General features: G+C 66.7%; 52 protein-coding genes. 33 read left to right on the top strand and 19 right to left on the bottom strand.

Going from position 1 to position 45,218, the window contains the following annotated elements; all coding sequences use genetic code 11:
* From Q0Q23_RS14075 to Q0Q23_RS14065, 3 genes are all read right to left on the bottom strand, one after another.
* The coding region (locus Q0Q23_RS14075) for a helix-turn-helix domain-containing protein (protein WP_295125086.1) at positions 1 to 410 on the bottom strand (410 nt) is incomplete at its 3' end.
* Positions 411 to 417: 7 nt separating this feature from the next.
* Entirely contained in the window at positions 418 to 1,014 is a 597-nt protein-coding gene (locus Q0Q23_RS14070; RefSeq protein WP_295125083.1) for a recombinase family protein, read from the bottom strand.
* A 208-nt stretch (positions 1,015 to 1,222) separates the two neighbouring features.
* Positions 1,223 to 1,627, bottom strand: coding sequence for a heavy metal-responsive transcriptional regulator (locus tag Q0Q23_RS14065; RefSeq protein ID WP_295125080.1), 405 nt, complete (start codon positions 1,625 to 1,627; stop codon positions 1,223 to 1,225).
* Between the two features lie 55 nt (positions 1,628 to 1,682).
* Between Q0Q23_RS14065 and Q0Q23_RS14060 the strand changes: the two genes are divergently transcribed.
* From Q0Q23_RS14060 to Q0Q23_RS14035, 6 genes are all read left to right on the top strand, one after another.
* Positions 1,683 to 1,982: a thioredoxin family protein gene (locus tag Q0Q23_RS14060; protein ID WP_295125077.1), complete on the top strand. Its 300-nt coding sequence runs from the start codon at positions 1,683 to 1,685 to the stop codon at positions 1,980 to 1,982.
* 66 nt (positions 1,983 to 2,048) lie between these two features.
* Positions 2,049 to 3,401, top strand: coding sequence for an NAD(P)/FAD-dependent oxidoreductase (locus tag Q0Q23_RS14055; protein ID WP_295125074.1), 1,353 nt, complete (start codon positions 2,049 to 2,051; stop codon positions 3,399 to 3,401).
* Between the two features lie 169 nt (positions 3,402 to 3,570).
* Complete coding sequence (locus Q0Q23_RS14050) at positions 3,571 to 3,768, top strand: hypothetical protein (RefSeq protein ID WP_295125071.1); 198 nt, start codon at positions 3,571 to 3,573, stop codon at positions 3,766 to 3,768.
* Positions 3,768 to 4,598 carry a Fic family protein gene (locus tag Q0Q23_RS14045; protein ID WP_295125068.1) on the top strand — a complete coding sequence of 277 codons (831 nt, stop codon included), beginning with the start codon at positions 3,768 to 3,770 and terminating at the stop codon, positions 4,596 to 4,598. The genes Q0Q23_RS14050 and Q0Q23_RS14045 overlap by 1 nt, the downstream gene beginning before the upstream one ends.
* Positions 4,598 to 5,191 carry a recombinase family protein gene (locus Q0Q23_RS14040; protein WP_295125065.1) on the top strand — a complete coding sequence of 198 codons (594 nt, stop codon included), beginning with the start codon at positions 4,598 to 4,600 and terminating at the stop codon, positions 5,189 to 5,191. Before Q0Q23_RS14045 ends, Q0Q23_RS14040 begins: the two co-directional genes overlap by 1 nt.
* Complete coding sequence (locus tag Q0Q23_RS14035; protein WP_295125062.1) at positions 5,188 to 5,754, top strand: hypothetical protein; 567 nt, start codon at positions 5,188 to 5,190, stop codon at positions 5,752 to 5,754. Before Q0Q23_RS14040 ends, Q0Q23_RS14035 begins: the two co-directional genes overlap by 4 nt.
* On the opposite strand, the gene Q0Q23_RS14030 is transcribed toward Q0Q23_RS14035, so the two are convergent.
* From Q0Q23_RS14030 to Q0Q23_RS14020, 3 genes are all read right to left on the bottom strand, one after another.
* Positions 5,751 to 5,936 carry an AlpA family transcriptional regulator gene (locus tag Q0Q23_RS14030; RefSeq protein WP_295125059.1) on the bottom strand — a complete coding sequence of 62 codons (186 nt, stop codon included), beginning with the start codon at positions 5,934 to 5,936 and terminating at the stop codon, positions 5,751 to 5,753. The genes Q0Q23_RS14035 and Q0Q23_RS14030 overlap by 4 nt on opposite strands.
* 23 nt (positions 5,937 to 5,959) lie before the next feature.
* Entirely contained in the window at positions 5,960 to 6,052 is a 93-nt protein-coding gene (locus tag Q0Q23_RS14025) for a ribonucleotide-diphosphate reductase subunit beta (RefSeq protein ID WP_295125055.1), read from the bottom strand.
* 255 nt (positions 6,053 to 6,307) lie between these two features.
* On the bottom strand, positions 6,308 to 6,721 hold the full coding sequence (locus tag Q0Q23_RS14020) for a hypothetical protein (RefSeq protein WP_295125052.1): 414 nt from the start codon (positions 6,719 to 6,721) through the stop codon (positions 6,308 to 6,310).
* A 211-nt stretch (positions 6,722 to 6,932) separates the two neighbouring features.
* On the opposite strand from Q0Q23_RS14020, the gene Q0Q23_RS14015 reads away from it, so the two are divergent.
* From Q0Q23_RS14015 to Q0Q23_RS14005, 3 genes are read left to right on the top strand one after another with little or no spacing between them, the layout of a single operon-like run.
* Positions 6,933 to 7,352, top strand: coding sequence for a MobC family plasmid mobilization relaxosome protein (locus tag Q0Q23_RS14015; protein ID WP_295125049.1), 420 nt, complete (start codon positions 6,933 to 6,935; stop codon positions 7,350 to 7,352).
* Complete coding sequence (locus Q0Q23_RS14010) at positions 7,349 to 9,049, top strand: relaxase/mobilization nuclease domain-containing protein (protein ID WP_295125046.1); 1,701 nt, start codon at positions 7,349 to 7,351, stop codon at positions 9,047 to 9,049. The genes Q0Q23_RS14015 and Q0Q23_RS14010 overlap by 4 nt, the downstream gene beginning before the upstream one ends.
* A 15-nt stretch (positions 9,050 to 9,064) precedes the next feature.
* Positions 9,065 to 9,913, top strand: a complete 849-nt coding sequence (locus tag Q0Q23_RS14005; RefSeq protein ID WP_295125043.1) for a hypothetical protein — start codon at positions 9,065 to 9,067, stop codon at positions 9,911 to 9,913.
* A 141-nt stretch (positions 9,914 to 10,054) separates the two neighbouring features.
* Here the strand turns inward: Q0Q23_RS14005 and Q0Q23_RS14000 are convergent, their stop codons facing one another.
* The 10 genes from Q0Q23_RS14000 to Q0Q23_RS19985 form a co-directional block, all read right to left on the bottom strand.
* Positions 10,055 to 10,915, bottom strand: a complete 861-nt coding sequence (locus tag Q0Q23_RS14000) for an MT-A70 family methyltransferase (RefSeq protein ID WP_295125040.1) — start codon at positions 10,913 to 10,915, stop codon at positions 10,055 to 10,057.
* Positions 10,916 to 10,958: 43 nt separating this feature from the next.
* Positions 10,959 to 11,732, bottom strand: coding sequence for a BglII/BstYI family type II restriction endonuclease (locus Q0Q23_RS13995; RefSeq protein ID WP_295125037.1), 774 nt, complete (start codon positions 11,730 to 11,732; stop codon positions 10,959 to 10,961).
* A gap of 97 nt (positions 11,733 to 11,829) precedes the next feature.
* Positions 11,830 to 12,525 (bottom strand): DUF4913 domain-containing protein, encoded by a 696-nt coding sequence (locus Q0Q23_RS13990; RefSeq protein ID WP_295125035.1) that lies wholly within the window; start codon positions 12,523 to 12,525, stop codon positions 11,830 to 11,832.
* Positions 12,522 to 14,318 carry a type IV secretory system conjugative DNA transfer family protein gene (locus Q0Q23_RS13985; protein WP_295125032.1) on the bottom strand — a complete coding sequence of 599 codons (1,797 nt, stop codon included), beginning with the start codon at positions 14,316 to 14,318 and terminating at the stop codon, positions 12,522 to 12,524. The genes Q0Q23_RS13990 and Q0Q23_RS13985 overlap by 4 nt, the downstream gene beginning before the upstream one ends.
* On the bottom strand, positions 14,315 to 15,889 hold the full coding sequence (locus Q0Q23_RS13980; protein WP_295125029.1) for an ATP/GTP-binding protein: 1,575 nt from the start codon (positions 15,887 to 15,889) through the stop codon (positions 14,315 to 14,317). The genes Q0Q23_RS13985 and Q0Q23_RS13980 overlap by 4 nt, the downstream gene beginning before the upstream one ends.
* Positions 15,889 to 17,400, bottom strand: coding sequence for an SCO6880 family protein (locus Q0Q23_RS13975; RefSeq protein ID WP_295125026.1), 1,512 nt, complete (start codon positions 17,398 to 17,400; stop codon positions 15,889 to 15,891). Before Q0Q23_RS13975 ends, Q0Q23_RS13980 begins: the two co-directional genes overlap by 1 nt.
* Complete coding sequence (locus tag Q0Q23_RS13970) at positions 17,387 to 18,919, bottom strand: hypothetical protein (RefSeq protein WP_295125023.1); 1,533 nt, start codon at positions 18,917 to 18,919, stop codon at positions 17,387 to 17,389. Before Q0Q23_RS13970 ends, Q0Q23_RS13975 begins: the two co-directional genes overlap by 14 nt.
* A gap of 77 nt (positions 18,920 to 18,996) precedes the next feature.
* Positions 18,997 to 19,740, bottom strand: coding sequence for a hypothetical protein (locus tag Q0Q23_RS13965; RefSeq protein WP_295125020.1), 744 nt, complete (start codon positions 19,738 to 19,740; stop codon positions 18,997 to 18,999).
* 7 nt (positions 19,741 to 19,747) lie between these two features.
* The gene (locus Q0Q23_RS13960; protein ID WP_021756266.1) at positions 19,748 to 20,056 is read right to left on the bottom strand and encodes a hypothetical protein; all 309 of its coding nucleotides are present in this window, start codon (positions 20,054 to 20,056) and stop codon (positions 19,748 to 19,750) included.
* Positions 20,053 to 20,688: a DUF6668 family protein gene (locus Q0Q23_RS19985; RefSeq protein WP_363316255.1), complete on the bottom strand. Its 636-nt coding sequence runs from the start codon at positions 20,686 to 20,688 to the stop codon at positions 20,053 to 20,055. The genes Q0Q23_RS13960 and Q0Q23_RS19985 overlap by 4 nt, the downstream gene beginning before the upstream one ends.
* 138 nt (positions 20,689 to 20,826) lie before the next feature.
* Here Q0Q23_RS19985 and Q0Q23_RS13950 point away from each other — a divergent pair, with 138 nt between their 5' ends.
* The 15 genes from Q0Q23_RS13950 (at position 20,827) to Q0Q23_RS13880 (ending at position 32,194) form a co-directional block, all read left to right on the top strand.
* Positions 20,827 to 21,102, top strand: a complete 276-nt coding sequence (locus tag Q0Q23_RS13950) for a helix-turn-helix domain-containing protein (RefSeq protein ID WP_295125013.1) — start codon at positions 20,827 to 20,829, stop codon at positions 21,100 to 21,102.
* A complete protein-coding gene (locus Q0Q23_RS13945; RefSeq protein ID WP_295125010.1) occupies positions 21,102 to 21,656 on the top strand; it encodes a hypothetical protein in 555 nt (184 codons plus the stop codon). The genes Q0Q23_RS13950 and Q0Q23_RS13945 overlap by 1 nt, the downstream gene beginning before the upstream one ends.
* A 2-nt stretch (positions 21,657 to 21,658) precedes the next feature.
* On the top strand, positions 21,659 to 22,717 hold the full coding sequence (locus Q0Q23_RS13940) for a M23 family metallopeptidase (protein ID WP_295125007.1): 1,059 nt from the start codon (positions 21,659 to 21,661) through the stop codon (positions 22,715 to 22,717).
* Between the two features lie 20 nt (positions 22,718 to 22,737).
* Positions 22,738 to 24,066, top strand: coding sequence for an AAA family ATPase (locus Q0Q23_RS13935; protein ID WP_295125004.1), 1,329 nt, complete (start codon positions 22,738 to 22,740; stop codon positions 24,064 to 24,066).
* Positions 24,063 to 24,968 carry an FHA domain-containing protein gene (locus Q0Q23_RS13930; RefSeq protein WP_295125001.1) on the top strand — a complete coding sequence of 302 codons (906 nt, stop codon included), beginning with the start codon at positions 24,063 to 24,065 and terminating at the stop codon, positions 24,966 to 24,968. The genes Q0Q23_RS13935 and Q0Q23_RS13930 overlap by 4 nt, the downstream gene beginning before the upstream one ends.
* A 59-nt stretch (positions 24,969 to 25,027) precedes the next feature.
* Positions 25,028 to 25,276: a hypothetical protein gene (locus tag Q0Q23_RS13925; protein ID WP_295124998.1), complete on the top strand. Its 249-nt coding sequence runs from the start codon at positions 25,028 to 25,030 to the stop codon at positions 25,274 to 25,276.
* A gap of 218 nt (positions 25,277 to 25,494) precedes the next feature.
* Positions 25,495 to 27,453, top strand: a complete 1,959-nt coding sequence (locus Q0Q23_RS13920) for a hypothetical protein (RefSeq protein WP_295124995.1) — start codon at positions 25,495 to 25,497, stop codon at positions 27,451 to 27,453.
* Between the two features lie 357 nt (positions 27,454 to 27,810).
* On the top strand, positions 27,811 to 28,701 hold the full coding sequence (locus Q0Q23_RS13915; protein WP_295124992.1) for an ArdC-like ssDNA-binding domain-containing protein: 891 nt from the start codon (positions 27,811 to 27,813) through the stop codon (positions 28,699 to 28,701).
* 29 nt (positions 28,702 to 28,730) lie between these two features.
* On the top strand, positions 28,731 to 29,078 hold the full coding sequence (locus tag Q0Q23_RS13910; protein WP_295124989.1) for a DUF6349 family protein: 348 nt from the start codon (positions 28,731 to 28,733) through the stop codon (positions 29,076 to 29,078).
* A 130-nt stretch (positions 29,079 to 29,208) separates the two neighbouring features.
* On the top strand, positions 29,209 to 29,418 hold the full coding sequence (locus Q0Q23_RS13905) for a hypothetical protein (protein ID WP_295124986.1): 210 nt from the start codon (positions 29,209 to 29,211) through the stop codon (positions 29,416 to 29,418).
* 311 nt (positions 29,419 to 29,729) lie between these two features.
* Positions 29,730 to 30,011, top strand: a complete 282-nt coding sequence (locus tag Q0Q23_RS13900) for a hypothetical protein (protein WP_295124983.1) — start codon at positions 29,730 to 29,732, stop codon at positions 30,009 to 30,011.
* A 155-nt stretch (positions 30,012 to 30,166) separates the two neighbouring features.
* Positions 30,167 to 30,403 (top strand): hypothetical protein, encoded by a 237-nt coding sequence (locus Q0Q23_RS13895; protein WP_295124980.1) that lies wholly within the window; start codon positions 30,167 to 30,169, stop codon positions 30,401 to 30,403.
* A 65-nt stretch (positions 30,404 to 30,468) separates the two neighbouring features.
* Positions 30,469 to 30,855, top strand: coding sequence for a single-stranded DNA-binding protein (locus tag Q0Q23_RS13890; RefSeq protein WP_295124977.1), 387 nt, complete (start codon positions 30,469 to 30,471; stop codon positions 30,853 to 30,855).
* Positions 30,856 to 30,974: 119 nt separating this feature from the next.
* Positions 30,975 to 31,772: a ParA family protein gene (locus Q0Q23_RS13885; protein ID WP_295124974.1), complete on the top strand. Its 798-nt coding sequence runs from the start codon at positions 30,975 to 30,977 to the stop codon at positions 31,770 to 31,772.
* Complete coding sequence (locus Q0Q23_RS13880) at positions 31,769 to 32,194, top strand: hypothetical protein (RefSeq protein WP_295124970.1); 426 nt, start codon at positions 31,769 to 31,771, stop codon at positions 32,192 to 32,194. The genes Q0Q23_RS13885 and Q0Q23_RS13880 overlap by 4 nt, the downstream gene beginning before the upstream one ends.
* A 354-nt stretch (positions 32,195 to 32,548) precedes the next feature.
* On the opposite strand, the gene Q0Q23_RS13875 is transcribed toward Q0Q23_RS13880, so the two are convergent.
* Positions 32,549 to 33,796, bottom strand: coding sequence for a four-carbon acid sugar kinase family protein (locus tag Q0Q23_RS13875; protein ID WP_295124967.1), 1,248 nt, complete (start codon positions 33,794 to 33,796; stop codon positions 32,549 to 32,551).
* 84 nt (positions 33,797 to 33,880) lie between these two features.
* On the opposite strand from Q0Q23_RS13875, the gene Q0Q23_RS13870 reads away from it, so the two are divergent.
* The 9 genes from Q0Q23_RS13870 (at position 33,881) to Q0Q23_RS13830 (ending at position 42,753) form a co-directional block, all read left to right on the top strand.
* Complete coding sequence (locus Q0Q23_RS13870) at positions 33,881 to 34,666, top strand: HpcH/HpaI aldolase/citrate lyase family protein (protein WP_295124964.1); 786 nt, start codon at positions 33,881 to 33,883, stop codon at positions 34,664 to 34,666.
* 19 nt (positions 34,667 to 34,685) lie between these two features.
* Positions 34,686 to 35,411 (top strand): FadR/GntR family transcriptional regulator, encoded by a 726-nt coding sequence (locus Q0Q23_RS13865; RefSeq protein ID WP_295124961.1) that lies wholly within the window; start codon positions 34,686 to 34,688, stop codon positions 35,409 to 35,411.
* Between the two features lie 132 nt (positions 35,412 to 35,543).
* Positions 35,544 to 37,085 (top strand): sugar ABC transporter ATP-binding protein, encoded by a 1,542-nt coding sequence (locus Q0Q23_RS13860; protein ID WP_295124958.1) that lies wholly within the window; start codon positions 35,544 to 35,546, stop codon positions 37,083 to 37,085.
* The gene (locus Q0Q23_RS13855; RefSeq protein ID WP_295124955.1) at positions 37,082 to 38,095 is read left to right on the top strand and encodes an ABC transporter permease; all 1,014 of its coding nucleotides are present in this window, start codon (positions 37,082 to 37,084) and stop codon (positions 38,093 to 38,095) included. The genes Q0Q23_RS13860 and Q0Q23_RS13855 overlap by 4 nt, the downstream gene beginning before the upstream one ends.
* Positions 38,092 to 39,123 (top strand): ABC transporter permease, encoded by a 1,032-nt coding sequence (locus tag Q0Q23_RS13850; RefSeq protein ID WP_295124952.1) that lies wholly within the window; start codon positions 38,092 to 38,094, stop codon positions 39,121 to 39,123. Before Q0Q23_RS13855 ends, Q0Q23_RS13850 begins: the two co-directional genes overlap by 4 nt.
* Before the next feature lie 15 nt (positions 39,124 to 39,138).
* On the top strand, positions 39,139 to 40,164 hold the full coding sequence (gene rhaS / locus Q0Q23_RS13845) for a rhamnose ABC transporter substrate-binding protein (protein WP_295124949.1): 1,026 nt from the start codon (positions 39,139 to 39,141) through the stop codon (positions 40,162 to 40,164).
* Positions 40,165 to 40,207: 43 nt separating this feature from the next.
* Positions 40,208 to 41,497 carry an NAD(P)/FAD-dependent oxidoreductase gene (locus Q0Q23_RS13840; protein WP_295124946.1) on the top strand — a complete coding sequence of 430 codons (1,290 nt, stop codon included), beginning with the start codon at positions 40,208 to 40,210 and terminating at the stop codon, positions 41,495 to 41,497.
* Between the two features lies 1 nt (position 41,498).
* The gene (locus tag Q0Q23_RS13835; RefSeq protein WP_295124943.1) at positions 41,499 to 42,008 is read left to right on the top strand and encodes a VOC family protein; all 510 of its coding nucleotides are present in this window, start codon (positions 41,499 to 41,501) and stop codon (positions 42,006 to 42,008) included.
* Position 42,009: 1 nt separating this feature from the next.
* Entirely contained in the window at positions 42,010 to 42,753 is a 744-nt protein-coding gene (locus Q0Q23_RS13830; RefSeq protein WP_295124940.1) for an alpha/beta fold hydrolase, read from the top strand.
* Positions 42,754 to 43,322: 569 nt separating this feature from the next.
* On the opposite strand, the gene Q0Q23_RS13825 is transcribed toward Q0Q23_RS13830, so the two are convergent.
* The gene (locus Q0Q23_RS13825) at positions 43,323 to 44,135 is read right to left on the bottom strand and encodes an AAA family ATPase (protein ID WP_295125089.1); all 813 of its coding nucleotides are present in this window, start codon (positions 44,133 to 44,135) and stop codon (positions 43,323 to 43,325) included.
* Entirely contained in the window at positions 44,135 to 45,163 is a 1,029-nt protein-coding gene (locus tag Q0Q23_RS13820; RefSeq protein WP_295124936.1) for a Mu transposase C-terminal domain-containing protein, read from the bottom strand. Before Q0Q23_RS13820 ends, Q0Q23_RS13825 begins: the two co-directional genes overlap by 1 nt.
* Positions 45,164 to 45,218 lie beyond the last annotated feature (55 nt).

Here is a 45,218-nt window from a genome sequence, read left to right as displayed (position 1 = left end):
TGCCAAAGAGCGAGACGCTTCAGGTGTTGCGGTGACCCCTTGAACCTGCGCAAGGTGACAAGGGCCGGATCCAGTGCCTGGACGATCTGCCGCACCGTCGCATAGCTCGGCGCCGGCACCTTACGGGCCGTCGCATCGGTGACGGCGAGACGGTGCAGCGTGGCGATACTTGGCCGGGGCCGGGTCAGCGCCAACTTTTCGATGAAGGTGACTGTCTCGGCCGAGGTCCTGCGGATGCCCCTGTCGGTGCGGGCATGAGGGTCCAGGGCGGTGAGGCCGCCTACTCGGTAGAGCTGGTGCCAGCGTTGCAGGGTCCGGGCGGAAATCCCGGTCTCTCGGGCGAGGACTGCGAGTGGGATCTGGTCCTCAACATGTAGTCGAAGAACATGCCACCGCTCGGCTGCGTCCACGTGTCACCTACACGGCGCCGCTCTCGCGAGCAGCGAGGGCCTGCTGGTGCCGGTACAAGGTTGCCCGGCTCCACCCTACGAGTTTCGCCGCATCCTTAGCGGTCCGGCCCTTTGCTCTCGCCTCGGCGACGAGTTTGAGCTTGTCGGCGACGACAACCGGATCAGCCAGGGGTCGACCGAACTTGGTGCCGCCTTTCCGGGCGGCCGTGATTCCGGCGTTGACGCGTTCCGTAATAAGCTCGCGTTCGTACTCAGCCAGGGTGGCGAGCATGTTCAGCATCAGCCGCCCCGACGTCGTCGACGGGTCGATCCCATCCGAGATGCTCTTCACCTGCACGTCGCGTTCCCGGAGCAGCTTCACCGTGTTGAGCACATCGATGAGTGATCGCCCGAGGCGGTCGACGCGCCAGACGACGACGGTGTCGCCAGGCTGGGCATACTCGAGGAGCTTCTTCATCCCCGGGCGGGAGATGGCGGTCCGGCTGCCCGAGGTCACATCAGCGAAAATATCCCGCTCTTGGACGCCGGACTTGACTAGCGCGTCGACCTGCAGCTTCGCGTCTTGGCTTCTGGTGCTGACCCGTGTGTACCCGAGATGTCTCACCGGGCCATTCTGCCTCAACAACTGCTAGCAGTGGCAGAGAAGAGACACCTCGCGGCAAGACAAGTTTCCAAGACAAATCGCGTCCCAGAACTCCTTCATTTCCTCTCGCCGCTCGGAAGCCATTTCGCGTGTCTCGGAAAGCTTTACATTTTCGAGACGCTGCCTCTAACAACGAGGATGCCATCGATGGCCGCGACTCACGCCCCGCCTATGGCTGAGGGTGTGGGATGATCTGGCACACGACGCCCGCCGTGCACTCAGCTTGATCGAGGTCCCGGCTCGCCTCGATGAGGTGCTGTAGTTCTGCCTCGAGGAGTGCGAGTTCTCGTCGCCGAGCGCGCACCTCTTCGAGTTTCCCGACGAGAAGGGTAGTGACATGTTCGCACGGCACCTCGCCGGCCTGGCGGAGGGCGAGGATGCTGTCAATATCAGTCAGCGTCAGCCCGGCGGCCTGTGACGCTCGGATGAACCGTAACCGCGCGGCAGTCGCCTCATCGTACTGGCGGTACCCGTTCGCTTCACGCGCTGCGGAGGGTAAAAGCCCCCGACGTTCGTAGAATCTGATGGTTTGCGCTTTCACGCCGGCTACGAGGGCCAAATCTCCAATTCGCATGTCCCTATTTCACCACTTGACCTTGCACCACAGTGCAAGGTTTATTGTCGGTCCAGTGGAGATCACCTTGCAATACTTCGATGGATGCCCGAACTGGAAGATCGTTGAGGAACGGCTGGCCGTCATCGCCAAGGACCGCCCCGACATCACCGTGACCCGCCGCCTGGTGGAAACGCCAGAGGAAGCGGAAGCGACAGGGTTTCACGGGTCCCCGAGCATTCTGGTCAACGGCACAGATCTGTTCCCCGACGCGCCGGCTTCCGTTGGGCTCTCCTGCCGTATCTACGTCACGCCCGACGGCTTCGCTGGCGCGCCGACGCTCGAACAACTGCGGGTAGCGATCCCCGCTAGATGAGTAGAACGACTCCGAACAACTGCACGATTTGATGCGGCCAGGGTGCCGGCAGGAAGGAAATCATCCATGAGCGAGGAATACGACCTGTTCGTGATCGGCGCGGGGACGGCCGGTATGGCTGCTGCGAACAAGTGCGCCGCCCAGGGGTGGCAGGTGGGCATTGTGGACGCTTTGCCTTACGGAGGCACCTGTGCGCTCCGTGGCTGTGATCCGAAGAAGATTCTCCGCCGAGGTGCAGAAGTGATCGACGCTGCACACCGGATGCGAGACAAAGGCATCACCGGGAACGGCGTCGCGATCGACTGGTCCGCGCTGATGCGCCACAAACGAGGGTTCACCGATCGTGTGCCGCAGCGGATGGAGGACGAACTCACCCGCAACGGGGTGAGGACCTTCCATGGCACCGCTCAATTCACCGGACCCCACGAGATCGACATCGACGGCACAGGTCACCGTGCGAAGCGGTTCCTAATCGCCTCTGGGGCCCGCCCCCGCCCATTGACGTTCCCCGGCCACGAGAACTTGGTCGACAGCACGGACTTCTTGGAACTCGACGTATTGCCGCAGCGAATCGTGTTCATCGGGGGCGGGTTCATCTCCTTCGAGTTCGCGCACATCGCCGCGCGTGCCGGAGCGGAGTGCCTAATCATCGACCACGGTGACCATCTCCTTAAAGAATTCGACCCGGATCTCGTAGAACTTCTCATCACTAGGAGCGAGCAGACTGGAATCCGGATACAACGCGCCGCCACAATTACCCGAGTGACGCGCACCACAGCTGGACTAGACGTCACAGTGAAAAAGGACGATAGGACCCTCACGTTCGGCGCCGACCTCGTAGTCCACGGCGCCGGCCGCGTACCCAACCTTGACGGTCTGGATCTCGATGCCGCCAACATCGCATCCGGGAACCAAGGAGTCATCGTGGCGGGTCACCTGCAAAGCAGCACGAATCCGGCCGTGTACGCTGCGGGCGACGCCGCCGACACTTCCGGCAAACGATTGACGCCCGTTGCATCGTTCGAGGGGAGGGTCGCAGCATCTAACATGCTCAAAGGCACCACCATCGTCCCCGACTATACGGGCGTTCCCACCACCGTCTTCACGGTCCCGGAACTCAACCGGGTCGGCCTCCTCGAACACGAAGCCCGAGACAGCGGCCTCAACATCAAGGTGCGGTACAACGACACCAGCGGTTGGTACTCCAACTACCGTGTCGGAGAAACAACCGCGACCACGAAAGTCATCCTCGATAAGACCACTGACAAGATTCTCGGGGCCCACCTACTCGGACCTGGCTACGCCGAACTGATAAACATTTTCGGTCTTGCCATCAAGCTCGGGCTGACCACCCGGCAGCTGAAGTCCATGACCGCGACCTACCCATCCATCGGCTCCGACCTTGGATACATGCTGTAGAAGATCCGCACTAGCTGCGCGCCATATAGCGCTGCGAAAACCACGCCATTTAGCGCTGCGATTCACACACCGAAACTCTCCACCGAAACCCAAACCAACCGAAACCCGGTTACTGCCGTTTTCGGGTGAGTTGTAGTAGAATGGAAGCAGCTCACGGAAGGGGCGCACTATGGCACACGCAATCGCAACCGCTCGGCCGACTCAGGCCGACGTCGATGAGCGTCTGGCGTTCGCGGACGCCGCCCTTGCCCTGGCCGGCCACGAGGTCACCGACCCGGAGTTGCGGGCCATTCTCGAGCGTCAGGCACGGCACGAGCTGACGGGGGACGAGGCGCGCGAAGCGATCCGCCGACACGTTCAGGGCTGATGGCCCGCGGGCACATCTTCCGTACCTGGGATGACTACTTCATCCCAGGTACGTCTGTGTTGCGGAACAAGTTCACCGCACCGGGCAAGCCCTACGGCGAGACTGACCCCGACAAGCTGCGCACGTTGGAGGAGGCATTCGCCCACTCGCGCATCCAAGAGCTGGCGGAGACACCGATCGCGGGCCGGTTCGACTACGACCATATGAAGGCGATCCACGGCGCGATCTTCCAGGACGTGTACGACTGGGCCGGGCAGGAGCGCGTCGCGCCGGTCGGGCAGTTCATGACCAAGGACGGGCACGCCTACTACGGCGCCGGCCCGCACCTGACCGCGGCCGCCGAAGCCGAGTACGCGAAGCTGGCGAGCAAGAACTACCTGCGCGGCTTGGAGCCGGCGGAGTTCGTCGATCAGCTCGCGGAGAGCTGGGGCGAGGTCAACGTGATCCACAGCTTCCGCGAGGGAAACACCCGCAGCCAATTCGTGTTCTTCTCGCAGCTTGCAGAACAGGCCGGCTATCGGATCGACGCCACGCAGTTCGCTTCCGGAGCGCCGCTGCGCGATGCGTTCGTGGAAGCCCGATTCCATAGTCAGGACACCGGCCGCAACGACCGGTTGGCCGCGGTACTCGGGCAGGCGATTGCCCCTTTTGACGCCGGCCCCGGCGAGTCACACCACGGGGCTGAGTCGAGGAGCCCGCTCTGGCAGGCGAGCTTTCCACAGTCCGCGAACGCCGCCGGCCGCGCGTCTACAGCGCCGTCAGCGGATCCGCGTCGCGGGATGTTGCGGCAAGCAGGCCGGGGGTATCGAGCAGAGCCGGAGGGGCGCTAATGAACGTCGTTGGCTACGCGCGAGTGAGTACGCGCGAGCAGAACCCGGATGCGCAGGAGGCGGAGCTGCGGGCGGCTGGCGCGGGCCGCGTGTTCGTCGACCGAGGGGAGTCGAGCAGGGTCGCTGATCGGCCGCAGTGGGTGGCGTGTCTGGACTTCCTCCGGGAGGGAGACACGTTGGTGATCCGGGCGCTGGATCGCATCGCCGGATCGGAGTTGATGGCCATTGAGCTGATCCGTGATCTTGGCCGGCGCGGCATCCGGCTACGGAGCCTGACCGAGCCGTTTCTCGACGTGGACACGTCGACGCCGATGGGGGAGGCCATCGTCGGGATCATGGCCGTGCTCGCTCAGCTCCGCGTCGCCACGATCCGGGACAACACGATGCGGGGTCTTGCTCACGCTCGCGCTCAGGGCCGCGTCGGCGGCCGACCCTCGGTGATGACCCCGGAGCGGGTCGAGGAAGCAGCGCGGATGCGTCAGGCCGGCGTGAGCATCGCGAAGATCGCCCGCACCTTCGGTGTGGGCGCGTCCAGCGTGTCCCGCGCTCTGGCCAGGTACGACGAGACAGGTACGCACAAGGCGTCCGTGTGAGCGCCCGGACCGAGCTGGAAGTGCTTCGGCCGGAACTGTTCTGGTTCGCCGCCCGCGAGGACGCGCCCTGGTTGGCGGACCCCGGAGACGGCCGGTATGAGCACGCCAGGCCGCTGCGGTGGCCGCTGATCCTGCCGCTGCTGAGAACAACCACCGACGCCCTCAGAGCCGGCGCATGGATCACCGCGGAGGACGGAACAACGTTCCTGCCGCCCGTCGACCTTGGCCAGCTCACGGTCGAGGAGCAATGGACGTTTGTCATGTTCTTTCACGATCCGATCGACGTCGACCCGTGGGACGACGGCCTCAGCGATGGACGGCACCGGACGTGGGGCGCCTGGGGCGCCGATCCCGATCTAATCCTGCCGCTTCGCTCGCGACTTCTAGCCGATGCAGCACTGGTCGATGACCCTGTGTACGTCCCACCGGCACGCCGCCACGAGTACATCGAGGCGTATCGGGAGGAAGCCAACGAAGGCTTGTCCCAGCTCGCTCAATCGGTACGTGACCGATCGCCCCGGTACGTTGCCGGCCTAGAGAACCTTCGAGCACTAACCGACTAGCGTCGGTCCCCGCTCGGCTCAGGACTGCCACCGTCTAACCACTCTGCGACCTCCGAGCTGAGGTATCGGACGGTGCGGGGAGTGATGCGGATGTAGGCCGGCCCGATGCCCTGGTCACGTAGCCGGCGCAGGTGCTCGACGTCGACGCCGAGCTGCGCGGCGAGGGCCTTGGGTGTGAGCATCGTGGGCCTCTTCTGGTCGTCGTTCACTGGCACGAGTCGCATCCCATCTCGTCCATCGGGTCGACGGGTACGACGTACCCTCCGACGTTCTCGATCTGCTCGGTTTCCCTGTCCATCGTTCGGCCTTCCGGTTGTTGTGTGTCCGATTGAAAGTTGGCAGTTCGGCGCTTGCGACGAGCTGGCTGCTTTCAACGGAACACTGGCCGACTTGCACGCAGTGGAGAGGCGGTCAAGGGGAGCCCGCAGGGCTCTCCCGAAGGGACGCGTAGCGCCCTTGACGGCCTCGTAGCGGAGTGCAACCCCGCACCGCGGGGACATGCGAAAGGCCCCACGCCGCAGAGCGGAACGCGGGGCCTTTCGTGAGTGCGTGGTCAACCCTCCGAGGACGTCTCCTGCGCTGGTTCGGTAGCCGTATCGGAGACAGGTCGGTTCGCTGGCTTGCGCGTTGCGCGTCGCCGGGCGCGAGCCTTCTTGTCGGGCTCGGAGAACCCGATCTTGCGAAGCTCCTCCGCGGTCCATCCGGCGCTCACCGCGGCGGAGTACGCGCGCACGTCATCGCGCTCCGCGTTGGCGATCCGCTCCGCGATCCTCGCTTGCAACTCGGTCAGCTCTCGGTCGGTCTGCTCGCGCACGTCGACGAGCGCCTGGCGCGCCTCCGCGACGCCACGAACGGCATTCAGCCGGTCGTCCTGTAGACGCCGCGCACGCTCGATTGCTTCCTCTGGTGTCAGTTGCGTAGCCATGCACTCATGGTACGGAGCTGAGCGCTTCTCGTCGACGCCCATCGACACATTCACAAGCACGCGCGGCGAAGCCGCGGCCACTCCCGTCTGACGACGTGAGCAACAGCAATCGGAGTCCCGGACGGAGCAAGCTATATGATCCGGTGACCGGATCGGGCTTGATCCTCGACACCGGGTCGAGGATGCGGCACACTGGACGTGTGGTCCCCGCGTTTGGCGGGGTCGCTGCGCTGGGCCGAGAGGAGGTGACGGCATGGCCGTTTCTGACAGCGCGGGGGAGCAGGAGCCCCGCCGCCAGGCACGCCGCCGTCGCGTCGAGGGCGGCCGCCGGCACCGTCATGTCGTCCGCGTCACTCCGGAGGAGGAGGGGCAGCTTCTCGCGCTCGCCTTGCAGTACAAGGTGAGCGTGCCCAAGCTGCTTGTGGACTCCGCTCTCGCCGGAGGAGCTGCGGCCGCCGCGTCGAATGCGTCGGTGCGGCACGAGGTCATCGCTCAGATGTTCTCCACGCACCGGCTCCTGGCCACGATCGCGAACAACGTGAACCAGATGGCGAAGGCGACGAACGCGACCGGCGACGTGCAGGCTGAGATGGTGGTGACGCTGCGGAAGGTCCGCGAGGTTGCCGATCGGATCGACGCATTCGTCGACGAGCTGAGCGGTGCAGCGTCGTGATGCCGAATGTCGTCCGCGGCGATCGCATGTCGGGACTGATGACGTATCTCACCGGCCCAGGCCGGTCGAACGAGCACACCGAACCGCACCTGGTCGCGGGCGATCCGGCGCTGATGGCGTGGCACGATGACGCGGAGCTCGGACGCGACGCGGCGCTGTCGATCGCGCGTCACTTGGACAAGCCGCGGGCCGCGTTCGGCGTCGAGGTTCCGGGCGGTCACGTGTGGCACTGCTCGCTGTCGCTGCGCGCCGACGAGGGGATGCTCACGGATGAGGACTGGGGGAAGATCGCTAACGACTTCATCACGGCGATGGAGTTCGACAGCAACGAGGGCACAAAGGCCCCGTGTCGGTGGGTTGCCGTCCGTCATGGTGTGTCCTCGAACGGCAACGACCACATCCACATCGCCGTGAACCTGGTTCGCGAGGACGGCACCAAGGCATCGATCCACAACGACTTCCACCGCGCCCAGGTCGCGGCCCGAGCGCTTGAAGTGAAGTACGGATTGGAGCAGCTGGAATCGGTGCGCGCCGAGCGCTCCACACGCGGGTACGACCCGGCCGGGCGGGAGGCTCAGGCACGGTCGCGAGCACGCGCGAAGTACGAACGCACCCGCCCGCAGTTCGGCGATAACGCCCCACGCTGGGAGCACCTGACCGGCCCGGACCGGCAGGCTCGGATCAGCGCCGAGCTGCGCACCGATCAGCCCCGCTACCTGCTGGCGTTGAAGGTGCGAGGATGCGCGAGCGCGGCCGGCGACGAAGCCGAGTTCGTGCGGCGCATGCGTCGCACCGGCTTGCTGGTTCGTCCTCGCTACGCGGACGGGCGAACCGACGTCATCACCGGCTACTCGGTGGCCGAACGACCCGCGGCCGGGGAGCGGCCGATCTGGTACGGCGGCGGCCACCTTGGCCGCGACCTGACGCTGCCCCGGCTGCGCGACGGATGGCCGGACACACCGACCGGGGCGAGCGACGCGGCCGCGGAGTGGAACGCCGCCAAGCGCGGCCGCCGCGTGGTCGCACCGGGAGCCGAGACGCAGGAGCCGGACCCCGAGCTGTGGGGCCGGCGCAACGACGAGCTGCGGCAGCTCGCCGACCGGCTGCGGTCGGTGCCCGTCGACGACCGAGACACGTGGGCCACGGTCGCGCGACAGACGGCCGGCGCATTCGCGGCCTGGTCCAACGCGACCGAGGAGACGCCCGGCGACCTCGCCGCGGCGTCGGAGGCACTGTCCCGATCGGCGCAGACCTACACGCGCACCGTGCGGCCGCACCGTGCCGGAACGACCGCCATCTCCGGGGCGGCGATGCTGCTTGCCAGCGCCGCGCGCGGCGGTCAGGGCACGGTGGCGCAGGCTGCCATGATTCGGCAGCTCCTCCGCCTCACCCAGGCGGTGTACGAGGCCGCACAGGCCGCCGAGCAGGCCCGGCAGGCGCGACTCCTGGCCGAGGACGTGCGGGCGCGTCTCACGCGCGTACGCGACGCCCTACCGGCGGTCAGCACCGAGGCGTCGTCGACGACGGCCGCGCCGGCCGCGACGCTCGACCCGGAGACACAGGCGATGCTCGATCGGCTCCGCGCCGGGCAGGGCCAGCCGGCCACCGCGGCGCCGTCGCCGGTCCCGAACAACATCGAACCGACGAAGCCACGACAGAGGACGGGGCCGGGCGCAGAGCGCGGCCCGGAACGATAGGAGAGGGGGCCGAACATGGCCGAGGAGAGCGACGGGATCGCAGAGGCGTTCGAGGGGCAGCTCCGCGTGCTGGTGACGGCTGCGGGACAGGTAGGCGAGCGCATCGCCCGCGCACGGGAGGACGCGCTGCGCCGAGCACAGGCCGCGAGCGAGCGCGAGGCGCGCGAGCTGCGGACACGGTTCGACGCCGAGCAGCGCACGGCACGCACCGAGTACGCAGACGTCTACCGGTCGGACTGGTGGGAGCGATCGACGCCCGAGCAGATCGGCCGCACGTACCAGACCACCCGCGCATGGGCGCAGGACGACCCCGAGGCCGCCCGCGCCGAGGAGAGGATGCGCGAGGAGCTGCGCACCCGCTACGGCGTCGACGCGGCCGATACGGGCGCCGACGCGGCCGCGGTCCGCGCCGCCGTCGAGCGCGCCGAACAGGAGCGTGCGCAGGCCGACGTCGAACGGCACCGCTCAACGGTCGAGAGCGTCGAGGCACAGCAGCTTCTCACCCAGGCGGACCAGCAAGACCGCCTGGCGGAGCAGGAGCGCGCCGCGGCCGAGTACGAGCCCGACCCGGAGGAGCGTACTCGAGCTCAAGCCGAGGCAGACGAGCGCACCGTGACCGCCGACGCTGCCCGAGAGGACAGCGCGGCCACCTACGACAGCTCCGAACGGCGCGCGTCCACCGCGGCGGAGTTGGAGAGCAAGGGCATCGATCAGGAGGTCATCGCGACCCGGATGCGCGCGGACGTCAGCCAGGCGAAGCCGGCCACCGCCGCGGTGGCTGCCGGCGGTCCGACCAAGGCACCGAAGGCGCGGAAGGCGCGCAGCCGCGGGGTTCAGGTGCAGCGCAGCGAACAGAGCCGCTGAACCGGACACCAGACAGGGAGAAGGGCCGCGCTGGGGGAGCGCGGCCCTTCTTCGTGCCCCGTCGCTGGGGGGATCGACGGTGGGTCAATTATTGGGCGACCGACCGAAGCGACAACACCCCCTGGTTCATAGCGTCGGCCGTCAGGAAGCGACGGCTGTTTTCGCGGGCCGGCCGCGGTTCCGTTTTTTGACTCCGGCGCGGTCGAGAAGGGTGCGCACCCTTTGAATGCTGTACCCAGTGTCCTGAGCAAGCGTGTGGATGCTCGTGCCACGCTCATACTCGTCGGCCAAGATGCCGGCGATGCGATTGGACAGCCACTCGCTAGTGCGCTCGTGGGGCTCCAACATCGGGACCCGTTCAAGCTCGCCACCGGCATAGCCGCGGTAACTCTGCCCCTTCGGGACAACCTCGGCGTCCGCCTCGTTGCCCCATGCACTCCAACCTTCCCGCGCGTAGCGGGCGAACATCTCCAGGTAGGGGCCGGGTGAGCACGACTCGATGAGGTCGTACTGTTCATCGGGCTTCCGGGAATGCTCGCGCTTACGAGTCTCGATCATGTTGACGGTCGAGCGAGCCGGTGCCAGGGTGCGCATGGAACCCTTGACACCGAAGAGGATCGGCTCGGTGACGTTGCGAAAGTAGAAACCAACGCCGCGACCGTCCGGCCCACCGTCCTTGCGGCGCTTCGCCCAAATGATGTTGGAGACGTAGCGGAACCCCCACGCTTGTAGCACCTCGATTCCTTCAAGCAAGAGGGCATTGGGCACCCAGAGGTAAAGGTGGGCGTTCTTGGCTGTGACGTCACCAACCGGAAGCGCCTTGATCTGGTCAAGATCCATCGTGCTGTAGCGATCCAGCCGCCGATGCTCCGGCGCGACCTTGCCCGTTCGATTCGTGAAGCGCCACGGCGGGTCGGCCAGAACCGTCTGGAAGCCTCCCTCGACCGTCGGCAGGGGGGCGATGTCTGGGGTCTGATCGATACTCAGGGCGGCGCTCGTCACAAGCACACCCTAGCAAACAAAGATCTAGTTACCCGTATTGGATCTATTCGTCCAACGTGTCCGTGTCGTCGATCGCGTTGTCCTCTTCCGGCTCGTCGTGAATGTCCGCGAGCGAGGAAGGGGGCGTGGCTGGCTCACCATCCCACGTGGTCGAGTTGATGGCCACGGCCAACACCGGACAACCGCCAGCGTCCCCGCGCGTCAAGCGTGGCAGCAGCTTGTCGAGGTTAGTAGTCGTGGTCGTGCCCAGTACCTTGCGAGCCTCAGCCTCCGGTATTCCGACACCAATGCGAAGCTGGTAGCCGAATGCGCGTAGATCATCCTGTGTCCGAGTGACGAGCACCGCTGCGTCGATGAGGCCCGCATCGAACAGTGCCCGGTACGCGCCGAGATCTCGGTCGAGGTTGCCGTCTTTCGCGTTCCACTCCAAGTCGAGAGCGACCCGGCCCTTGAAGTTGTCCACCTTGTAGCCGCGGTTCGAGACGGTCGAGCTGGTGACAGTTGCCTCCCGCTCTCCATCCGGGCGGTAAGGCATGATGCGCAGCTTGAGCTCAATCTCCGTGTCTACGCGCGCCTCGCGCCACCCGCGCGAACGCAGCGCCGTGTTGAAGCGCTTGGCCAGCTGTGACTCTTGGCCACCAGGATTCACCAGGTCGTCCGCCTTCAACTGAAACTCATCGAGCGACGCAACAACCTCGTCGAATAGGTCGGTGTTCGTCGCCCAGAGGACCGCAGCGGCGTTGCGTGTCTCGGTAAAGGTGTAGCGAGCGCGAACCGCTTCGGGGACGAATCGTTCGTACGAGCTGGTGAGGTCCACCTTCAGAGCCTATGGCCGGCAGGAGCGTCCAGAGCGGCCGACGAGCCCAGGCCGGCTCGCATAACCCCAGCACTGGGGGCATGGGATGGATCGCGACCTACTGGTCGCCGTTCGGCTCCCGCACGTCGGGGAACAGCCCTTCCGGAGGTCGCTTGTAGGGCAGCGGATCGCCCTTGCTGCATTGGTTCTCCACGGCCATCGCGTCGGCCGGCGCGAACGGGCCTTGGGGGTCCATCAGCACGGCCAAGTGCGTGTCGGCGTGGTCACGCCACCACACACTCATCCCGGTCGAGGGATCGCGGCGCAGGAACTCCCAGGAGCGCCAGAGCGCTTCGAGACGGATCACCGCCTCGTCGTACTTCCACCATTCGGCCGCCCACACGCGGTTCTTGCCGTCGATCTTGCGCCGGTACACGTTGCGCAGATACTCGCGCAGGAACTCGTCGACGCTGCCGTAGGTCAGGACGGATTCTGCCGCGTCCGGCACATCGGCCGCGGCGTCATCGTCGAGCCCGGAATCTTCGAGCTGCGCGGCGATCGCCGCGGCGGCCGCCGTCTCAGCCCGAGCGCGGAGCGCGTCCAGCACATCGTCGGTCAGGGCGTCCTTGACGGCATCGGCGGCGACGGCCGACACTTCCTTGCGCACCAGCGACTTGACCGCGGCATCCACCAGCTCGTCGGCCAGGCCGCCGACGTCGATGCCGAATGCCCGGCCACCGGCCGGAGCTGCTGCAGTGGTCGACGAGCTGCCGGCGTCCTGCGGCTCGTAGTCGTCCTCGCCCCAGTCGCTCACGATCGCGCCTCGCTCCCGATGGTCGCCTCAACGGCGGCGACGTCGTGCTGCGCCTCGCTGATCGTGTGCTGGGCCTGCGGGTCGTGCGCGGCAATCGACGCCCGCACATCGGCCGCGTGCGGGCCGGTCATCCACGGCTGAGTGCGGATCAGCGTCGGCCGAGAGCCGGAGGAAAGCACCACGGCGCGCCCCTTGGGCATCGCGGCCAGGTCCGCGACGTCCAGGATGCGCTCACGGTGGAGCTGCTGCGACACCGTGCGCTGCCCGCGCCCGCTCGACGTCGACGAGGAGAGCCGGTCGTAGTCACCGATCACCCGCGAGAGGTCTTCGAGGAAGCCGGCCTCCGAGACGCCGCCGCCGTAGACCTTCACGTTGGAGGCCGACCACAGCTTGCGCATCCCGGACTCGCCCCACACTTCCACGCCCTGCGACCAGCTCTGCAAGATCGTCATCAGGACGATGCCGCGCGAACCGTAGTGCGAATAGAGGTTCGGCAGGTCGCGCCAGCGGCAGACGTTCGCCGCCTCGTCCAGGACGCCCAGAAGCGGCGTGCTGAGGCGGCCGCCGGCCGACCGAGCGGCCAGCTCCTCCGCCGCTTCCACCACGGCGACCGTGAGCGCGGTCACCAGCGGGCCGGCAGTTCCCTGGCCCTCCTTGGAGAGGCTGTAGAGCGTGCCGCCCTCGCGCACGAACGCCTCCGGGCTGAACTGAGGCCGCCGATCGCTCGCGTTCCCGCCCAACGGGGTCACCCAGCGGGCGACCTGACGGTTCGTCAGGCAGGACGCCATCTGCTGGGCGGTGCCATAGACGCCGCCGCGCTGCTTCTCCGGCGCGTCAATGACGCCGGCCACCTGGTCGGCGGTCAGCGGGAAGCCGTGCTGTCGAAGGATCTCCACCGCCGTGTCATCGGCGGGCCGGGTCAGCCACGTGTACACGTCCGTGATCGGGCGGCCGTCCAGCGCCGCGGCAAGCAGGAGGCCGGCAAGCAAGTCCTTGCCGGACGAGTCGAAGAACGCTTCGGTCTTGGCGTCCGCGTCGCGGGAGCCGGAGGCGAAGTGCTGAGCCATCTTGGCGGCGCGTACCTCGTCGGTGACGTAGCTCAGCGGGTTCCACCACCAGGTGGGCTCCTCCAAAGCGATGCCCTGCGGGTCGAACACCCACACCGGGCCGGCCTTCTCCCGCACGTCACGGGTGGCGTCTACGACGTCGCGCTTGTTCGAGGTGACGAGCACCCCGCCGGGAGCGGCGAGAATGGCCGGTACGGCGCGGCTGGTCGTCTTACCGGTGCGCGGCCCCCAGATGTCAATATGCATGTCCTCCCAGGAGCCGTAGAGCGGCTGCCCTGACGCGACAGTGCGCCCGATGGGAACACCGGGCGCGTCGGGCACGCCGAGGCGCTGAGCCTTCTCCAGAGCGCTCTTGCGGCTGAGGTCCGCGACGTCGCGGCCGCGGCCCATGTACGCGGCCGATCGGTCGACGCGGGTCCGCCCCTTCCGGTAGCGGGCGATCGCCACGACGATCAGGACGGCGAGGGCGAGCACGATCGCCGCGACCACGGCGATAATCCACGTGCCCGACGCCGGCCACGGCACCTTGCCCATGAGGACCTGGAACGTCAGCGTGAAGGGATCACTGCTGAGAGTGACCCCCGTGTGGTCGAGCTGGTGGCCGAGCCGAACCGCGAGGTTCACCCCGACCACACCGACGATGACGATCACGATGCCGGCGGCGAGCAGAATGGACTCCGCCGACAGGCCGCCCGGGTCGCGGCGGCGGTTGTTCGGCGTGCTCACGACACCGCCTCCTCCGGCTCGACGGCGTGCAGGCGCCGGCCGACACGGGATTGCGCGTGCCACCGCTTGTTCGTGTCGTTGGTCGAGCGCTCCGTCTCGGTCAGCTTGACCGTGATCGGGATGCCGGGGCGGCCACCCACCTTGATCAGGAACTTGCCGCGGCCGGGAGGCTCCGTCTCCTTCCCGGTCGTGGCGTCCCACGACGGCGGCGCAGACCAGCCGGTGAGGAGACTCTGCTCCGCCAGCGAGAACGGCACGGCCGTGGTCAGCAGCGGCATCTCCGAGTGCGGAAGGCCGCCTACCACGACCATGCCGGCACGCTCGACGAACCCGCGCGCCTTCATCCGGTCCTCCTCCGTGGGGAGAGCGTCGAGGTCGCGCATCGTGTGGGTGATCATCGCCTGCCCGACACCGAACTGGCGGTTCAGACGGGTGAGCGAGTCGACCCGATCCACCATGCCGCTACCGGAGCGGAGCGCCTGCCACAGCTCGTCCATGATCACGAAGTAGTGCCGCTGCGGCTCTAGGCCCGCCTCAGCTAGAGCGTTCGCCACGTTCACCGTGGCGAACCCGTTCGACCAGCAGGCAAGCAGGGTCGCGGCGCGCAGGTCAACGTCGGTCTCTTTCAGCCCGGAAATGTCGTAGACCACCGGACGGTCACGCCGCATCGGATTCGTGGTCGGCCGAGAGAACGTCTCCCCGAGGCGGCCGCCGCGGGCGAGGCTGATCAGCGATGCTTCCAGCCCGCGGGTCGTGCGCTGGTACTCGGCAAAGTCGCCACGGTCGACGGCGACCTCGCGCAGCTCGGCCGGGCCTTCCTGGACGATCGCAAGCAGGTCCGCGAGCACCGGCACCTGGTCGACGAACCGCCGATCCAGGATGCGGAGCGCCTGATCGACGATCGACTCCTCGACGTCGGACGGCGGCTGCTTGCGCAGGATCGTCAGCAGGGCAGAGACGATCGTGAGGCGTCGGCCGTGGGCATCCGCCTCAACCTCCTCCGCCTCCTTCTCATACCCGGCCTCACGCAGCCGCAGCGCGGCTTCGGTCGACTCGCCCGGGTCTAGAACGTTCAGGTGCCCGCGGCCGCGGCCCAGACGGATCACCTGTCCGCCGAGCGCCTCGATCAGGTCAACATAGTCCGGCTTCAAGTCTCCGAGGATGAACGGGATGGAGCCGAAGCCGGCCAAGCCGGCGGCCATCCGTCGAACCGTCGTCGACTTCCCCAGGCCCGGCAACCCGAGCACGAACACGCTCGGGTTGCTGATCAGCTTCGCGCGCTGGAACCACGAAATCGGGTCCGCGCACACCGTCGCACCCGTGTAGAGGTGCCGCCCCAGCGGCACGCCCACGAGCGGTGCGCCCGTACCCACCGAGAACGGCCACAGCCCGCACACCTGAACAGTGGTGCCGCGGTACTCGACGGGTGCCTGCACGTATCCGGCAGTACCGCGGCCGCGACCGATCCAGCCGCGCCCACTGGGGCGCAGCGGGCGCGGCTCGGTCGTCGTCTGCGCCTTCTGAGTGGGGCTCTTGGTGCTCTTGCGCTTCTTGTTCGTCGCCATCGTCATCACACCCGCTCCCGGAGCGTGGAGGGAACCTGAACGTGCTTGGTCGGGATCAGCCCCAACGGCAGCGCCATCGCGAAAGCCGAGTCCTGCGACCCGTACACCCGGCGCACGCGCAGGCGCGCACCGGCCGACAGGTTGTCGATCGCGGCGGCCGCCTCCGGCTCCCTGGCCGGGTCGAGCACCGTCGCGGTGACCAAGATTGCGAAGTTCACCAGCCCGGCGCCGGATGCCTCCTCCTGCGCGGTCGCGGCCGCGGCGCGCACCGCGAGGGTGTCACGCGCCTGCGGCTTCCGCGTCGCGCTGGCACGGAACTGCGCGGCCGTCAGGTCCGACTCCACGAGTCCGGCCGCACGGGCCGGATCGATCGGCTTGTAGAGGATCGTCACCCGCTTGCGAGCGATATCCCGATGCGGGGCCAGCAGCCGGGCGAGAACACCCGACTGCACCGTTCCCCGCGGAGCCTGCGTCATCGCCCAGGTGACCGACGTCGCAGAATCGTGGCGGTAGTCCGCCCACGACGCCTGATGCGCGGTCGGCCCGACATCCGGCCACGACAGCTCGGGCGTCTCACCTTGGGCGTGCGCTTCGTCGATGAGCTGTGCTGCCGCCGGGTCGTAGGCGATCCGGATCGTCTCGCACAACTCCTGCGCCGCGAGCGGGCGAGCAGCCCCCGCCCCGGTGGCCTGCAAGTTGCCGGTCAGACCGGGCAGGCGCGCAGCGAGCTCGCGCGCCATCTCGTCCGGCTTGCGAGGCTGTGCACCCTTGCGCGGGATCGCGTTAAAGGTCAGCGTCACGAACGCCTTCACCGTCGACGAGCCCGCGGGGTAAGTGTCGATGACTTCCCGCAGCATCGCCTGGGCGAACTCGGGAGCGTCCGGGTCGAGATTCAGCTCGACCTCACGACGCAGGCGGGTGCCGGACTCCGGGGCCGTCTCGATTACGACCGAAGCGCCCTCGATACCCGGCTCGTCGGCCAGGTGGGACAGCCAGTGACCCCAGTCGGCAACCCAGGTGTCGACCTGCAACGGATCGACCAGCGACGCGCCGTCAGGCTCGGTCCCGATCACCACGGCGTAGGTCTTGCTGACGGGCGTGTAGACGAGCGCGAACGGACGGCCGTAGGAGTCCGTGTGCTCGCTAAGCCGCGTCGCTGCCGCAACGCCGGGAAGCTGGTAGGTGCCCCACTCGGTGCGGCCCAAAGGACCGGACCGGTACAGGTGCGTCCCGCGCGAACGGGCAGAGAACCATCCGATCCGGTTCGAGGCGCGGGAGAGGACACTGCGCCCATCAGCGTTCTTAAGCACCAGGAGGAGCAGCAGACCGCCCGCGATCGCCGCGGTGATCAGCGCTGCCAGGATGCCGGCGGACATGAGCGCGATCAGGATCGCGAACAGGGCCACGAACAGCAGCCCCGTACCCACCGTGCCCAGACCAAGCAGGCCCGGCGACGTCGGACGCCGCCAGTTGCCGTAGGTCCGAGGGCCTTCCTGAGTTGAATCAACGGCCACCACTGGGGCCTCCCTCCGTAGATTGTTCGCCAACGCTCTGAACGGCCTGTGCGGCCTTCTTCGCGCCGTCAGCGACCACCCCGGCCGCTGCCCCCACGCCCATTCCGATCGGCCCGGCAGCCGCACCCGCGGCCGCACCACCCGCAGCAGCACCGCCTCCGGCTGCCGCGCCACCGGCCGCAGCTCCGCCACCGACCGCAGCTCCACCACCGGAGCCCGCGGCCGCACCCGTCGACTTCGCTGCACCCGTGGACGCACCACCACCGCCGCCGGGCTGAGACGCAGGCGCGCCGCCGCCGCGGCTGCCCGAGGGCGATCCGGTCGAGCCGGTCGAACCCGTGCTCCCAGTGCCCCCATCGGGGCCGCTGCTACCGCTACCCGTGCCGAGACGTCCCAGCGCCGCAGCTCCGGTTGGAAGCGCGGCCATAGCGGCCACGCCTATAGCGCCACCCGCGCCACCAGCCATCGAGCCAACGAGCGGCGTGACGAACCTCATCAGTGCTGGCATCGCGAACAGCGCGATCACCATCAGCATGAGACCCGTGAGCACGGCCAGCAGGCCCGTGCCGTCGTCCTTGAACACGTTCGTGCCGACGAGCTGGAACGCGGCCGCGTACACCAATGCCGCCGCCGGCTTGTAGAGGATGAACGCCAGCAGCCAGCCGACGTTCTTGCGGAACCACGCCTTGCCGGTTTCGAGATTCGTGAACGACGCCGACAGCGGCAGGATGCCCGTCAGGATGACGAGTATGCCCCCGCGGGCGACCATGAGCACGATCTGAAACGCCGTCGCGAGGATCGCGATTAGCCCCAAGATGATGATCAGCAGCGAGCCCAGGCCACCCGCGGCCGGGTTCGTCGTCAGCGCCAGCAGGTTCAGCACGTTCGTGCCGAAGCACGTGGACCCGGCCGCGGCTACATCGCAGTCCAGCGACTTGTTGATGATCCAGACCGAGAACGAGTCGGACGCCGCGACGAGGAGGCCGACGACGGTCACGCCGGCACCCGCGACGATGGTCAGCGTCACGAGGCTTTTCAGCGTCTCCCGTCCCGGTTCGGCGCGCTGTTCCCACGCCATCCGGGCACCGCCGATGATAACCGACAGCACGGCCAGCGCGCCCATGTACCACCAGAGCCCCGCCTGCAGAAACGCGACCGCGCCTCCGGCGCCGCTCGGCCCCGAGGCGATGATCGTCGAGACGAGCGAACTCGCCCCGCTGATCAGGACCACCGCGCCCAAGATGATGCCGGCGCGGCCGACCGCTGCAATGCCCTGGCCTGATCGCAAGCGAGAAGCCACGATCATCCCGAGGATGATCATGGCGATACCACAGATGGCCAAGGACACCCACGTGACGTAGCTGAGCACCGTCGTGATGCCCTCCGAGTTCGGAGCCGACGACCCCGCGGCGATCGACGAGCTGCCACCCGATCCGGTCAGGTTCGGGGTGCCGATGTTCACCCACACCGTTCCGAGCGAGGCCACCGCCTTACCGAAAGCCTCCTGGACCGCCTTCGCCATGTTGTCGATCGCGTTACCGATCGCACTCGATGCGAGGTCACCGACGCAGGCGGCCGGATCACCAAGTGAGCAAGCCATCACTGCCCCCAGGCGGTGTATCCGGCAAGGTTCGGGACGCCAGCGAAGTCGAATGGTGCGTCATTGGCCGTGTTCAGCTTCCAGTCGCCATCGGCCCACACAAGGTTGTAGACCGCCGAGAAGGTGACGTTTGTCCCGTTCGACGAACCGTTCCCGCCGATGTCCACCTGAGCTGTCTTGCCGTCGTATGAGAGCAGGCGGAAGCCGGCAATCGAGAGGCGTGTGCCAGCCTGCGAGTTCCCGTTGGCCTCCTGCGCTAGGAGTTTGTCTCGGTACGGGCCAGGAGCTGCAAAGTAGCTCTGCCATGCCTTCGACGCGGCTGGGTCGCTGGGAGCGGCCAGCGCGTTTGCGGCGGCAAAGAGAGCGCCTGTCGGAGAGTGCTGGAAGCAGTAACGGAACCCGGCGGGATCGGTCTTGCCCGGCCCGTAGGTCGAGGACGTCGGATAGGCCGTGGTCCCTTCGTACTTCCACGAGGCCGCGGGTGCGCTCGTGACGCTGCCGGACAGCTCCGTTCCACCGAGCCCGCAAACGCTCGAGTCGCCCGACACGGGGCCGGGCGACGAGATGACGCTGGGAGACGTGCTCGTACTGGACGTGGGAGCCGCGTTAGGGCTCCCCTTGCCCACGTTGACGGCCACGAGGATGATCCCGCACACGACGATCAGTGCGACGACGATTGCGGCGGCGATGAAGCCCGGACGTGTGAACGGGCTCTGGCTCTCGTTCTGGTTCTCGTCGCTCACGACTACCTCACCCTCCTGCGATGGTGCCGATCCACGCGGCACCCGCACCGATCACGATCGCGCCGGCCATCGGCCAGAGAATCTTCGGGAGGGCGTCGTGACCCTCACCGCGGCGGAAGCTGACGGCGATCAGGATGCCGCCAACGATGATCGAGCCGCCGACCACGGCGTACCCGATCCACTTCAACCACGCCATGATCGTGGTGATGCCGCCCGTACCGGGCGGCTGCTGGGGGTTCGGGTTCGGAATGTCGACCGCCGGGACGTGCGCCAGGAAGTCGTTCGCCGCGGTCAGGATGGTGTGCAGCGTGCTCATCGCTGTTCCTTTCGGTAGGTGGTGCCCGTTGCACCGGGTGTGACCAGCGCGCTCAGCTCATCGACGAGTCGATGAACCTCCCGCGGAGCGTCCGTGAGAGCCGGCGGCTCCCCCAGACGCCACGATTCGATCCACGGCACGTTCCACGTGCGCGGGACACCGCCGCCGACCACCTGGGCCAGGTCGCGCAGTGGGCGCGGCAGCCGGCCGGGGGCATCAGCGACGAGAACGAGCCCGAGCAGTTCCACGTGCGGAACGAGGCCGGCCGCCCATTGGGTCGCGGCCGCCTGGGCGGCACGCAGCCCACGAGCGTGGGAGCGGGCGACGAGAACGACACGCGTCGGCATCCCCGCTGGGGGGAGCGGCCAACCGTGATCGGCAGCAAGCCAGTCAGGCACGAGCGCGGCCAGGCTCGACTCACCGGCACCACCGTGAGCTCCGAGCCACCACAGGGGCGCTGTCTGCGGGCGATCGTACGTCGGCAGCTGGTCGACGCGATCCGGAGCCGGAACCCCACGCTGAGGCCCGACCGGGCCTGTGGGCGGCGCAACAGACGGTGCGCTCGTCGTCGGAGATGTCGGCTCAGGGTCAGTGGGTCGGGATATCCATGGATTAATGCCGTCGCTCACCATTCCCCCCTCGATAATTGTGTTCGACGTCGCTAACGCGACAAGAATACTCGATCGTTCTACTGGGAGCAACAGCATGCTACAGAGATACGCACGTATAAACAGCGTTCAACAGAGCCACTTTTCGTTTACACTAGCCGCATGCGCTTGCGGCTTCCGGTGTTCCCCGTGACGTCAGGGCTTGATGCGCTGTTCAACGGGCGCAAGGAGACACTGACCGTCCCAGAGGTTGCAGAGATGTTGGGCCTCACGAAGCCTGGCGTCTACAAGTGGCTCAAAGACGGAGTGATTCCCGGCTACAAGCTCGGATCTACATGGTTCATCCTGCGGGATGAACTGAAAGAAGCTCTAGAGCAGGGGGCGAACTCACGGCGGACACAGCCGTCAGCGCGGGGTGAGGAGCACGAGGAGGGGTAATGGGGGGAAAGCGCACGCTCGGTCTAGCCGGCGTCGTCTTGGTCACGGTTGCGCTGGCCGGATGCGCCGGTAACAGCGAACAGCCGCCGAGCGAGAGCCCTTCCCCCGCGCCCTCCGGTGTCTCCATACCGGACCTGAACACCTTCACCCCAGCCCCGAACGGTACCGAACTCGACGACGAGTCCGGCGGCGGGACGGTCAACCCGAAGCCCGCACCCGCCTGGGATGCGTCGCAGCGGGCCAACGCCGTTGCCGCGTCCGAGAAGGCGCTCACGGCGTTCGCGCGCCCGGACCTCAGCTCCACCGAGTGGTGGGCGGCTCTGTCGCCTCTCCTGACGCCGCAGGCGCAGCAGGACTATCAGTCCGTCGACCCCGCCAACATCCCGGCGCACAAGCTCACCGGTAACGGGGCCATCGTGGACGACAGCAGCACCTACGCCGTGTCGGTGGACGTTCCCACCGACGCCGGCACCTACACGATCATCCTCACGCGACGCGACGGCGCGTCGCCCTGGCTGGCCAGCCGATTCACGCCTCCCGCGGGGACACACTGACGATGGATCGCAAGTCTGGGGGGCTCGTAGCGATCATCACCGTGCCCGTGCTGATCCTCGCCACGGTGTTCGGGATGCTGCTACTCACGTCGTCGGCGTCCGCGAGCTGCAACCCCACCGGCAGCAGCGCCGCCGGGGTCACCATCGACCCCAAGACCGTGCCCGACACCACGATCAGCGGATACGGGCACGACCAGCTCGTGAACGCCGCGTATGTGATCCAGGCCGGAAAGGATCTCAAGCTCAGCTCCCGCGATCAGACCATCGGCGTCATGACGGCGATGGGCGAATCCGGTCTGCGCGTGCTCAACTACGGCGACGCTGTAGGGCCGGACAGCCGCGGCCTGTTCCAGCAGCGCGCGAACGGGGCATGGGGGTCGCTCAGCGACCGCATGGACCCCTACATCAGCGCAACGAACTTCTTTAAGAAGCTGGCCACGATCACCGACCGCGACTCCCTCGCGCCCACGATCGCCGCGCACAAGGTCCAGGTCAACGCGGACCCGTACTACTACGCCAAGTACTGGGACGCCGCCGTGGCCGTCGTCGAAGGGCTCACCGGAGCCAAGCTCGGCCTGAGCACCGGCACCGGCAACCAGGTCTGCTCCGGGGTCGGCACAGGCACCGGTACCGTCAGCGCTCAGGGCTGGGCGCTTCCGGCCGCCGGCCCCATCAGCGATCCCTTCGGGATGCGCGTGAACCCGATCAGCGGCGTGTACAAGCTCCACGCCGGCGTCGATATCGCCGGTGGCTGTGACTCCCCCATCTACGCCGCCCAGACCGGCACCGTCATCGCCAGCGGCTTCGGCGTTGGCTACGGCTCGAACGGCACGATCGTGATCGACCACGGCGGCGGCGTGCAGACGGTCTACCTGCACATGTACGCCTCCGGCATCCTCGTCCAGGACGGCCAGAAGGTCACCGCAGGGCAGCAGATTGCCCGTATCGGCTCCTCTGGTGACTCCACCGGCTGTCACCTCCACTTTCAAATGATGATCAACGGCTCCCCCACCGATCCCGTGGCCTTCATGAAGACCGTGGGAATCACCATCGGCGGATGAGCGGAAGGAGAAACACCCACATGAGCACGACAACAGAAGCAGCCGCCTGGCCCCGCGCCACCGCGACCCTCAACGAGGACGGCACCGCCCAGGTATCCATCGGCGGCACCGCCACGGAGATTGCCGCAGGCGACGTCGACGAGGCGCGCGCTCAGGTCGTCGCGATCGTCGCGGCCCGCGCCGAACAGCTCGGCCGGCCGCTCCACGTCCTCACCCGCGACCCCGCCGGGGAATGGCCGCTCATCATCCACCCGGACCAGACCGTGACCGAGGACGACAGCCGCGAAGCACGACCGCAGGCCCCTGAGCCCGCCGCGGAACCGGTGACCCAGCAGGCGGAGGCCGACCAGCCCGACGCAGCGGTGGCCGGCCCCGGCTCATGGGTCACCGCTGCCGCCGCGGCGCCGGCTGCGGCCCTTCCGACACGTCGAGCCATGCGCCAATCGTTCCTGGTTCGGGAACAGATCGAGGAGCCGGCCACCACCGGGTGGCGCGGCCTGGTAACGCGCGCCGGCATCCGCATGAGCCCCAGCGAGGAGGAGCGCGCAGAGCGCGCCGACGTGCTCGCCGTCTCCCAGCACTGGCCCGGCCCGCGCACGATCGCGATCGTCAACGGCAAGGGCGGCGCTGGCAAGACCCCCAGCACGGTCCTCCTCTCAGGCGTGTTCGCCCGCTACGGAGGCGCGGGCGTGCTCGCCTGGGACAACAACCAGACCCGCGGCACGCTCGGCTGGCGGACCGAGCAGGGGCCGCACGAGTCGACGTTGCTCGAGTTGTTGCCCCAGGTCGATCGGCTCCTGAGCACCAGCGCCCAGTCCGCCGACCTCGCCCACTACGTGCACCACCAGACCCGCGACCGCTTCGACGTTCTCCGGTCCAAGCCGATGGCGCTCGCCCAAGAGCAGCGCATCGAGCCCGAGGACGTCGACGCCATCCACGCCGTCGCCAGCAAGTACTACCGGCTGATCTTCATCGACTCCGGCAACGACGAGTCCGATCCGATGTGGCGGCGCATGATCGATCACGCCGACCAGCTCGTGGTGGCCACCACCACCCGCGACGACCACGCCGAGGCCGGCGCGCTTCTCCTGGAAGCGCTGGCCGATCGCGACGAGCGATCCGCTCGGCTGGCCGACAACGCCGTGGTGGTCGTCACGCAGGCCGACCCCAAGGCCACCGCGGCCGACATGCAGCGCGTCGCCGCCGGCTACCGCGACATCACTCGCGAAGCCGTCACGATCCCCTTCGACCAAGCAATGGTCGACGGCGTGCTGCACTACGGCGCTCTGCGACCCTCGACGCAACGGGCGTGGTTGGCCGCCGCGGCCGCCGTCGCCCGCGGGCTATGAGCGCCACACAGGCCCTCCGCGCATCAGAAGCTGTCGCGGACTGGCCCAAAGTCGTCGCCAGCATCCACGGCCCCAGCGACCAGCTCACAGATGCTCCACCGACGTACATTGGCAGCATCACGATCAACGGCACTGAGCGGCCCTGCGAGGCCGCCAGCGTCGAGGAGCTACGCACCGGCATGATCGCCCGATGCGTGGCGATCGCCATCCGCCTGCACAGGCCGGTGCGCCTCACCGTCAAGGACAGCAGCCAGACGTGGACGCGCGGGGTTCGGCCCGGGGGCACCGTGCAGCTCCTCGATGCCGCTGGCACGATCCCGCCGGCAGACGGGCTCACCGTCCACGAGGGACGCTGCCGCATCTGCCGGCGGCTCCAACCCGTCACCGAGCCCGTGTGCGTCCAGTGCAAGACGCCGGAACCCCACCGTGTCGAAGCAGACCCCATCGACGTCAAGGCCGTCGTACCCGACGCCGCGACCACCGTCGAGGAGCTGCCCGTCGTGCGCGCGCTGGTGGTCCCCGTCGAGGAGCTGGACCACACGGTCATGGCCAAGCCCACTCCCCCGGCCATCACTCGGCCGCGCCTGCGCCTGCGCTTCACCACCCAGGAGTCGGTGGACACCAGCGAGAGCGTCGTGCTCGGCCGCCAGCCCGCCGCCGTGGGCGATCGCAAGCCGATCGCCGTCGAGAGCCCCGAGCGCATGCTGTCACGCACCCACGCCCTCATCGACGTCGACGACGAGGGCCGCATCGTCGTCACCGACTACCACAGCGGCAACGGCATCGAGACGCAGACCGACCCACCCCGCCGGTTCGAGCCCGGAGTGCCCTACACGATCGAATCCGGCACCAGCCTGCGCATGGGCGACGTCGTATGCACCATCGAGACGGTAGAACGCTGATGACGACACGCCGCCCAGAGTTGACGTTAACCCCGGTGTTAATCGCCAGGATGGGGTGCATGTCAGGGACCAATGCAGGCATCAAGCGGAATCGCCTTCCTGCCGGCGTTAAGCCGGTTCGCCCGGATGTTCGTCTCGCACCGTCCACCTACGAAGCCTTCAACGACGCAGCCCGCGCATCAGGCAATCTGTCCCTGTCTCTGTACCTGGAGTACCTGGCCCAGGCGCTCGAAAAAGAGCGCGGCGGACTACCCGTGCTCCCGCCCACACTCGACGGCACGGAGGTAGCCACCACGACAGCCGCTTAAACGAAAGGAGCCCGCCGCTTCCGCGACGGGCCCCTCCAAGTTTCGTAGCTCAAACCCTCATAGCTGCCAGGCCCCGAGGTTCGAGCTAATCTCACCGAAATCCCGGTTACCAGCCGGGGCTTCGGTGTGCCATCCAGATTCTGATTCTGAAAGGTGACCCCATCATAGCCCCGGATAGTGGAAAACACGACGTTTTGCGCGGCTACACGCTCTCTAGCGTGTCCGCTGACGCCGCCCACGCATGGGAGCTGACCACCCGCATCAGCCCTCGCGATCGCGTGCGCGTCGCTGTCGTCGACGCCTACGGCGACGTCGTGAACCGCTACGTCGGCAACCGCCGGGTCAACGGCGACGAGCCCACACGCCCGTGGGCGGTGTACCTTGCCGGCGCCGATCGGCGCTTCCGCCTCCTCGGCTTCGACCTCGATGCCAAGACCCCCGGTGCCGCGGCCGCGGCAGCTCGTGACGCCGACGTGATCGCCGGCCTCCTCACGGACGCCGGCATTCAGCACGTCCTCTGCGAGTCCGGCCCCTCACACGGCCGTCACGTCTGGGCCGCTCTCTCTGAGAGCGTCGACGCCGAGACCATCGCCACCCTCGCGCGCCTCACCCAGCACCTGTGCCCCACGCTCGACACGTCTCCGCTCAGCAACCCGGACACCGGGTGCCTGCGCCCACCAGGTGCGCCCCACCGCGACGGCGGCCGCTCGACCGTGCTGCGCGGCGAGCTGGACACGCTCACCGCCCCCACGACCACGGCCGCGCAGGTGCGCGCCCTCGTCGAGGCCCTGGCCAAGCTCGTCGACGACGCCGAGCCGACCGGACGCATCGACCCCAAGCGCCCGATCCCTGTCGACGAGCACGGCCGGCTATACCTGCCCGGCCCGCGCCGCGAGCTCACAGCCGGCAGCGCGGCCGCACTTCGCGAAGATGCCGCCTCCGGTGACGCCTCCGCAGTCCTCTGGCGCATCCTCGTCGGCGCGGCGGCCGCCCGATGGCGTCACGCCGACATCGCTGCACTTGTCGACGACGCACCAGGACTAGAGCACGTCCGTACCTACCGCGACCGCCTCCACCGACGCCCCCGCGGCCGCGGAGGAGCTGCACACGTCCTCCGCCGCCAATGGGATAAAGCCGTGCGCTTTGTGGCCACCACAGACCGCCAGGTCGGAGATGACCCCACCTTCGACGCTCGCGCCGACGCGATCGCCGCGCACGTCCGCGAGCTGCAAGCCCACGCCGACGTCGCCGGCGGTCGGTGGGCCCACGGTGGCGGCCCCACCGACCGCCGCGTGCTCGACGTCCTGTGCATGCTCGCCCTGAAAGCCCTCAGCGCGTCTCTGGAGGCCGATACCCGCCGCCTCGCCCTGTTGGCCGGGATCGGCCGGGAGACGGCCAGAACGGCGCTCCTACGGCTCGCCGCGGACGGTTGGATCACCCAGGCCCGCGCTGCCGATGGCCCACATGGTGCGCACTGGACCATCGACCCTCAATCGGTTATCCCCAGCCCTGCATCTACAAGCCGGTCACAAGCGGACCCGCGCCCCGCAGGGGCAGGGTCCGCAGAACGATCCACCCTCCTGGCTACCCTGACCCAGAGAACCCGGGACGCCGCCCACGACCTCTTCACGCTGGGACCGGGGCTCGGCTTCCACGCGGGGAACATGTACGCCCGCACCACAACGGATCCTCAAGCCGCTCACGCGCTCGCTCGTTCCGCAGGATGCACCGTCGACCAGGTGCGGCCGGCCCTCGATCGGCTCACCCGTGCCGGTGTTCTCGTCCTCACCCGCCACGGATGGCGACGGCGATCGGTGGATTACCGTCGAGCCGCCGCCGTGCAGCTCGACGTCGACGGCCGACTGCAGGCGCGCGCAGCCCGCTACGCGGTCGAGCGCGAGCTGTGGGCGTGGTGGCAGGCCGAGGAGACGTGGATGCGTGCCCCACGCCGCACCCACCCGAGCCGCCGACCCGGACCTGGCCAGCTCGCACTCCTCCCCGACTTGGGAACGAACGCCTACGGCGCACACCCGCGGGACGCTAACGGTCGAGCCGACTTCCGGATGGCACGTGCATTGCTGAGCGGCGCGGCTACGGCATCGACGGCGAGCAAAGGCCGCCGATCGATCGAGCCCGATCCTGTCGACACGATGCTGGGAGCCGAGCGGATCGCCTGAGAGAGTCGGCCGCCGGCCGACACGAGGGCCGGCGCCCCCGCGACCCTGTGAGCCGTGAACGACGGCCGCACGCGGCCGGCTGTCTCTCGCGCCTGCGGCGCTCGTTTTCTCGCCGTGAAGCCTGCGGCATTCTACGGGCCTCGTCGTCCGCGCAAGCGGCTGCGCCGCCGGCTCCTCCGAGACTTTTCGGCCGCGTCGCTGCGCTCCTCACATCGGCCGAAAACTCTCTCCCCCACCGCCCTCCGGGTTGCACTCCCTCCTCTGCCCTGAATGGCACTACGTGCCTTCACGGCAAGAAAACGTGGAGGGGGTCTGAGTGGCCCTAATAGTACTAATACCGTCACCGGAGGTAGCGAGATGGCCCGTAAGATCACCAGCACCAGGAGCGCCGAGGAGCGTCGTGCCGAGGCCGAGGGGCTGCAAGCGACGATCGCGGAACAGGTCGAGGCGCTGCGCGAGTCCGAGGCATGGGCGGCGTTCTTGAACTTCGCCCAGTCGTTCCACCGCTACAGCCTGGGAAACCTGCTGCTGATCTTCGCCCAGCGGCCCGAGGCGACCCACGTCGCCGGATACCGGACCTGGCAGAAGCTCAACCGCCAGGTGCGCAAGGGCGAGCGCGGTATCCGCATCTTTGGCGGCCGCGAGATTCGCGAGACGGTCGAGAACGAGCGAACCGGCGAGGAAGAAGAACAGCGCCGCGTGCGGTTCTTCCCCGTCGCCGTGTTCGACATGGGACAGACCGACCTCATCGACGAGGAAGCTGGCGACCCGGCCGACATCGCGCGACCGCTCACCGGAGACGACGCCCGCGGCATCTTCGAGGCCACCGCCGACTACCTCACCGGCACCGGCTGGACCGTCGAGCGCGAGCCCATCGCGGGAGCTGCCAACGGCTACACCGACCCCGAGGCCCGACGCATCGTCATCGACGCGAACCTCTCCCCCGCCCAGGCAGCCAAGACGGCCCTGCACGAGGCAGCGCACGCGATCCTGCACGCTGAGGAGGATCAGGCCGAGTACATCGAGCACCGCGGCGTGAAGGAAACCGAAGCCGAGAGTGTCGCCTACGTCGTCGCCGGCATTCTCGGACTGGACACCAGCGCCTACAGCGTCGGCTACGTCGCCGGGTGGAGCAACTGCGACGCCGACACCATCAAGGCCACCGCGGCAAACGTGCTGCGTGCCGCGCACACTCTCGCGGACGCGCTCACCGAGCCCGAGCCCGCGGCCGAGCCCGCCACCGTCTGACCCTAATAGTACTGTTGGAGGTAAATGCAATGACCGACGAGCCCACCCTGTTCGACCTGGCCGAATTCGAGCGCGAGGCGGTCGCGGCTACCCCCTGGGATGGCGCACCCCTCAACTACACGGCGGACTACTACGAACCCGCCGCCCTGGTCGCCGCGTTCGAGCGCTATTGCGCCGAGCACGGGCACTTCGGCTGCATCCCCCGCAGCCACATGTGGCACTCCGCCCACTACGGCGGCGGCCCCACCGTCACCGAGGGTCACGAGCTGCACATGTTCACCGCGGACGCCTGGTGCCGTGAGGCCGACCACGACCACACCGCCGCCCCACTGCCCGGCGGCGGCCGATATCAGGCCAACTGCCCGCGCTGCGCCTAGCACGTTATCACCGACAACGAGAGCGCCGCCGTCGAGGCGTGGCACGGACGCCGCCACGTCCCCGGCCGCTCTCCGCTCGGCGGCTACGACCTCGCCGCCGACTAACCCCAACACCACTATTGGAGGACTCATGACCACCGAGACGCACATCACACCCGCATGCATGTTCTGTCACCGGTCGAGCGTTGTCGAGCTCCCGGCCGCGGAGGCCGCCGCGCTGCGCGCGGGCGCGTTGATCCAGGACGCCGCCCCCACGAGGCCGGCCGCGGAACGCGAGCTGATCCGAACCGGCATTCACCCGCAATGCTGGACCGACAATTTCGGTCCCGGCTTCGACTGAACCCCGTCCAGAGCGGTCGGCGTCGGACGGAGCCGGCGCCGACAACGGACGGCCGGACGGAGCCGGCCGACTGTACGGCCTTCGGCCCCTGTCTTTTGCCGGGAAGCCTGCGGCATTCTGCGGTCGGCGGCCTCCGCGCAAGCTCCCTCCGGGAGCCAGCTCCGCCGAGATTTTCCGCACGCGGTCGCAAGCTCCCTTATTTCGCGCGGAAATTCTCTCCCCAGCCGCCCTGCGGGTTGCACTCCAACCGCTTTCCCTGAACGGCACTACGTGCCTTCCCGGCAAAAAACATGAGGGAGAGGGAGAGAACGATGAGCACACTCATTACCAACACCAGCGACGTCACCCGATTCGCGGCGGTGTTCTCCGCCGGAGACATGGCAGGCGACCTGGGACCGACCCTGAGCTGCGGCGAGGTCGAGGCCCTAGCGGGGATGCTTCGAGCGATCGGAGAGCCAGCTAGCGCGGACATGTGGATCGAGGCGCACGCCGCGGGCGACGACGAAGGCGATGCCCACTGCCGCGCCCCTGCGGCCGAGTACGTGGTGCCCATCGACCCGATGGAAGCCCTGCAGTGTGACAGCTGCCAGTGACTTGACCCCCAACGCCGGTAATAGTACTATTAGAGGTGGCCGGAGAGCCGCGAAGTGGCCCGTCGACATCTACCGGCACAAACCAGCAGGAACCGAAAACAGCCCTAACGACCCTAACAGTACTATTACCGTTAGATCACTCCATGGGAGAAGCCATGTCCAAGATCATCGTCACTCGACTCGCAGACCTGCGGATCGGGGACCGCATCCTCAGCCACGGCGGCCGCGTCTACCGCACGCCGCTGCGCGTCACCGACGAGCTGGGGCCGATCGAATGGGGCTCGCCCGTGCGCGGCGTGCGCGTCGAGAACCCCAACCCGGCCAGCGGCATCGAGTGGGTGCTGTACCCGTCCCAGATGGACGGGCGAGAGATGGAGGTCGAGCGCTACTAGGTCATTGCAACTCTATAAACCCCAACAGTACTGTTAGAGTCATCATCATTCTGGGAGGAATCGAAATGAGCTACATCACTCGCACTGGAAACCTGGCCGAGACGCCCACGCTCCGGGAGGGGGAGCACGGCCCGTACACCTACGCCCGCGTCATCGTGAGCGACCGCATCCGTCAGTCGGATGGCTCCTACAGCGACGGTCCGGCCACGGCCTACGACGTCGCCGTGAGCGGCAACCAGGCGCAGAACCTCGTGGACGCGGCCGAGGCAGGCGGGAACATCCGCGTGACCTTCTCCGGCAGCTACCGCATCACCGAGTACAAAGGCGAGCAGGGAACGCGGCTTCAGCACGAGGTCCGCGCCGACGAAATCGGCGTGAGCCTGCGCGGGCAGAGCGTCACTGTCCAGCGCGCGACGGCCGCCGCCGACACCAACGACGACACCCCGTTCTGATTCGAAGCAGGGCCGGGGAGCTGCCCGACAGCTCCCCGGCCCTGTCACGCCACGCGCAGACAACGCAGCCGCATGACGTGACGGTAACAGTACTATTAGACCCCTTGGAGGTAACCAACGTGACCGCTCGAATCTTCGCCCTCTGCAACCAGAAGGGCGGCGTCGGCAAGTCCACGACCACGTTTCACCTGGCGCGCGCCGCGGTGCGCGCAGGCCGGCGCGTGCTCGCTGTCGACAACGACCCGCAAGGCAACCTGACGACGATCGCCGCGGCCGAGGACGTAGGGGAGGACCAGGCCGGCCTTGCTGACGCGCTCAGCTCGCGCGCGCCTGAGACGATCCGCGACGTCATCGTTCCCGGCGTCTGGCCCGGCCTCGACGTCGTGCCCACCAGTGGCGTCACGCTCGGCTACGTGCGCGATGAACTCGTGATCGCCGGAGCCGGCCGAGAGGGCCGCCTGCGCGAGGCCCTGGCCAGCGTCGTCGACGACTACGACCTGATCCTGATCGACTGCGCACCCAGCCTCGACCAGCTCACCATCAACGGCCTGACGGCCGCCGATGCCGTCGTGGTCGTCACCGAATCCAAGCTGTTCAGCGCCAACGGGCTCGGCCAGCTCCTCGAAACGATCGAGAACGTCAGGGCCTACTACAACCCCGGACTGAGCGTCGCGGGCGTCATCGTCAACAAGCACGAGGAAAAGACCGTCAGCGGCCGCACATGGCTGGACGAGCTGGGACAAGCCATCACGGCCCGCGGGCTGCGGATGCTCTCACCCGTCGTCCCCAAGCGCGTCGTCATCTCCGACGCGGCCGAGGCCGCGCGCGGCCTCGACGAGTGGGGCGGCTCCGAAGCGACAGAACTCGGAGCCATCTACGCCGACCACCTGACTGCGATCGAAGGAGCCGCATCATGAACCGACCAGCACCACGCAAATCCAGCCTCGCCGGATCGAGCCCCCTCACGCCGCCACCCGCGGCCGAGCCGACTGCCGTCGACGCAACCGGGTGGACGCAGGAACAGCACGAGGACGCCGACCAGGTAGAGCAGACCCGCCAGCTCCAAGCGGCCGAGCGTGCAGCGAGGAAGCCCGCGCCACGCGAGCCGAAGTCACGCGCGAAGGTGTCGTTCTACCAAGACCCCGCCGACACCGATCGCGTGCGCGGCGCGATACTCTACACGATGACCACCGAGGGCAGCCGCAACCTCTCGCAGTTCATCCACAAGGCCGTCATGGCCGAGGTCGAGCGCCTGGAAACCAAGTACAACAAAGGGCAGCCGTTCCCGCCCGTGGGAGCTCGTGAGCTGCCCCAGGGGGCCGCTGCGGCCAACCTGTAGACCGTCCTCGAGTATCGATCCGGAAGGACCACACGATGACCACCACACTGGCGGTGGAACAACTCCCGCCTCCACGGCGAGCTCGACATGCGCACCCCGATCGAGGTCGAAACCACGTACTACGCTGACCAAGAATCAAGCCACCCGGCACCTGCCAGACAAGGCTCCCGATAGGAACGAAAGTCAGGCCGATTCACTCCCGTCACAGGGTCAATCATCACGTCGTTCAACATTCGGTCGCTTCAGTCATGGCCGTCCCCTTTCGGATCAGGCCGGACCCCACACACCGTTATTCAGACAGTTCCCCTACGCCCCGTGCGATGCGATTCGCTTCACCTGCACGGGAGCAACCATCTACAGTGACGTGATGACGGCGTCGAGCAGATGCTGCAGTGTGTCGTTGTCACCGACGTTGCCGGGGACGACTACATAGATAAGGGGTCGTTCGTCCACCACCAGTCGCCACACCGAGACACCCGGCAGGATTTGACCCAGCACGATTGCTTCGTCTGCCCCGAGCCCGACGTGGGCGACCTCTGCCGACGTGATGCCGCCCTTCGCAATGACCACGTCGAGGTCTGGTCGCACGGCGGAGACTGCCGTGGTCAGCGCCTGCATGACCCGCTCGCCATGGTCGAGCGTTCCGTGATCGCCGGAACGATCGCGTTCGGTCTCGAGCACAGTCACGAACTGACGGGACATGCGTTCCTGCAGTGCGATTGCGGCTTCCGACCCCGCAGAGACGGGGTCGGCCAGCGCGGCTGCGGTCGAAATGACCACAGGGGCGCCGGAACGCGCGCGAATGCGGGCGAGCTGTCGGGTCGCACCTGATGTGTGGGAGCCGCAAACCACGAGAACCGACCTGGCATTGGGCGATAGCGGCGCAGTGAGCAGACCCGTGCTCGCCACGCCGGCGAGGTTGGCGGCCAACGGCGCGGAGCTGCGCACCAGGATGGATGCTCCGCGCTGTCGGGCGAGCCTGCTTTCGTCGGCAATCAGCCGGATATCGTCGTCGGTGACGGCGTCCGGGATGACAACGGAACCCGGCTCGGCGTTCTGCAGTTTCGCTGCGAGCCGACCGCGGACACGCAAGTCGGCGAGGGGGACACTGACGGCCGGACGGCCAGACTTCTCGGCGACATAGTCGATGAGACGCGAGTTTTGAAAGGGGAACACGGGGTCGCGGGCGTATTCCGTCTCGCTCATGGGGACCTCGGCACCATCAATCCGCAGCAGATGGATCCCGTCTCGTGTGATCCGTCCGCCCTCCGGGAACGCCGGCACGAAAAGGATCACTCCTTGCTCTTCGAGCAGTTGCGCGGCTTCAGCGAACACGTGACCCCGGAGGGTGGAGTCCCCACGCATGATGACCTGGACGTCTACCCCGAGGCGGCCTGCGGCGGCGGCCACCTCTGTCTTGATCCGCTTCATCAGCTCGACCGCGGAGGCTTCGTCGATAGCCCGCGAGTTGGTCTGCAAATAGACGCTCTCAGCGTCCGTCAAAGCCGCGGCGATCCGTTCCGAGTCGTACTGAAGGAGGACTTTAGCGGCAGTCGCCGACTGGGTGCCTGTCGGATCGTCATCGAGCACGACTGTCTTCACGGGTTATCCCTCTCCACTCAGAATGGTAGACCGGTCGACCATTCCCACGTAGTGTAGCGCGTAAGGATCAAAGGAGGAATGCGCGTGAGAGCCAATGCAGTGCGAACCACCATGGCTGCAGGTCGTCCTGTCGTGAATGCCTGGATCTCCAGCGCCGGCCCGTACGCCGCCGAAACGCTCTCGTACGCGGGTTTTGACAGCGTGACGGTGGATGTTCAACACGGCATGTTCGGACGGGGGGCCGTCGTCGGCCTGCTTCAGGCCATTTCCGCCGGGCCCGCGATGCCGATGGTGCGACCCTCGAGTCTCGACGCCGGTCAGATCGGCTGGCTGCTCGATGCTGGAGCCTACGGCATCATCTGCCCGTCTGTGGATACCCCGCGGGATGCCGAGGCACTGGTCGCCGCCTGTCGCTACCCCCCGCGGGGATCGCGGTCGTTCGGGCCCTCGCGCGGCCTGCTTTATGGTGGCTCGGACTACGTTGCCAGGAGCGACGAGATCCTGGTCTGGGCGATGGTCGAGTCGGCCGCGTCCCTAGCGCATCTCGATGAGATCGTCTCGACCGAGGGCATCGACGGCGTGTACGTCGGCCCCAACGACCTCGCCCTTAGCATGGGGGAGACTCCGGGCGGACGCATTCGAGGCAGGGTGCGAGACGCGCTGTGCCACATCGTCGAGCGCGCCCACGTTCACGGACGATTCGTCGGCGTATTCTGTGTCGATGGGGCGGAAGCCTCTGATTGTGTGGAAATCGGGTGCGATCTGGTGACGCCTGGCAACGACATCTCGATGCTCAAGCATGAGGCATCCAGACGTATCGCCGCTATCCGCGGCGGTCGCGAGTCCACCTCACCGACGTCAGGCTATTGAATCGAGTAAAGAGGGTGCAGTGAACTCGCTGAACATTGAAGCGACCCGTCGGACACCCGCGCCCAGCGTAGAAATGGCGCGGCAGTTGCTGAGCCATCTCATTGCCGGGCAGCTGACCGCCGGGCAAAGACTCCCCGGCGAGCGACAGCTCGCCGAGGACCTCGGGGTCGGCCGCTCAACGATCCGTGAGATGCTCAAATCGCTCGCCCTGCTGGGCCTGGTCGACGTACGACAAGGGGATGGCACCTACCTGAGCGCGACGACGTCCGACGTACTGCCGCAAGTGGTGGAGTGGAGCCTGCTCCTGGCCGACAGATCACTACGCTCGCTCACCGAAGCACGCCAGCATCTCGAGATCATCCTCGCTGGGCTCGCGGCTGAGCACCGCTCCGCTGACGACCTGCTCGCGCTGAGTGCCGTCTTCGAGCGCATGGAACGGGCAGCGAATGCTGATGACCACGCCAGTTACGCCGTCGCCGACGCGGACTTCCACCTCGGTATCGCGAACGCAAGCGGCAATGAGGTTCTCGCGGGCGTGCTGGGGAGCATCCGCTCTCTGCTGCGCACGTGGACAGAGCGTGTTACTGCAAGCGGTGTGACCTTGCCGGAGTCCTTGGAGTTGCACCGACCCATCTTCGACGCGATCGGCGACGGTGATTCCGCGGCGGCAACGCGCGCGATGTTCGTCCATATGGAACAGGCCATCGCACACCTCACCGAAACCCTCGACGGGGCCGCGCGCTAGCGATCTTCACGACGCGTGCGCCATTTTCTGCTCGTTTCACTTGAAAGGTTGACCGGTCGACCTTTAGCCACTATGGTCGAACCACACACCGGGAAGAACACTCCGGTGACCCGAGCTTCCGAAGAGGGAATCATGGCAGACCCAATGGCGGGTGAACGGCACCAAGGAAAATATGACGACCCCACCGTCCTTGGGCTGCACAAGATGGGAAAGCAGTATGGCGGCACCTGGGTTGTGCAGGGCATGGACCTCTTGCTCCGCGCGGGAGAGGTGCTCGCTCTGGTGGGCGAGAATGGTGCCGGCAAGAGCACGATCGTCAAGACGCTCGCCGGGGTCCACCGCCCCGATGCCGGGACCGTAGTCATCGACGGTGCGCCCGTCGTCTTCTCGAACCCACTAGATGCGCAAAGCTGCGGCATTGCGGTCATCCACCAGCATCCCAATGTCTTTCCCGACCTCAGCGTCGCGGAGAACATCTACCTGGCTCGCCCACCGCGAACGGCGCGAGGACGACTTGACCGCGCCGCAATGCGTCGAGGAGCTAAGGACATACTGTCTCGCCTCGGAGTCAAGATCACCGTGACCCGACCGGCGAACGGTTTGTCACTGGCCGATCAGCAGCTGATCGAGATCGCGAAAGCACTCTCGGTCGAGGCGCGGGTTCTCATCCTCGACGAGCCAACCGCCGCCCTATCGATACACGAAGTCGAGCGGCTCTTCCGCATCATCCGCACACTGCGTGACGAGGGCGTCGCCATCATGCTCGTGAACCACCGGCTCGACGAGGTTTACGCCGTATGCGATCGAATCACCGTCATTCGCGACGGACGCCACGTGATCACGGCTCCGCTGAGCGAGGTAACCCGCGACGAGTGCGTGCGGCACATGGTTGGCCGCGACATCTCGACGCTCTTCCCGGAGCGCACGGCGACTCCGGGAACCGTGGCGTTGCAGGTCGATGCACTGACCCGGCGCGGCGAGTTCCGCGATGTGACCTTCACGGTCCGGCACGGCGAGATCGTCGGAATGGCCGGCCTCGTCGGCGCGGGCCGCACCGAGATAGCGCGCACCGTTTTCGGTGCCGATCGCGCGTCGTCAGGCCGCATCTCGATCGACGGCATCCCCAGGCGCATCACCTCGCCGGCAGGCGCCGTGCGGGCCGGACTCGCATACGTACCTGAGGACCGTCACCGCAGCGGCGTCGCACTGGAGCTGTCAGTCCAGGAGAACATGTCGCTCCCGCGCCTGAAGTCGCTATCCCGAGGGCTGCTGATCGACCGCAGGGCTGAGGAGAAGATGGTCGCCGGCTACATCGACGAGCTCGCCATCCGAACCTCCTCAGCTGCTGCGCCCATCGGCACGCTATCGGGCGGGAACCAACAGAAGGTAGTTATCTCACGGTGGCTCTCGACAGACCCATCAGTGCTAATCCTCGACGAACCGACGCAGGGCGTCGACATCGGAGCCAAGACGGAGGTCCACCGCATCATCGCAACTCTCGCCGAGAATGGCGTCGCAATACTCCTCATCTCCAGCGACCTGCCCGAACTGCTCGGTCTGTCGGACCGGATCCTGGTGGTGCGGGAGGGTCGACTGGTCGGGGAGCTGGCAAAGGACGAAGCCGATCAGGAAAAGATAATGCAGCTCGCCCTCGGCGAAGGTGCCGCAGCATGAGCACCTCAGCCATCGACCGCGGCAAAGCGAACGTCGAGCGCAAAGTTCGGGTGGTCAGCTCGCTGCGCGAGTCGAGCATCCTCGTCGCTCTCGTGTTGCTGGTGGCCGTTGTCACGGCCATCCAGCCGCGCTTTCTCTCATTCGAGAACATCACACAGATCCTGCTCTCGGTTTCCATCGCCGTCATCCTGGTGAGCGCCCAGACGCTCGTGATCATCACAGGGAACATCGACCTGTCCGTGGGATCGATCGTCGGCGTCAGCGCACTCGTCGCCGCCGATCTACTCGCGCACGGAGTCACCATCCCGATCGCGATCATCCTCGCGATCCTCTGCGGGGCGGTGGGAGGCGCACTCAACGGGCTGCTGGTGAGCTACCTGCGCGTGCCCTCTATCGTCGCCACACTCGGGACTCTGGCGATCTTCCGCGGAGTGGCCTTTCTGATCGCCCAAGGCCGTCAGCTCAGCGCAAGCGACGTCCCGACGACCTATCTGCAGCTTACGGCGGGCTCCGTCTTCGGGGTACCCTACCTCCTGATCTACGCGGCCGTGGTGGCCGCCGTGCTCTCAATCGTGCTCCGCACCACGCTCACCGGCCGCCGTGTCTATGCGATCGGAAGCAGGCCCGCGACGGCGGACGAGGTCGGCATCCCGCGCAAACGCATCCTCTTCTGGGTGTACGTCATCGCTGGTCTACTCGCGGGCATCGGCGGAGTGCTATGGGGCTCGCGGTTCGCGACGGTCGATGCGAACGCGGCCAGCGGGATCGAACTCGGCATCGTCGCTGCTGCGGTGGTCGGCGGGGTGAACATCTTTGGCGGGTCCGGAACAATTCTCGGCGCCGCGCTCGGCGCACTGCTGCTCGGAACGATCAACAATGCGTTGGCCGTCCTCAATCTGGACCAGAACTGGCTTCAGGCCATCCAAGGCTTCGTCATCCTCGTCGCGGTCATCGCCGACGCAAGGATCAAGGCCTCCCTTGCCCGCATTCTCAACACGAGCGGACGATGATGTACAACCGCAACAAGAGCTCCCGTGGCCAGCGCATCAGGAAGCTCCTCGCACGACGCGAGACGCACCTGATCGTGCTGTTCCTGCTCGTCCTCGGCTACGCAGGCGCTACCAGCCCTTACTTCTTCACCTCGACGAACATCTTCAATCTCAGCTCGGGCGTGGTGGAGTCGGCCATGGTTGCCGTGCCGCTTGCCCTCATCGTCATGGCGGGCGAAATCGACATCAGCGTGGGGCCCATGTTGGCCTTAAGCGGCGCGGTGTTCGGCGCACTGATCGTCGTCGGCGCGCCGCTCCTGCTCGCGATCGGCGGGGCCGTGGCGACCGGGCTCCTGGGCGGCTTGATCAACGGCCTCGTAGTGATCAAACTGGGGCTTCCGAGTCTCGTGGTGACACTCGGGACGTATGCGCTCTACGGCGGCCTTGCCTACGTGATCCTAGGGCCGGTCGCAGTCAGCTCCTTTCCCGCGTCGTTCATCGACTTCACCCAGGGATACATCCCTGATACACCAATCCCGTTGACCTACATCCCGTTGGCAACCCTCGTGCTGATCGCGGCGTTCGCACTGCACTTCACACGCTTCGGCCGCTGGGTCTACTTCGTCGGCCGCAACGCCGAAGCGGCACGCCTTGCCGGCGTGCGGGTGGGACGCCTCAAGATCTGGCTCTTCATCATCGCGGGCGGCGTCTCCGCGTTCGCCGGCGTCATGCTAGCCGGCCGGCTGTCCAGCGCCCGGGCCGATAACGGCAGCGGCTTCGTGCTCGACATCCTCACCATCGTCCTCCTTGGAGGGATCGCTATCACAGGAGGCGAAGGCACCATTCTCGGCCTCGTCCTCGCCACCGCGATCGTCGCCACCCTACGCAACGCGATGACACTCGCCAACGTCGACCCAAACGTCCAGACGACGCTCATCGGGCTGCTCCTTATCCTCTCCGTCGCTGCGCCTTATAGCCAGCGATTGCTGCGTGACCGGCACCAGAGACAGCGAGCGAAGATGCTCGCGACCGCACAAGAAGAATCCTGAACGAAAGGCACACTCATGAAATCTCGTAACCTCGCCCTCGCGGCGCTGACGGTGGCCGCCGCTGTCGCACTGACCGGATGCGGCGCTCCCAGCGCCGGCGGATCCGCTCCTCATAGCGCGGGTCTGAGCATCGCCTTCGTCCCCAAGCAACTCAACAACCCCGTGTTCGATACCATCGCTACCGGTGGCCAGGAAGCGGCCAAGGAGCTAGGGGGCCAATTCCTGCAAGTGGGGCCTTCTGACGCCACCGGTCCGGCGCAGATCCCGTATATCCAATCCCTCAGCTCGAAGCGGGTGGGCGCTATCGCCATCTCGGCTAACGACCCCAACGCTGTCGCTCCGGCCCTGAAAGCGGCGATGAAGCAGGGTACCAAGGTGGTCGGGTTCGACTCGCCGCCCGCATCCGACGCCAGAGACGTCTTCGTCGCCGATTCCGATCCCGCCGGCGTAGGCCAGACCCTGGCTGAGATGATCTGCACAGACGTCGAGGGCTGCTCAGGCAAGATCGCCATCCTCTCGGCGACCAGCACATCGCCGGTGCAAAACGAATGGATCGCGGCGATGAAGAAGACGATTGCCGCAGAGTCGAAGTACGCCGGTCTGGACATCGTAAAGATCGCATACGGCAACGACGACCCGCAGGCGAGCACCACAGCCACGCAAGGCCTGCTGTCGGCCTATCCCGATCTCAAAGGCATCGTCGCCCCGACCTCGGTCGGGATCGTCTCAGCGGCCCAGGTGCTTGAGCAGACCGGTAAGGCGGGCAAAATCGAACTGACCGGCCTTGCCACCCCTAACTCGATGAGGAAGTACGTCAAGGACGGCACCGCGAAGAACTTTGCACTCTGGAACCTCAAGGACCTCGGGTACCTCACATACTACGCGGCCGCACTGGAACTGCAGGGGAAAATCACGGGCAAGAAGGGTGAGACGTTCACCGCAGGCCGCCTCGGCCACTACACCGTGGGAGCGGACGGTGTGGTCGTACTCGGCAAGCCATTCGTCTACGACGCCAAGAACATCGATCAGTTCCATTTCTGATCCGCTGGTCGATGAATCCGACGCCTATGAGCCAGGGAGAAGCATGAGCGAGATTGATGATGTGATCGTGGTCGGCGCCGGGGTGGCAGGACTAGTCGCCGCCCGCGAGCTCACCAGGGCCGGCCTCGCTGTCCGTGCCCTGGAAGCCCGCGAGCGCCCCGGCGGCCGATGCTGGACGACCGAATTCGCCGGCGCACCTGCGGAGGCCGGCGGCCATTGGTTCTCGTGGCTTCACCCGCACTTGTGGGCAGAGATCGCCCGCTACGGAATTGCCACACAGCCAGCAGCGCCTGTCAACGAGCACCGGTGGATGTTCAACGGGAAGGAAAAGTCGGTCGATCCCAGCGAATTCGGCCGCCGGATCGGTCAACTCGTCGATCAGTTCTGCGTCGACGTCGAGACGTGCGTTCCCTGGCCGCTCGGCCCGATAGACGCTGCGGCTATCTCCTCTTCCGACCGGCAGAATGTTGCCGAGCGCCTGGCGACCGTGGGCTGCCCGGACGCGTGGGTACCGATGCTCTCATCGGTACTCGCCGGAACCTCCTTCGCACCCAACGTAGACACATCCGCCGCGCACGTCCTGCGATGGTATGCGGCGGCAGGCGGGCAGATGTGGGGCCAATCCGGGCGCCTCACTTTCGCCGATGGTTCGAGCTCGCTCGTCGACGCGCTGGCCGGGGACGTAGGCGAGCTGATCGATTACGGATGCGCGGTGACCAAAGTCGCCGAAACGGACGACGGGCTGGTCGTTACGACGGCAAACGGTGTACGTAGGGCACGAGCCGTGGTGCTCGCCGTACCACGGAACGTCCTACCTTTCATCGACCTGCAGGTCAACCTCGACGAGCGGGTTCGCGTGGAACTTGGCACCGGCCAGCCCTCGCGCGGCGTGAAGCTCTACGCTCGCATCGCCGGCCAGCTGCCGGATGCGTTCTGGCGCGCCGAGGACACCCGCCCGCTGCACGCGATGCGCACCGACCGCCATCTCGAGGACTCGACGATTGTTATCGGGTTCGGTCCCGCCGCCAACCGGCTGGACGGGAACGACCCAGCGCAGGTGCAGGAAGCGATCCGCCATTGGCTGCCGGACGCACAGCTGCTCGAATGCTGGAGTCACGACTGGTGCGCCGACCCATGGGCACGGGGCACGTGGGGATCGAGCCGCCCCGGACAGCTTCGAATCACGCCCGCGCGGCTGCGGAATCCTTCCGCCCGACTGTTCATCGCGGGCGCGGACTTCGCCGACGGCTGGCCGTCGTTTATCGACGGCGCCGTCGAGACAGGCCTCACCGTTGCCGCGGCTGCTGCCGCAACCATCCGAAAGGGAGAATGACATGTCACAAGGACTTGACCGCGGCCACTACCTCGGCACCGGCGACAGCGGAAGCGGCTTCCACGTCTGCGTCGAAGTGCCCGACATGGATCAGGCACTCGCGTTCTATCGTGACATCCTCGGGCTCGAGTTCGCCTGGCGCAGCACGTTCCGGGGCGATTTTCTCGATGTGCTTACCGCGACGACGGGGGCCGAGGTCGATGTCGTGCAGCTCGCCTGTCCCGGGGGGAGCCGCATCGAGCTGGCCTGCTACACCCCGCAGGGGCAACTAGACACGCGACGTGTCATAGACGGGGGGCTGAACCACCTCTCGCTCGGCTTCCACGATGTGCGTGCCGTCTACGAGGTGCTCACTGCCCGCGGTGTGCGATTCGCATCGGAGCCGCTGCTGCAATCCGCTCCCGGCACGCCTGTCCACTTGTGGTGGGTCACCTACTGCTACGACCCGTGGGGAACGCCCATCGAGATTTTCGGACCGGACGCCGGCGTGCCGGACGAACGACTGTTCTGACGTGTCCGGTGTGAACGGACCCGCGCAACTCATCTTCATTCCCGGAATGCAGTGCACGCACGAGCTGTGGGATGAGGTCATCCCGCAGGTTACGGACCGGTTCGACGTGACCGTCGCCCCGATTCGAGCGAATTCGGTGGCCCAGGCGGCGGCCGATGCCCTTGCGCATGCGCCTGGGCCGGTCATCCTGGTAGGCCACTCGCTCGGAGGGGTCATCGCGATGGCCGCGGCACGCCTCAGCCCGGACCGAGTGGCGGGTTTAGTGCTTGTCTGTGCCAGTCCGCTCCCTCCTCGCACTGAGCAGCGCCGTGAGTGGACACGTTCGGACGGGTTGGCTCGAGACGGACGTTCGGATGCCGTAGTGGCGCAGTTCCTAGACGCAGTGTTCCCGCAGCCGATCCGAGCGTCGCCGGACGTCGTAAAAGTGGCACGCCGGATGGCCCTTAAGACCCGTCTAGGGGATTTCCGTGCGCAACTCGCGGTGCAGCAGTCTCGACAAGACGAGCGGCCAGCGTTGAAGCAGTTCAACGGGCCGGTGCTCGTTCTCGGCGGCCGCCATGACCCGTTGGTATCGACGAGGACGCTCACCAATCTCGCCGGACTGCCACCTCACGCTGATCTCTGCGTGGACGAAGGGTCAGGCCACCTGCTACCGCTCGAGAACCCCATCTGGGTTGGCTGCCAGCTGCGGAGCTGGCTAAGCCTCGATCCCCCGATGAAGCTGAGTTCTGAGCGGGCGTCATGAGGGGTGCCCCTCTAATAGCCAGGGGTAGCTGAATTTCGGGTTTCGGCTACCCCTGCTCCAACTGGCTCTGCTCCTGCGACATCACTACCCAGGATCGCGCGATGGATAGCTGGGTTTGCTGCGCGGCCGGGAGCGACACGCTCAGCCGCCGAATGGTGGGGTGGTCGATTGCGGGATCGGATCACCGCAGATCGTCGTCGACGCCCGGCATACCCCGGAAGCCCTTCTTACAATTCGGGCGCCAGGAATCGCACCCAGGAAGAGCTCGCGAGCTCCTACGCGCTCCGGTTTGCCGCCCGTAAGCCGGTCCCTCATCGCGCACACTTCACCTCCGATCCCGATCGAGGGGAGAGCTGTTGCCACGATGCACGTAAGACCAGCACGGTGATATGGACGGTGGCGGGACCATAACTGCAACACAAAGGGCGGCGATCTGGTCGAACCAAAAACGATCGTTTCCGGTGCGATGCGCCGGAAGGGCCGGCCAAGGCCCGACACGCCGAGATTCGACGCACCGAAACTGTGGAGTTGATCGCTGATTGGCGGACTTTGGCGATCGCTTCGTGTCGTTAGTTGCCGACGACGAGGATGCTTGCGGCGGCTTCGATGACGTCGTCGGTGATGGTGTCGAGTTGGTTGATTTTCAGGACGCGGCTGATTTGGGGAAAGAGTCGTTCGAGGAGCCGGAAGTTGCCGCGGGTGATTCGTTCGATTGCGGCTATGGCTTGGGCGTCGGTGAAGTCGTCGGGGTCGAGTGTTTTGCCGAGGCGTCTCCAGTGGCGGTCGAGAACGAACAGGATCTCGTCTCGTCCGAGGGCGCGATAGTGGTGTGAGAACCCGAGGCGACTGTATAGCTGGGGGTAGTGGCGGAATCGTTCGTCGATGCCGGGCATTCCGATGAGGATGATCGCCAGCTGTGTTCGGTCGTGTCGATCGCGAAGCAATTCCAACGCGGTGGGGGTGAGCCGTTCGGCTTCATCGACGATCAGAAGCTCAATTAGACGGGTCGGGTCTTTCTGTCTGACTATTTCACCGTCGTACACGAGAGACCGGAGGTGCTCGTCGGCGCAGATGCCGACTTTGATCTGCCAGAACTCGATGTCGTGCATGAGATCTTTAGGCCGGCAGAGGACTTCGGGCGTGTAGAAGACGGTCCGAGATCGGTTCGCGAGGGCGTAATGCTTCGCATCCTGGTCGCCTCTCGGCCCCCACTGGGTGATGTAGGGCTCGAGGTCATCCCAGTTGGCGTAGCGGCGGGCGGAATTGGTCTTTCCGACGCCGGCGTCTCCGTGGCAAATCCCAATGGTCTTCTCTTTCCGGACCGCGTTCGCAAACTCCGTGAATCGTCGGTGTTCCTTGGTGACGATGAATGTTTGGTTCATCATTCGTCCTCTTCGTAGGTGCGCAGCTTGGGGCGCCGCTTGATTGGTTCGGGGGTGCGCGCTTCCTCGCGGGTGGCAATGGTCGGGATGCGATCGTTGAGGGCTCGACGCAGTTGCTTGCGGCGGAGGCGGCGGGCGGTTTCGATGTCGCGGAGGCTGAGGCGAAGGTTGGGGTGGGCTTCGTCGATGGCGGTGCAGATGAAGGTGTCCCGGTCGTAGACGCGGATCTCGGAGATGTCGCGGGGGTCGTATCGGATGGTGATGGTGTGTCCGACGAATGGGGCAAGGGTTGGGGCGAGGTAGCGCTGTCCTTGGAAGTGGATGCCGTCGCGTTGCACGACTCGGTTCTTTGGAACAGTGAGGAGCAACCCATCGAGTTCTTGAAGACTGTCGGGCATCCGCGGCAGCCAGCCGTCTGCAACCCACGCGTCTCGGGGTGAGGCCCCCAACTCGCTATGGACTCTGTCGTTGTAGGTGCCGACAAATTCACCGATAACACGATCGAGCCCTGCAAGGTCGAGGACCGGTGTGGGTGTCCGGCTGTCGGGTCCGAGGTGGCCAGGGAGCGCGGCCACGAGTTCGGTATTGACGGTACGAAAGAACCTCTCGACCTTTCCCCGCCCCTGGGGTCGTCCGACAGTCGAGTGGATAATCCTGACGTGGAGTGCCACAGCGGTTCGCTCAAGGTGGTGGCTGATGAAATCGGAGCCGTGGTCGACGTGAAGGATGTCCGGGATGCCGCACATTGCCCAGGCAGGATCTGTCTTCCTCCAGATCGCCTGACGGAGGGCAAGAGCGGTGTTGAGGGCAGAGGGCGCACCGGTGAAGACCATGTATCCGCAGATCGCGCGGGAGTAGTCGTCCATCACGGTCGTCAACCACGGCCGTTCGGGTTTTCCGTCAGCGCCGACGATGAGGATGTCGAGTTCGGTGTGATCTGACTGCCACGTCTGGTTGGGGTGTTCCGCGCGGCGGCGAAAGACAAGTTCGTGCTTATCCCGGTACGAGACCGGCCCTTCCAACGCCAAGGCGGATTCCAGTGATCATCGCAACACCCCGAGATTCGAGGGGTTGTGGATGGCA

This window comes from uncultured Leifsonia sp. (assembly GCF_945957465.1).
Taxonomy (GTDB): Bacteria; Actinomycetota; Actinomycetes; order Actinomycetales; family Microbacteriaceae; genus Leifsonia.
This window is presented reverse-complemented; position numbering and strand designations above follow the sequence as displayed.

Bases quoted from the DNA above. Each gene is read 5' to 3' on its own strand.
- Q0Q23_RS13970 (WP_295125023.1), bottom strand. From the start codon at position 18,919: ATGGCGAAGGCGGTCCAGGAGGCTTTCGGTAAGGCGGTGGCCTCGCTC.
- Q0Q23_RS13915 (WP_295124992.1), top strand. From the start codon at position 27,811: ATGGCCCGTAAGATCACCAGCACCAGGAGCGCCGAGGAGCGTCGTGCC.
- Q0Q23_RS13925 (WP_295124998.1), top strand. From the start codon at position 25,028: ATGTCAGGGACCAATGCAGGCATCAAGCGGAATCGCCTTCCTGCCGGC.
- Q0Q23_RS13900 (WP_295124983.1), top strand. From the start codon at position 29,730: ATGAGCACACTCATTACCAACACCAGCGACGTCACCCGATTCGCGGCG.
- Q0Q23_RS14005 (WP_295125043.1), top strand. From the start codon at position 9,065: ATGGCCGAGGAGAGCGACGGGATCGCAGAGGCGTTCGAGGGGCAGCTC.
- Q0Q23_RS14025 (WP_295125055.1), bottom strand. From the start codon at position 6,052: ATGGACAGGGAAACCGAGCAGATCGAGAACGTCGGAGGGTACGTCGTA.
- Q0Q23_RS13910 (WP_295124989.1), top strand. From the start codon at position 28,731: ATGACCGACGAGCCCACCCTGTTCGACCTGGCCGAATTCGAGCGCGAG.
- Q0Q23_RS13880 (WP_295124970.1), top strand. From the start codon at position 31,769: ATGAACCGACCAGCACCACGCAAATCCAGCCTCGCCGGATCGAGCCCC.
- Q0Q23_RS13840 (WP_295124946.1), top strand. From the start codon at position 40,208: ATGAGCGAGATTGATGATGTGATCGTGGTCGGCGCCGGGGTGGCAGGA.
- Q0Q23_RS13825 (WP_295125089.1), bottom strand. From the start codon at position 44,135: ATGAACCAAACATTCATCGTCACCAAGGAACACCGACGATTCACGGAG.
- Q0Q23_RS19985 (WP_363316255.1), bottom strand. From the start codon at position 20,688: ATGGTGAGCGACGGCATTAATCCATGGATATCCCGACCCACTGACCCT.
- Q0Q23_RS13905 (WP_295124986.1), top strand. From the start codon at position 29,209: ATGACCACCGAGACGCACATCACACCCGCATGCATGTTCTGTCACCGG.
- Q0Q23_RS13980 (WP_295125029.1), bottom strand. From the start codon at position 15,889: ATGACGATGGCGACGAACAAGAAGCGCAAGAGCACCAAGAGCCCCACT.
- Q0Q23_RS13950 (WP_295125013.1), top strand. From the start codon at position 20,827: ATGCGCTTGCGGCTTCCGGTGTTCCCCGTGACGTCAGGGCTTGATGCG.
- Q0Q23_RS14065 (WP_295125080.1), bottom strand. From the start codon at position 1,627: ATGCGAATTGGAGATTTGGCCCTCGTAGCCGGCGTGAAAGCGCAAACC.
- Q0Q23_RS13960 (WP_021756266.1), bottom strand. From the start codon at position 20,056: ATGAGCACGCTGCACACCATCCTGACCGCGGCGAACGACTTCCTGGCG.
- Q0Q23_RS13890 (WP_295124977.1), top strand. From the start codon at position 30,469: ATGAGCTACATCACTCGCACTGGAAACCTGGCCGAGACGCCCACGCTC.
- Q0Q23_RS13835 (WP_295124943.1), top strand. From the start codon at position 41,499: ATGTCACAAGGACTTGACCGCGGCCACTACCTCGGCACCGGCGACAGC.
- Q0Q23_RS14030 (WP_295125059.1), bottom strand. From the start codon at position 5,936: ATGCTCACACCCAAGGCCCTCGCCGCGCAGCTCGGCGTCGACGTCGAG.
- Q0Q23_RS14055 (WP_295125074.1), top strand. From the start codon at position 2,049: ATGAGCGAGGAATACGACCTGTTCGTGATCGGCGCGGGGACGGCCGGT.
- Q0Q23_RS13940 (WP_295125007.1), top strand. From the start codon at position 21,659: ATGGATCGCAAGTCTGGGGGGCTCGTAGCGATCATCACCGTGCCCGTG.
- Q0Q23_RS13895 (WP_295124980.1), top strand. From the start codon at position 30,167: ATGTCCAAGATCATCGTCACTCGACTCGCAGACCTGCGGATCGGGGAC.
- Q0Q23_RS13930 (WP_295125001.1), top strand. From the start codon at position 24,063: ATGAGCGCCACACAGGCCCTCCGCGCATCAGAAGCTGTCGCGGACTGG.
- Q0Q23_RS14040 (WP_295125065.1), top strand. From the start codon at position 4,598: ATGAACGTCGTTGGCTACGCGCGAGTGAGTACGCGCGAGCAGAACCCG.
- Q0Q23_RS14050 (WP_295125071.1), top strand. From the start codon at position 3,571: ATGGCACACGCAATCGCAACCGCTCGGCCGACTCAGGCCGACGTCGAT.
- Q0Q23_RS13945 (WP_295125010.1), top strand. From the start codon at position 21,102: ATGGGGGGAAAGCGCACGCTCGGTCTAGCCGGCGTCGTCTTGGTCACG.
- Q0Q23_RS14045 (WP_295125068.1), top strand. From the start codon at position 3,768: ATGGCCCGCGGGCACATCTTCCGTACCTGGGATGACTACTTCATCCCA.
- Q0Q23_RS13855 (WP_295124955.1), top strand. From the start codon at position 37,082: ATGAGCACCTCAGCCATCGACCGCGGCAAAGCGAACGTCGAGCGCAAA.
- rhaS (WP_295124949.1), top strand. From the start codon at position 39,139: ATGAAATCTCGTAACCTCGCCCTCGCGGCGCTGACGGTGGCCGCCGCT.
- Q0Q23_RS13850 (WP_295124952.1), top strand. From the start codon at position 38,092: ATGATGTACAACCGCAACAAGAGCTCCCGTGGCCAGCGCATCAGGAAG.
- Q0Q23_RS14015 (WP_295125049.1), top strand. From the start codon at position 6,933: ATGGCCGTTTCTGACAGCGCGGGGGAGCAGGAGCCCCGCCGCCAGGCA.
- Q0Q23_RS14020 (WP_295125052.1), bottom strand. From the start codon at position 6,721: ATGGGCGTCGACGAGAAGCGCTCAGCTCCGTACCATGAGTGCATGGCT.
- Q0Q23_RS13860 (WP_295124958.1), top strand. From the start codon at position 35,544: ATGGCAGACCCAATGGCGGGTGAACGGCACCAAGGAAAATATGACGAC.
- Q0Q23_RS13935 (WP_295125004.1), top strand. From the start codon at position 22,738: ATGAGCACGACAACAGAAGCAGCCGCCTGGCCCCGCGCCACCGCGACC.